The organism is Citrobacter sp. CtB7.12 (assembly GCF_001297795.1).
Taxonomy (GTDB): domain Bacteria; phylum Pseudomonadota; class Gammaproteobacteria; order Enterobacterales; family Enterobacteriaceae; genus Citrobacter_A; species Citrobacter_A amalonaticus.
In genome coordinates, this window is sequence record NZ_LIFT01000003.1 from 1 (window position 1) to 56,951 (window position 56,951).

Annotated in this window: 55 protein-coding genes and 1 pseudogene (1 of these 56 running past the window's edge); 26 read left to right on the top strand and 30 right to left on the bottom strand. The window is 54.9% G+C overall.

What is annotated here, in order from left to right; genetic code table 11:
* Positions 1-1,089: autotransporter outer membrane beta-barrel domain-containing protein (locus tag AOY24_RS04010; protein WP_152967192.1), on the top strand; the 1,089-nt coding region annotated here is incomplete at its 5' end.
* Between the two features lie 125 nt (positions 1,090-1,214).
* Positions 1,215-2,108, top strand: coding sequence for a PhzF family isomerase (locus tag AOY24_RS04015; protein ID WP_054176185.1), 894 nt, complete (start codon positions 1,215-1,217; stop codon positions 2,106-2,108).
* Positions 2,109-2,147: 39 nt separating this feature from the next.
* Here the strand turns inward: AOY24_RS04015 and nhoA are convergent, their stop codons facing one another.
* Complete coding sequence (nhoA, locus tag AOY24_RS04020; RefSeq protein WP_054176186.1) at positions 2,148-2,993, bottom strand: N-hydroxyarylamine O-acetyltransferase; 846 nt, start codon at positions 2,991-2,993, stop codon at positions 2,148-2,150.
* A 136-nt stretch (positions 2,994-3,129) separates the two neighbouring features.
* Between nhoA and AOY24_RS04025 the strand changes: the two genes are divergently transcribed.
* Positions 3,130-3,699 carry a flavin reductase family protein gene (locus AOY24_RS04025; RefSeq protein WP_054176187.1) on the top strand — a complete coding sequence of 190 codons (570 nt, stop codon included), beginning with the start codon at positions 3,130-3,132 and terminating at the stop codon, positions 3,697-3,699.
* Here AOY24_RS04025 and AOY24_RS04030 read toward each other — a convergent pair whose 3' ends face one another.
* Positions 3,700-4,455, bottom strand: coding sequence for a DeoR/GlpR family DNA-binding transcription regulator (locus tag AOY24_RS04030; protein WP_054176188.1), 756 nt, complete (start codon positions 4,453-4,455; stop codon positions 3,700-3,702).
* Positions 4,456-4,603: 148 nt separating this feature from the next.
* On the opposite strand from AOY24_RS04030, the gene AOY24_RS04035 reads away from it, so the two are divergent.
* On the top strand, positions 4,604-4,969 hold the full coding sequence (locus tag AOY24_RS04035; protein WP_043000668.1) for a DUF4406 domain-containing protein: 366 nt from the start codon (positions 4,604-4,606) through the stop codon (positions 4,967-4,969).
* A 124-nt stretch (positions 4,970-5,093) separates the two neighbouring features.
* Here AOY24_RS04035 and pptA read toward each other — a convergent pair whose 3' ends face one another.
* The 3 genes and pseudogenes from pptA to AOY24_RS04050 form a co-directional block, all read right to left on the bottom strand.
* Positions 5,094-5,321: a tautomerase PptA gene (gene pptA / locus AOY24_RS04040; RefSeq protein ID WP_054176189.1), complete on the bottom strand. Its 228-nt coding sequence runs from the start codon at positions 5,319-5,321 to the stop codon at positions 5,094-5,096.
* A gap of 64 nt (positions 5,322-5,385) precedes the next feature.
* Positions 5,386-5,688 (bottom strand): annotated as a pseudogene (locus tag AOY24_RS23470) (substrate-binding domain-containing protein); the annotation flags it as partial.
* A 28-nt stretch (positions 5,689-5,716) separates the two neighbouring features.
* Positions 5,717-6,334, bottom strand: a complete 618-nt coding sequence (locus AOY24_RS04050) for a glutathione S-transferase family protein (RefSeq protein WP_044328487.1) — start codon at positions 6,332-6,334, stop codon at positions 5,717-5,719.
* A 402-nt stretch (positions 6,335-6,736) separates the two neighbouring features.
* Here AOY24_RS04050 and AOY24_RS04055 point away from each other — a divergent pair, with 402 nt between their 5' ends.
* Positions 6,737-8,278 carry a PAS domain-containing methyl-accepting chemotaxis protein gene (locus AOY24_RS04055; protein WP_044267068.1) on the top strand — a complete coding sequence of 514 codons (1,542 nt, stop codon included), beginning with the start codon at positions 6,737-6,739 and terminating at the stop codon, positions 8,276-8,278.
* Positions 8,279-8,506: 228 nt separating this feature from the next.
* Positions 8,507-9,949, top strand: a complete 1,443-nt coding sequence (ansP, locus tag AOY24_RS04060; protein WP_044267069.1) for an L-asparagine permease — start codon at positions 8,507-8,509, stop codon at positions 9,947-9,949.
* Positions 9,950-9,984: 35 nt separating this feature from the next.
* On the opposite strand, the gene AOY24_RS04065 is transcribed toward ansP, so the two are convergent.
* Positions 9,985-11,046, bottom strand: a complete 1,062-nt coding sequence (locus AOY24_RS04065; RefSeq protein ID WP_043000662.1) for a YncE family protein — start codon at positions 11,044-11,046, stop codon at positions 9,985-9,987.
* Positions 11,047-11,309: 263 nt separating this feature from the next.
* Here AOY24_RS04065 and pqqU point away from each other — a divergent pair, with 263 nt between their 5' ends.
* Entirely contained in the window at positions 11,310-13,430 is a 2,121-nt protein-coding gene (pqqU, locus tag AOY24_RS04070) for a TonB-dependent receptor PqqU (protein WP_054176190.1), read from the top strand.
* A 56-nt stretch (positions 13,431-13,486) separates the two neighbouring features.
* Here the strand turns inward: pqqU and AOY24_RS04075 are convergent, their stop codons facing one another.
* From AOY24_RS04075 to AOY24_RS04085, 3 genes are all read right to left on the bottom strand, one after another.
* A complete protein-coding gene (locus AOY24_RS04075; RefSeq protein ID WP_054176191.1) occupies positions 13,487-14,152 on the bottom strand; it encodes a GntR family transcriptional regulator in 666 nt (221 codons plus the stop codon).
* Positions 14,153-14,388: 236 nt separating this feature from the next.
* Positions 14,389-15,426, bottom strand: coding sequence for an NADP-dependent oxidoreductase (locus tag AOY24_RS04080; protein ID WP_044327435.1), 1,038 nt, complete (start codon positions 15,424-15,426; stop codon positions 14,389-14,391).
* A gap of 57 nt (positions 15,427-15,483) precedes the next feature.
* Positions 15,484-16,059, bottom strand: coding sequence for an XRE family transcriptional regulator (locus tag AOY24_RS04085; protein WP_044327434.1), 576 nt, complete (start codon positions 16,057-16,059; stop codon positions 15,484-15,486).
* 37 nt (positions 16,060-16,096) lie between these two features.
* Here AOY24_RS04085 and mddA point away from each other — a divergent pair, with 37 nt between their 5' ends.
* On the top strand, positions 16,097-16,615 hold the full coding sequence (mddA, locus tag AOY24_RS04090) for an L-methionine sulfoximine/L-methionine sulfone acetyltransferase (RefSeq protein WP_043000657.1): 519 nt from the start codon (positions 16,097-16,099) through the stop codon (positions 16,613-16,615).
* Complete coding sequence (locus tag AOY24_RS04095; RefSeq protein ID WP_054176192.1) at positions 16,612-17,061, top strand: DMT family transporter; 450 nt, start codon at positions 16,612-16,614, stop codon at positions 17,059-17,061. The genes mddA and AOY24_RS04095 overlap by 4 nt, the downstream gene beginning before the upstream one ends.
* Before the next feature lie 90 nt (positions 17,062-17,151).
* Here AOY24_RS04095 and AOY24_RS04100 read toward each other — a convergent pair whose 3' ends face one another.
* Positions 17,152-17,385: a YdcY family protein gene (locus tag AOY24_RS04100; protein WP_054176193.1), complete on the bottom strand. Its 234-nt coding sequence runs from the start codon at positions 17,383-17,385 to the stop codon at positions 17,152-17,154.
* Positions 17,386-17,394: 9 nt separating this feature from the next.
* Positions 17,395-18,993, bottom strand: a complete 1,599-nt coding sequence (locus AOY24_RS04105) for an ABC transporter substrate-binding protein (RefSeq protein ID WP_044267075.1) — start codon at positions 18,991-18,993, stop codon at positions 17,395-17,397.
* 259 nt (positions 18,994-19,252) lie between these two features.
* Here AOY24_RS04105 and AOY24_RS04110 point away from each other — a divergent pair, with 259 nt between their 5' ends.
* The 3 genes from AOY24_RS04110 to AOY24_RS04120 are packed head-to-tail and all read left to right on the top strand — an operon-like array spanning position 19,253 to position 25,687.
* On the top strand, positions 19,253-20,554 hold the full coding sequence (locus AOY24_RS04110; RefSeq protein WP_054176194.1) for an SrfA family protein: 1,302 nt from the start codon (positions 19,253-19,255) through the stop codon (positions 20,552-20,554).
* Positions 20,555-20,558: 4 nt separating this feature from the next.
* Positions 20,559-23,540, top strand: a complete 2,982-nt coding sequence (locus AOY24_RS04115) for a virulence factor SrfB (protein WP_054176195.1) — start codon at positions 20,559-20,561, stop codon at positions 23,538-23,540.
* Positions 23,537-25,687: a virulence factor SrfC family protein gene (locus AOY24_RS04120; protein WP_054176196.1), complete on the top strand. Its 2,151-nt coding sequence runs from the start codon at positions 23,537-23,539 to the stop codon at positions 25,685-25,687. Before AOY24_RS04115 ends, AOY24_RS04120 begins: the two co-directional genes overlap by 4 nt.
* 34 nt (positions 25,688-25,721) lie before the next feature.
* Here AOY24_RS04120 and ortT read toward each other — a convergent pair whose 3' ends face one another.
* Positions 25,722-25,895: an orphan toxin OrtT gene (gene ortT, locus AOY24_RS23475; RefSeq protein WP_042318948.1), complete on the bottom strand. Its 174-nt coding sequence runs from the start codon at positions 25,893-25,895 to the stop codon at positions 25,722-25,724.
* 193 nt (positions 25,896-26,088) lie between these two features.
* Here ortT and yncL point away from each other — a divergent pair, with 193 nt between their 5' ends.
* The gene (yncL, locus tag AOY24_RS23480) at positions 26,089-26,184 is read left to right on the top strand and encodes a stress response membrane protein YncL (RefSeq protein ID WP_071887673.1); all 96 of its coding nucleotides are present in this window, start codon (positions 26,089-26,091) and stop codon (positions 26,182-26,184) included.
* A gap of 96 nt (positions 26,185-26,280) precedes the next feature.
* Here the strand turns inward: yncL and patD are convergent, their stop codons facing one another.
* From patD to AOY24_RS04155, 7 genes are all read right to left on the bottom strand, one after another.
* Complete coding sequence (patD, locus tag AOY24_RS04125; protein ID WP_054176197.1) at positions 26,281-27,705, bottom strand: aminobutyraldehyde dehydrogenase; 1,425 nt, start codon at positions 27,703-27,705, stop codon at positions 26,281-26,283.
* Positions 27,706-27,726: 21 nt separating this feature from the next.
* On the bottom strand, positions 27,727-28,533 hold the full coding sequence (locus AOY24_RS04130; protein ID WP_043000649.1) for an ABC transporter permease: 807 nt from the start codon (positions 28,531-28,533) through the stop codon (positions 27,727-27,729).
* Entirely contained in the window at positions 28,523-29,467 is a 945-nt protein-coding gene (locus tag AOY24_RS04135) for an ABC transporter permease (RefSeq protein WP_043000648.1), read from the bottom strand. Before AOY24_RS04135 ends, AOY24_RS04130 begins: the two co-directional genes overlap by 11 nt.
* On the bottom strand, positions 29,468-30,481 hold the full coding sequence (locus tag AOY24_RS04140; protein WP_054176198.1) for an ABC transporter ATP-binding protein: 1,014 nt from the start codon (positions 30,479-30,481) through the stop codon (positions 29,468-29,470). It abuts the gene before it with no gap.
* A 17-nt stretch (positions 30,482-30,498) separates the two neighbouring features.
* The gene (ydcS, locus tag AOY24_RS04145; RefSeq protein WP_054176199.1) at positions 30,499-31,644 is read right to left on the bottom strand and encodes a putative ABC transporter substrate-binding protein YdcS; all 1,146 of its coding nucleotides are present in this window, start codon (positions 31,642-31,644) and stop codon (positions 30,499-30,501) included.
* 324 nt (positions 31,645-31,968) lie between these two features.
* Positions 31,969-33,378, bottom strand: a complete 1,410-nt coding sequence (locus AOY24_RS04150) for a PLP-dependent aminotransferase family protein (RefSeq protein ID WP_054176200.1) — start codon at positions 33,376-33,378, stop codon at positions 31,969-31,971.
* Between the two features lie 87 nt (positions 33,379-33,465).
* On the bottom strand, positions 33,466-33,888 hold the full coding sequence (locus tag AOY24_RS04155) for a type II toxin-antitoxin system HicB family antitoxin (protein ID WP_054176201.1): 423 nt from the start codon (positions 33,886-33,888) through the stop codon (positions 33,466-33,468).
* 221 nt (positions 33,889-34,109) lie between these two features.
* On the opposite strand from AOY24_RS04155, the gene AOY24_RS04160 reads away from it, so the two are divergent.
* The 3 genes from AOY24_RS04160 to AOY24_RS23485 are packed head-to-tail and all read left to right on the top strand — an operon-like array spanning position 34,110 to position 36,651.
* Positions 34,110-35,513, top strand: coding sequence for a cytochrome ubiquinol oxidase subunit I (locus tag AOY24_RS04160; RefSeq protein WP_043000644.1), 1,404 nt, complete (start codon positions 34,110-34,112; stop codon positions 35,511-35,513).
* Positions 35,513-36,523 carry a cytochrome d ubiquinol oxidase subunit II gene (gene cydB, locus AOY24_RS04165; protein WP_054176202.1) on the top strand — a complete coding sequence of 337 codons (1,011 nt, stop codon included), beginning with the start codon at positions 35,513-35,515 and terminating at the stop codon, positions 36,521-36,523. Before AOY24_RS04160 ends, cydB begins: the two co-directional genes overlap by 1 nt.
* Complete coding sequence (locus tag AOY24_RS23485; RefSeq protein ID WP_071888398.1) at positions 36,523-36,651, top strand: DUF2474 domain-containing protein; 129 nt, start codon at positions 36,523-36,525, stop codon at positions 36,649-36,651. The genes cydB and AOY24_RS23485 overlap by 1 nt, the downstream gene beginning before the upstream one ends.
* A 39-nt stretch (positions 36,652-36,690) precedes the next feature.
* On the opposite strand, the gene AOY24_RS04170 is transcribed toward AOY24_RS23485, so the two are convergent.
* Together AOY24_RS04170 and AOY24_RS04175 are read right to left on the bottom strand one after the other, a co-directional pair.
* Complete coding sequence (locus AOY24_RS04170) at positions 36,691-38,652, bottom strand: U32 family peptidase (protein WP_054176203.1); 1,962 nt, start codon at positions 38,650-38,652, stop codon at positions 36,691-36,693.
* Between the two features lie 78 nt (positions 38,653-38,730).
* Positions 38,731-39,267: a helix-turn-helix domain-containing protein gene (locus AOY24_RS04175; protein WP_054176204.1), complete on the bottom strand. Its 537-nt coding sequence runs from the start codon at positions 39,265-39,267 to the stop codon at positions 38,731-38,733.
* A 91-nt stretch (positions 39,268-39,358) separates the two neighbouring features.
* On the opposite strand from AOY24_RS04175, the gene AOY24_RS04180 reads away from it, so the two are divergent.
* Entirely contained in the window at positions 39,359-40,525 is a 1,167-nt protein-coding gene (locus AOY24_RS04180; protein ID WP_054176205.1) for a benzoate/H(+) symporter BenE family transporter, read from the top strand.
* Here AOY24_RS04180 and AOY24_RS04185 read toward each other — a convergent pair.
* A complete protein-coding gene (locus tag AOY24_RS04185) occupies positions 40,502-41,377 on the bottom strand; it encodes a helix-turn-helix domain-containing protein (protein WP_043000639.1) in 876 nt (291 codons plus the stop codon). The genes AOY24_RS04180 and AOY24_RS04185 overlap by 24 nt on opposite strands.
* Positions 41,378-41,548: 171 nt before the next feature.
* On the opposite strand from AOY24_RS04185, the gene AOY24_RS04190 reads away from it, so the two are divergent.
* A complete protein-coding gene (locus AOY24_RS04190; RefSeq protein WP_044257872.1) occupies positions 41,549-42,442 on the top strand; it encodes a DMT family transporter in 894 nt (297 codons plus the stop codon).
* Positions 42,443-42,475: 33 nt separating this feature from the next.
* Here the strand turns inward: AOY24_RS04190 and AOY24_RS04195 are convergent, their stop codons facing one another.
* The 3 genes from AOY24_RS04195 to tehA form a co-directional block, all read right to left on the bottom strand.
* Entirely contained in the window at positions 42,476-43,144 is a 669-nt protein-coding gene (locus tag AOY24_RS04195; RefSeq protein ID WP_043000637.1) for a DUF3313 domain-containing protein, read from the bottom strand.
* 156 nt (positions 43,145-43,300) lie between these two features.
* Positions 43,301-43,897 carry a tellurite resistance methyltransferase TehB gene (gene tehB / locus AOY24_RS04200; RefSeq protein WP_054176206.1) on the bottom strand — a complete coding sequence of 199 codons (597 nt, stop codon included), beginning with the start codon at positions 43,895-43,897 and terminating at the stop codon, positions 43,301-43,303.
* Positions 43,894-44,898 (bottom strand): dicarboxylate transporter/tellurite-resistance protein TehA, encoded by a 1,005-nt coding sequence (tehA, locus tag AOY24_RS04205; protein ID WP_044257870.1) that lies wholly within the window; start codon positions 44,896-44,898, stop codon positions 43,894-43,896. The genes tehB and tehA overlap by 4 nt, the downstream gene beginning before the upstream one ends.
* 112 nt (positions 44,899-45,010) lie before the next feature.
* On the opposite strand from tehA, the gene ydcK reads away from it, so the two are divergent.
* Positions 45,011-45,991: a YdcK family protein gene (ydcK, locus tag AOY24_RS04210; protein ID WP_054176207.1), complete on the top strand. Its 981-nt coding sequence runs from the start codon at positions 45,011-45,013 to the stop codon at positions 45,989-45,991.
* Here the strand turns inward: ydcK and rimL are convergent.
* Positions 45,983-46,528 (bottom strand): 50S ribosomal protein L7/L12-serine acetyltransferase, encoded by a 546-nt coding sequence (gene rimL, locus AOY24_RS04215; RefSeq protein WP_044327416.1) that lies wholly within the window; start codon positions 46,526-46,528, stop codon positions 45,983-45,985. The two genes, ydcK and rimL, sit on opposite strands and share 9 nt — an antisense overlap.
* A 183-nt stretch (positions 46,529-46,711) precedes the next feature.
* Between rimL and AOY24_RS04220 the strand changes: the two genes are divergently transcribed.
* The 7 genes from AOY24_RS04220 to AOY24_RS04250 all read left to right on the top strand — a co-directional run bounded on the left by AOY24_RS04220 (position 46,712) and on the right by AOY24_RS04250 (position 52,237).
* Positions 46,712-47,833: a M42 family metallopeptidase gene (locus AOY24_RS04220; protein ID WP_054176208.1), complete on the top strand. Its 1,122-nt coding sequence runs from the start codon at positions 46,712-46,714 to the stop codon at positions 47,831-47,833.
* Positions 47,830-48,108, top strand: coding sequence for a PTS sugar transporter subunit IIB SgcB (gene sgcB / locus AOY24_RS04225; RefSeq protein WP_086512595.1), 279 nt, complete (start codon positions 47,830-47,832; stop codon positions 48,106-48,108). The genes AOY24_RS04220 and sgcB overlap by 4 nt, the downstream gene beginning before the upstream one ends.
* A gap of 12 nt (positions 48,109-48,120) precedes the next feature.
* Positions 48,121-49,434, top strand: coding sequence for a PTS sugar transporter subunit IIC SgcC (gene sgcC / locus AOY24_RS04230; protein WP_054176209.1), 1,314 nt, complete (start codon positions 48,121-48,123; stop codon positions 49,432-49,434).
* Between the two features lie 11 nt (positions 49,435-49,445).
* Positions 49,446-50,252, top strand: coding sequence for a BtpA family protein SgcQ (sgcQ, locus tag AOY24_RS04235; protein WP_044267104.1), 807 nt, complete (start codon positions 49,446-49,448; stop codon positions 50,250-50,252).
* Positions 50,253-50,370: 118 nt separating this feature from the next.
* Positions 50,371-50,802 (top strand): SgcA family PTS sugar transporter subunit IIA, encoded by a 432-nt coding sequence (sgcA, locus tag AOY24_RS04240; RefSeq protein WP_044257860.1) that lies wholly within the window; start codon positions 50,371-50,373, stop codon positions 50,800-50,802.
* Positions 50,803-50,812: 10 nt separating this feature from the next.
* Positions 50,813-51,445 (top strand): ribulose-phosphate 3 epimerase family protein, encoded by a 633-nt coding sequence (locus AOY24_RS04245; protein ID WP_054176210.1) that lies wholly within the window; start codon positions 50,813-50,815, stop codon positions 51,443-51,445.
* 15 nt (positions 51,446-51,460) lie between these two features.
* Positions 51,461-52,237 carry a DeoR/GlpR family DNA-binding transcription regulator gene (locus tag AOY24_RS04250; RefSeq protein ID WP_044257858.1) on the top strand — a complete coding sequence of 259 codons (777 nt, stop codon included), beginning with the start codon at positions 51,461-51,463 and terminating at the stop codon, positions 52,235-52,237.
* Between the two features lie 210 nt (positions 52,238-52,447).
* On the opposite strand, the gene AOY24_RS04255 is transcribed toward AOY24_RS04250, so the two are convergent.
* From AOY24_RS04255 to AOY24_RS04270, 4 genes are all read right to left on the bottom strand, one after another.
* Positions 52,448-52,672 carry a YdcH family protein gene (locus tag AOY24_RS04255; protein ID WP_042318909.1) on the bottom strand — a complete coding sequence of 75 codons (225 nt, stop codon included), beginning with the start codon at positions 52,670-52,672 and terminating at the stop codon, positions 52,448-52,450.
* Positions 52,673-52,838: 166 nt separating this feature from the next.
* Positions 52,839-54,494, bottom strand: a complete 1,656-nt coding sequence (locus AOY24_RS04260; RefSeq protein ID WP_044327040.1) for a glucan biosynthesis protein D — start codon at positions 54,492-54,494, stop codon at positions 52,839-52,841.
* Positions 54,495-54,714: 220 nt separating this feature from the next.
* Positions 54,715-56,223, bottom strand: a complete 1,509-nt coding sequence (locus AOY24_RS04265) for a carboxylesterase/lipase family protein (RefSeq protein WP_054176345.1) — start codon at positions 56,221-56,223, stop codon at positions 54,715-54,717.
* A gap of 45 nt (positions 56,224-56,268) precedes the next feature.
* Positions 56,269-56,951, bottom strand: partial view of a VOC family protein gene (locus AOY24_RS04270; RefSeq protein WP_044257856.1) — the 3' portion only. It continues 661 nt past the right edge of the window; 683 of the gene's 1,344 nt are visible here — the last part of the coding sequence; the start codon falls outside the window, past its right edge; it ends in the stop codon at positions 56,269-56,271.

Consider the following 56,951-nt stretch of genomic DNA (forward strand, 5'->3'; position numbering starts at 1 on the left):
GGTGAAGGCGAGAATAATAAAAACTGGTATCTGAGCAGCGCCCTGTCTCCGGTTACTCCGCTGGATCCTCTGAATCCTACCGATCCGCAGCCGCCAGCTCCGACGCCGCGCGAACACGCGGTGCGTCCGGAAGCCGGTCTGTACGGCATGAACCTGCAGGCGGCGAACACGCTGTTCAATACCCGTTTGCAGGATCGTCTGGGCGAAACGCATTACGTGGACGCGCTGACCGGCGAAGAAGCCGTCACCAGTATGTGGCTGCGTAACGTGGGCGGTCATACCCGTCAGAAAGACAGCAGTGGTCAACTGGATATGCAGGCCAACCGTTATGTCATGCAACTGGGCGGCGACATTGCGCAGTGGTCTTCGGACAACACTGACCGCTACCATCTGGGCCTGATGGCCGGTTATGCCAACCAGAAAGCGCGCGCCGAAAACCAGCGTAACGGTAACCGGGCCGACAGCCGCATCAGTGGTTACAGCGTTGGTTTGTACGGCACCTGGCTGCAGGACAACGCGACGCATGAAGGCGCGTATGTCGATAGCTGGGCGCAGTACAGCTGGTTTGATAACACCGTTTCTGGTCGTGATGTCGAATCTGAAGAGTATGATTCTAAGGGCTTCACCGCCTCTGTCGAATCCGGCTACACCTGGAAACTGGCCGAACTCAGCGAGCGTAACGCGCTGTATATTCAGCCAAAAGCCCAGATCACCTGGATGGGCGTGAAGGCAGATGAGCACAAAGAAGTTAACGGTACCCGCGTTGAAGGTAACGGCGATGGCAACCTCCAGACCCGCGTCGGCGTCCGTCTGTTCGGCAAGGGCCACAACACACTGGACGACGGCAAAGACCACACCTTCCAGCCGTTTGTCGAAGCCAACTGGATCCACAACAGCAAAGACTTTGGCGTCGCAATGAACGGTGAAAATGTGAATCTGAAAGGCGCCCGCAATATCGGCGAACTGAAAGCCGGGGTTGAAGGTCAGTTGACGAAGAACGTCGCCCTGTGGGGCAACGTCGCTCAGCAGGTTGGTAACAACGGCTACAGCGATACCTCTGCAATGGTGGGGATTAAAGCCTCCTTCTGATAATAAAACACCCGGCTCATGTAAATGCCTGCCGGGTTTTATTCTTTCACACGCCGGATTGACAGATGCATCGCTATCCGGCCTTTTCCACGTTATGATGCTTCCCTCACTCAGGGAGAACGCTAATGAAACCACAGGTTTACCACGTTGATGCTTTCACCAGAACCCCCTTTCGCGGCAATTCCGCAGGTGTCGTCCTGAATGCTGATGGCCTCAGCGAAACACAGATGCAACTGATTGCCCGCGAACTACGCCACTCCGAAACCGCATTCCTGCTGCGAAGCGATGACAGCGATGTCCGCATTCGCTACTTTACGCCAACCGTAGAAGTGCCGATTTGCGGGCACGCCACCGTTGCGGCGCATTATGTCCGCGCCACGGTGCTGGGACTGGGCAACACCACAGTCTGGCAAACCTCGCTGGCGGGTCGACACCGGGTGGCAATCCGTCATGATGACGGTGATTACCGTATTTCGCTGGAACAAGGCACGCCAACCTTTGAAGCGCCGATTGAAGGTGACATCCGCGCGGCTATTCTTCGTGCGCTGCACCTGAATGAAAGCGATATGCTGCCGGGCTTGCCGATTCAGGTGGCGTCGACAGGCCATTCTAAAGTGATGATTCCGCTTAAGCCTGAAGTCGATATCGATGCCCTCGCTCCCGATCTTTCTGCGCTTTGTACCATCAGTCAGCAAATTGGCTGCAATGGCTTTTTCCCATTCCAGATCCGTCCGGACAAAAATGAGACTGACGGGCGCATGTTCTCACCGGCAATTGGTATTGTTGAAGATCCGGTGACCGGCAATGCCAATGGCCCGATGGGTGCCTGGCTGGTGCATCACGGTTTACTGGAACACGACGGGAAATCGCTGCAGGTAAAAGGACATCAGGGACGGGCATTGGGTCGCGATGGCACCGTTGAAATTAACGTGACGATTCAGAATAACCAGCCGGAAAAAGTCACCATCACGGGTAACGCGGTGATTCTGTTTCACGCTGAATGGGCGATAGATTTTTAAAATTATGCCCGGTAAGCGCCTGCGCCTACCGGGTTTTCATTATTTTCCCGCTTCGGGATGCGTATCAAACGCCGCCATCACCCTGGCAAGCTCAGTTTCCGTAAAACCATGCTTCGCATCTGTCACTCCCAGACCAAAACGTTCCTGTAGCAGCGAGTACAATGAAGCGACATCCGGTAAATTGCGCTGTTCTGCCACTCTGTCACCTTCGTAATGCGTGAAATGGAAGTTAGTGAGGGTCAATTTTCCCCTGTCCGGCAAATGACGACACATCAGCAGATGATGACGAAAATGCGATTGCGGCCAGTGCGCAGACCAAAAGTTGCCCATCACATAATCACTTTGCTGCTGCACCACCCGATCAAAACGGTACATCGATTGCCAGCGATCGTGATGACAAAACTGCAGGATCCAGTCGTCCCCCTCCTGCTGCAAACGGTATTCTCCATGTGGCGTCTTCTGGATAATGTCCGCTTGCAGACGAATGGGGGCAGTAAGCGTCTGACCACCAAATCCCACATCGGCGATCCACGATTCGCCATCCAGTTCAACCAGCAGCAGACGGTGAGTTCGCGGTGGCAGGCTCGGAGGATTAGCCAGCACCACACGTCCCAACAGGCTACGCACGGTAAATCCCAGTTCGCGCAGAACGCGCTCAAATACGCCATTTTGCTCAAAGCAATAGCCGCCGCGACGTGCGGTAATCAGTTTCTCTTCCAGCGACCTGTCATCAAGGTGCATTTCTCGCGGTAACAGCACGTCGAGATTTTCAAACGGGATAGTACAGTTATGCTGCAAATGTAGCGCCCGAAGCGTCTCAATATTGACTTCGGCACGCCCTGACCAGTTCAGACGAGCAAAATAAGCATTCAGGATCGGTGTCATCAGATTTCCTGTCGTGGGCCTTAAATCGTTATCCGAGTATAAACGATGAGCCAAAGAGTGAGGCAGGTGTTATTCGGCGCTTGGCGCAACGTCAGTTTTCAATAATACTGAGAAAAACCCTTTGCGAGACAATTCTATGAGTCGATTTCGTCCTGTCGAATTACGCCACGCCAGTCGTCTGCTCAATCATGGTCCCACGATACTTATCACCAGCCGCGATGAGGTCAGCAACCGGCGCAATATCATGGCCGCCGCATGGTCGATGCCCGTTGAGTTTGATCCGCCTCGTCTCGCCATTGTGGTCGATAAAACGGCCTGGTCGCGGGAATTAATTGAGCGCAGCGGCCTGTTCGGTATTGTCATTCCCGGTGTTGCCGCCACTAACTGGACATACGCCGTTGGCAGCGTTTCCGGGCGCGATGAAGACAAATTCAACTGTTACGGCATTCCGGTGGTCAAAGGCCCCGTACTGGGACTGCCGGTCGTCGAAGAAAAATGTCTGGCATGGATGGAATGCCGCCTCCTCCCCGCCACCGCTGCGCAGGAGAAATACGATACCTTATTCGGTGAAGTGGTTTCTGCCGCCGCCGATGAACGGGTGTTTGTCGAAGGCCGCTGGCAGTTCGATGACGACAAACTCAACACCCTGCATCATCTTGGCGCTGGTACATTTGTCACCAGCGGCAAACGCGTGACGGCGGGCTAACTACGCCCTCACCACCGTGATCCCCTTCGCGTTCATCGCGCGGATCCAGCTTTCGTCGGTATTCTCTTCCACGACGACCGTATTAATCAGCGATACGTCGCCAATGGCAAAGGGAGACGCGGTGCTGATCTTCTCCGGTGACGCCAGGACGATAGTTTCTGCGGCTCTGGCGGAAAATGCACGTTTGATGCACGCTTCTTCGTAATCTCCCGTGGTTAACCCCGCTTCCGGGTGAATCCCCGTCACGCCCATGAAAAAGAGATCGGCCTGAATGTTACGCATTCCTTCAACCGTCGCCGCGCCTACCGTGACAATGGAGTGCTTATACACGCGGCCACCGATGAGGATGATCTCGATAAGCGGATGATTGACCAGCCCTAATGCGATGCCCGGACTGTGGGTCACCACGGTAATGTTTAAATCTTCCGGCAGACAGGCGATCAGTTCTGTTGTTGTCGTCCCACCATCAATGATTACCACCTGACCGGGGGAAATCAGCGTAGCCCCTTTTTGCGCCACGCGCTTTTTGGCGTCGGTTTTCAATGACTTTCGTTCAAGAAAAGGCGCCGTCGCACCAGACGATGGCAGCGCCCCGCCGTGTACACGCTGCAGAAATCCTTCCGCGGCAAGTTCACGTAAATCGCGGCGGATCGTGTCTTCGGAAACCGCGAACCGGTTACTGAGCGCCTTCGATAACACCTGACCTTCGGCGGCCAGCAGTTCAAGGATCAATTTCTTTCGCTGATCGGTAAGCATAGGGTTATTCCTGAATGTGCACGATTGATCTTGATCGTACACGAATTTGCTGTTTATGATACGTACTCTACAAATACAACGGCCTTCAGGCAACTAAAACGTGCAGAAATGTGCATTTCTGCCTACGACAACAAAGAGTGAGGATATCATGACAGCACAACTCATTTTAATCGCCGGCCCTTATCGCAGCGGTACCGACGGAAACCAGGCACTGATCGACGCCAACCTTCATCGTCTCGAAGCCGCTGCACTGGAGGTATACCAACGCGGACACATTCCGCTGATTGGCGAATGGCTCGCGTTGCCGCTGGCAAAGGCGGCAGGTTCCATGTCGTTAGATGATGAGATCAGCGAAGCGATGCTCTACCCGGTCGCCCACCGACTCATTACCCGCTGTGACGCGATTTACCGGATTGCAGGGGCATCTAAAGGTGCCGACATGGATATCGAGGTCGCCCGCCAGCATGGACTGACAATTTATACCTCAGTCAATGACATTCCACAGAACGGATGAAAGGTAGACAACAGGTAAAAAGGAGCGAGCCGCCTGGAGAAAGGGATAAATTTGAGTTCTGGTTCAATGTCGTCACGCGATAACCCGATGCGGCCCGGTCACCCTTCGTGACCGGGCATTTGTATTACATGCTGTAGCCTGGCTTTTTAATCAGTACGTCCATTTGCGGTCCAATCTCGCGCTCCCAGACGCCCTGCCACTGATCCTCCGAAACTTCAGTCAGCGCCACGCTCACTGAGCGCTCCTTGCTTTTCAGATGACGGATGATCACCTCAGTTATATCATTGGCCAGCGCCGCTTTTTGTTCATCATTCAGGTCGCGCGGAAAACATTTAATATCAACGTGTGGCATAGCAGGTTCCTTATTGTCAGTGTGACGTTAACGCTAGCACACTCGACAACATGCATGTGTCGGTTTATGCGGATTCACGCTCGATCAGGTGAAAACCGATATCGATAATGGCCTCTTCCACTGCCGCTTGTTCAATGCGATTCGCCAGCAGCGTGGCGGCGCGCTGACCAATGGCGCGGCGGTCGACGCTGTCGGTGGTGATCGACGGGCGATTGCTGGCGGCAAAATCGAGGTCGCCAAAACCGATGACGGCCAAATCCTGCGGAATACGTCATCCACGGCTTTCCGCTTCCATCATTGCCCCCTGCGCCAGGGTATCGGAACTGCAGACAATCACGTCAAATTCCCCTTCGCTGAAGAGTTTAGTGTGCGGTTACCCGCCACTCCCGTTGCTTTCAGAGGATCCCATTGTTTTTCAACACCTGACGTAATTCTGCCCGCTGACACACGGCGTCCGCTATTGCGCTGATATTCGGCGTATTATCCTGAAACCAGTCATGCCCCGGCCCCCAGGTGCGCATCACGCACAGATAACAGTCGAGCAGCGTTAACTGTTCGCCGAAGGCATACGGTTCCGCGCTGAGCCGATCGTTGAGCCAGAGATAGAGTGATTTACGGTATTCAATACAGTTCTTTTTCAACTGTGCGGGCGCATCAGGCGCCCAGCGTTCCGGGTAGTCGGCATACGTAAATGTCGGATAGATATTGGCCACCAGCCAGACCAACAGACGCTGAAACTGCTGACGCTCGCTGCGTCCGATGGGCGGTGCCAGATCGGGGCGACGATCGAGGACCATCAGCGCGATGGCGGCTGTTTCACTCATTACCTCACCATTTTCAAGCGTTAGCGTCGGTACCTGACACAGCGGATTGATTTTTTGCAACAGATCTCGCTGTGGCCCTTCGCTGTCAAAGCCACTGACATCGACAAAACGATACGGAATATCCGCCAGGGTAAGCATTAATTCGCTGATCGCTGACCCCCACCCAGGCGCGCCATAAACCTTTATCATACTGCCTCCTGCAGGTTAAAACTCTAAGTGTAGAGTAACCTGCATTTCTGGCATGGCTTTCTCACCGTTCTTCCCGTCTGCCCCCTACGAAAATTAATAGGTCTGTAAAACTTATGATGTTAACCGTAATTGCACAATCATATTGTCTTTTTGTCATTTTTTTATCGGTCAGGTTTTACTTAAGGGAGCACGCCTACCTTCACAGGTTACGCAGATGTATTTATTTTTCATTTTAATGACATCACAGTTTAATTAAAGCCTGTAAATTTCATTTTAAATACTTTCGCCATTCTTATGTTTAGTAGAGAATGCAGCATTCTAAATACATCAATCTTTATTATCCGTCAGCCCAGGCTGACGGACTTTTGTGTTTATTCCGCACAGCATCACCAGGAGTCTTTCATGAGAAGTAACATCCCTGTTACACAGAAAGAGTATTTACTTAACGAGAAAACGACGCTGTTATCGACAACGAATACGCAAAGCCATATTACCTATGCGAATTCAGCGTTTATCGACGCCAGCGGATTTGGCGAAAATCAACTGATGGGCGAGCCGCACAATATCATCCGTCACCCGGATATGCCGCCTGCTGCATTTGCCGATATGTGGTTTACCCTGCAACAGGGCGACAGCTGGACCGGCATGGTCAAGAACCGCCGTCATAACGGCGATCATTACTGGGTTCGCGCCAACGTCACCCCCGTCTGGCATAACGAACAATTAACCGGATACATCTCGGTACGCACCGTTCCCGCGCGACAGGAAATTGAGCAAAGCGAGCAGCTTTATCACAAGATAAATAATAACAATTTCAAGGGGCATCGTTTATTTAAGGGAATTATTATCCGTCGTGGCGTACTGGCTTGTTTGTCGGCATTTAAATGGTTGTCCATCCGTCAACGTGTCAATTATGCTATCGGTATCAGTCTGTTTCTCGCCTTGGGTATTATTTTCTTAGCCATTAATCCGCTTATTCAGGCAGGCGCATTTACCCTCTTATTTTTGCTGCTGGCTATTTACCTTAAGTATCAAATTTGTCATCCGGTTAAACAGATCCTGGCCCAGATGCAGAAAGTGGTCGCCGGGCGAAAGCCCGACAGCATTCATTTAAATCGTGTCGATGAACTGGGGATGATGATGCGTCTGGTTAATCAGGCCGGATTAAATCTGAATTCACTGGTGGATGATGTGAGTACGCAAATTGCCGGGATTCAGGAAATCAGCAAGCGCGTCAGTCAGGAAGGCACGGCGTTGCATAAGCGTTCCGAAGAGACCTCGGCCAATCTACAACAAACCGCGGCAGCCATTGAAGAGATTGGCAGCGCAGTACAGCAAACGGCGGATACCGCCGCACAAACCATGACGATGGCGGACAGAACCAGCGCTAACGCCAGCGAAGGGGGCGATTTTATGAAGCAGACGATCGGCATGATGCAGTCGATTTCCCGTGATAACGGGCAGATCGTCGACATCATTGGCGTGATCGACAGTATTGCTTTCCAGACCAATATCCTCGCGCTTAACGCAGCGGTCGAAGCCGCGCGCGCCGGTGAGTCCGGACGTGGGTTTGCGGTCGTTGCCGCCGAGGTGCGGAATCTGGCGCAACACTCCGCGTCAGCAGCCAAAGAGATTACCTCGCTGATTGAGAAGAACGTCGCCAACGTCAATGCCGGCGTGAGCATGGTTGAGCAGACGGAAACCCATCTGACCGGGATGATCGAGGACGTGTTCCAGATGTCGACCATGATCAGAGAAATTGGCCTTGCGACGCGTGAACAAACCCAGGCGCTGGAACTGATCAACGATTCGATCTCCCGCATCGGCACCATGACCGATAACAACGCCGCGATGGTGGAAAGCGTCAGGGATGCCGCCGGCAGTCTTTCCAGGCGCTCCTCACGCCTGCAACAGGCGGTGAGCGTCTTCGGCACCTCCGCCTAATCCCCCTCCCGTTCTGCCTGTTCAGAGCGGGATTCCACTTCAGTTTTGGTTGATTATTACGCAATCTGATCATTTTAAATGGACTATTTTGCACCGTTTATTATTTGCAGGTAGGATGCTCCGCCGGTGGTGTTATCCCTACCCAGAATGACGGGAAGCATCACCGGCGTCGCGCCGGGGAGTTGCGGCAAAAGGTTCGATTTATCAGACAGGTAAACAGGTAACGTAATGAATACACAAGAAACAACGGTGTCGGAGCAGCACGCGGCGAAACGACGCTGGTTGAATGCCCATGAAGAGGGGTATCACAAAGCAATGGGCAACCGTCAGGTCCAGATGATCGCCATCGGCGGCGCCATTGGGACCGGGTTATTTTTGGGCGCCGGTGCGCGCCTGCAAATGGCAGGCCCCGCGCTGGCGCTGGTCTATCTGGTCTGCGGGATCTTTTCATTCTTTATTTTGCGCGCATTGGGCGAACTGGTTTTACACCGCCCTTCCAGCGGCAGTTTCGTGTCGTATGCCCGTGAATTTCTCGGTGAGAAAGCCGCCTACGTCGCGGGATGGATGTACTTCATCAACTGGGCAATGACGGGTATCGTCGATATCACCGCCGTCGCGCTGTATATGCATTACTGGGGGGCGTTTGGTGATGTTCCGCAGTGGGTTTTCGCCCTTGGCGCGCTGGCGATCGTCGGCACCATGAACATGATTGGCGTGAAGTGGTTTGCGGAGATGGAGTTCTGGTTTGCACTGGTCAAAGTGCTGGCCATTGTGCTCTTTCTGGTGGTCGGGACGATTTTCCTCGGCTCGGGTAAACCGCTGGACGGTAACGCCACCGGTTTTCATCTGATTACCGATAACGGCGGATTCTTCCCCCACGGCCTGCTGCCGGCGCTGGTGCTGGTACAAGGGGTGGTCTTTGCCTTTGCGTCTATCGAACTGGTGGGAACCGCCGCCGGTGAATGTAAAGATCCGCAGACGATGGTGCCTAAAGCCATCAACAGCGTGATCTGGCGTATCGGCCTGTTCTACGTCGGTTCTGTGGTACTGCTGGTGCTGCTGTTGCCATGGAACGCCTATCAGGCGGGACAAAGCCCGTTTGTGACTTTCTTCTCGAAGCTCGGCGTGCCTTACATTGGCAGCATTATGAACATCGTCGTGCTGACTGCCGCCCTCTCCAGCCTGAACTCCGGCCTCTATTGCACCGGGCGCATTTTGCGTTCGATGGCGATGGGCGGATCTGCGCCAAAATTCATGAGTAAGATGAGTCGTCAGCATGTGCCCTACGCGGGAATTCTGGCGACGCTGGCGGTGTACGTTGTTGGAGTTTTTCTCAACTATCTGGTGCCATCGCAGGTCTTCGAAATCGTGCTGAACTTTGCGTCACTGGGGATCATCGCTTCATGGGGCTTTATTGTGGTCTGCCAGCTGCGTCTGCGTCAGGCAATCAAAGAAGGAAAAGCCGCCGATGTCAGCTTCAAACTACCTGGTGCGCCGTTTACCTCGTGGTTAACGCTGCTGTTCCTGTTGAGCGTGCTGGTCCTGATGGCCTTCGATTATCCGAACGGGACATGGACCATTGCTTCCCTGCCGCTGATTGCCATCCTGCTGGTCGCCGGTTGGTACGGCGTGCGTAAGCGAGTGGCGGAAATACACCGCAGCGCGCCATAAACAACAAGGCCTGCACACGGTGCAGGCCTTTAACTTTACAGGGCGATGCGAATCACATCATCCGGTTCAGTGGCTTCTTTCTCACGCGTAGATTTCTGCTTCACGCTTACGTACAGCGTTTTGCCATCGGCGGACAGCGCCAGGCTGTTCGGGAAGGTTGGCGTATCAAACGTTTTCACCACGTTGTAACTCTTCGCGTCAATCACGCTCACTTTACCCGCCTGACGGTGCGTGACGTACACTTCGTTACGCGTTGGGTTGAACAGAACGGCCAGCGACTCCGGCGCCGCGACTTTCGCCAGCACGTTGCCGTTGCGGGTATCGACAACCACCACTTCAGCCGCTTTTGAGTCGGTCACAAATGCGCGATGACCTGCTGTATCAAGGCTCAGGTTGATGAAGAAGTGCTCTTTGCCATCCTCCAACAGTTTTTTACGGCTGAGGATCTTGTTGGTGGCAGTATCGATAGTAATGAATTCGCCATCGGCATTGGTGGTGTACAGACGTTTCGCCTGGCTGTCGATCGCCAGGCCCGCGCCCATTTTACCGGTATTCTGGATCGTCTCTTTCAGCGCAATTTTTTCGCCATCCACCACCCAAATCACGCTCTCTTTACCGAGACCGCTGATATAGACCGTATTGGTCGCTTCATCGACAACCAGCTCACGCGGCTGCAGCGGACGTACCTCTTCTGAGCGCTTACGGGCGTCGAGAACCAGTCGCCCTTTCACTTCACTCGTTTTCGCATCAATGGCCGTCACCGCACTGTTGACCGTGTTGCCAAACCACAGCGTCTGGGTCGCATTATTGATGGTGGCTCCAAACGGTTTGAGATCGTTGTGGATAACCTGCGTGACGTCCAGCGTCACCGGATCAAGACGATAGACGATACCGCCCTTGTCCAGTTTGCGGCTTTGCGAGGTCGCCAGCCACAGGGCGTTTTCCTGCTGGCTGAAGGCCATTTCGTAGGCGCCTTTGCCCACACCTTTACGCAGCAGGTCTTCTGCAGCCTGAGCGCTGAATGAAGAAGCAACCAGCAGTGAACCTAACAGCAATGAACCCCGCAGACGCGGTGAGAACAGATGACGAAAATGCATGACGACTCCCTTTGATAAATAGCTATTTTGCTGCTTCACATCGCTTCAACGAGCAACATCCTGGTATTGCTCTTGTTTATAGATGGGAATGGTAATCATTATTCATGTGAATGTGGAGCATTTATTCGCATTCTGGCTACAATCTTCTTAATTTCCTCATTAATTTTTAACGCATCGTGCCGTTAAAATTTTCAAATATTTACAAATCCATTAACATAGAGCTTACATACCTCTGGGTACGTTCAATTTAACTGGCCTTTTTCATGAATATTATTTCCACACGACATATCGCAGTACCCGCACTTTTTCTCCCGCTTGTGTTCTCATCGTCGGTTATGGCAGATGAGGCTGGCGATGACCAGACAATGATCGTCAGCGCTTCACCCCAGGCGATATCAGAACTGGATACCCCTGCTGCCGTCAGCGTCGTTGACGGTGAAGATATGCGTCTGGCCGCGCCGCGCATCAACCTGTCGGAATCACTGACCCGCGTGCCGGGACTTCAGGTGCAAAACCGGCAAAACTATGCGCAGGATTTGCAGATCTCGATGCGTGGGTTCGGCTCCCGATCCACCTATGGGATCCGCGGCATTCGTCTGTATGTGGACGGCATTCCGGCGACGATGCCGGACGGTCAGGGGCAGACATCGAACATTGATCTCAGCAGCGTACAGAACGTTGAAGTGCTGCGCGGTCCCTTCTCTGCGCTATACGGTAATGCTTCCGGCGGCGTGATGAATGTCACGACCCAAACCGGTCAACAGCCGCCGACGATAGAAGCGAGCAGCTATTACGGTAGTTTCGGGAGCTGGCGTTATGGGTTGAAAGCCACGGGCGCGATGGGTGATGGTACTCAGGCGGGCGACGTGGATTACACGGTCTCCACTACCCGTTTCACCACCCACGGCTATCGCGATCGCAGCGGCGCGCAAAAAAATCTGGTCAACGCAAAACTGGGCGTACGTATCGATGACGCCAGCAAGCTGAGTCTGATTTTCAATAGCGTCGATATTAAAGCCGACGATCCGGGTGGTCTGACTGAAGCGGAATGGCGGGCGGATCCCCAACAATCCCCCCGCGCTGAACAATACAACACGCGCAAAACCATCAAGCAGACCCAGGCCGGATTGCGTTATGAACGCCAGCTCAGCGCGCAGGATGACATGAGCATCATGATGTACGCCGGAGAGCGCGAAACCACGCAGTATCAGTCGATACCTATGGCGCCACAGCGTCGCCCCTCTCATGCGGGCGGCGTGATCGCTTTGCAGCGCCATTACCAGGGTATCGACAGTCGCTGGACGCATCGCGGTGAACTGGGCGTCCCCGTAACCTTCACCACCGGTTTGAACTACGAAAACATGAGCGAAAACCGCAAAGGCTATAACAACTATCGACTGAACAATGGCGTACCGGAGTACGGTCAGAAAGGCGATCTGCGCCGCGATGAACGTAACCTGATGTGGAACGTGGATCCCTATCTGCAAACCCAGTGGCAACTGACCGACAAACTCTCGCTGGATGCTGGCGTGCGCTACAGTTCGGTGTGGTTCGATTCCAACGATCATTACGTTACGCCAGGCAATGGCGATGACAGCGGTGACGCCAGTTACCATCAGTGGTTACCTGCCGGTTCGCTGAAATACGCCTTAACCGACGCCTGGAACGTCTATCTCGCTGCGGGCCGGGGCTTCGAAACGCCGACCATCAACGAGCTTTCTTACCGTGCAGACGGGCAAAGCGGGATGAATTTTGGTCTCAAACCCTCAACCAACGATACGGTGGAAATCGGCAGCAAAACCCGGATCGGCGATGGATTGCTGACGGCGGCGCTTTTCCAGACCGATACCGACGATGAACTGGTGGTTGATTCCAGTAGCGGCGGACGCACGACCTATAAGAATGCCGGGAAGACGCGCCGCCAGGGTGCGGAGCTCGCCTGGGATCAACGCTTTGCCGGAAACTGGCGGTTCAACGCTTCCTGGACCTGGCTGGATGCCACTTATCGCAGTAACGTGTGTCGCGACCAGAACTGCAATGGCAACCGAATGCCCGGCATCGCGCGGAACATGGGGTTTGCTTCGCTGGGCTACGTGCCTGATGAAGGTTGGTACGCAGGAGCCGAAGCGCGCTATATGGGCGATATCATGGCTGACGATGAGAACACCGCCAAAGCCCCGTCTTATACTGTTGTCGGCCTGAATACCGGCTATAAATTCACCGTCAGCAGCCTGACGGTGGACGTGTTCGGTCGTGTCGATAATCTGTTCGACAAAGAGTATGTCGGCTCAGTTATCGTGAATGAATCGAATGGCCGTTACTACGAACCGGCGCCAGGACGAAACTACGGTGTAGGTGTCAATCTGGCCTGGCGTTTTGAGTAAAATCGATTATTCATAACGTACTAGCGGGGATATTCCCCGCTATATTTAAGCCAGGCTTAATGATGGTGCTGTTGTTTAATTATCGCTACATTTTTATTGATAAGGTCAATTAAACAATGACGGCTGGCGTCTTTATTTCCCGCCGCCATCGCATTCAGTAATTCCTGATAATGCCCGACGTTGTGTTGATAAGCGTCATGCTTCGCCCTGTCATAGAGAAAATGCAGACTCGGCCCCATGCGTACCCAAAGCTGTTCGATCATTTCGACCAGGGTGGGCATATTCGCAAACTGATAGATTTTGAAGCGCAGCGCCCGGTTTGCCAGCAGGCGATCCTCGACCGTACCGCTCTCGTGTGCCAGCTGATAGTCCGCCAGAAGCGCTTGCAGAATCTCCATCCGCTCCGCCGTCACCTGGCTCGTCGCCGTCATTACCGCCATGCCTTCAAGCTCGCAGCGGATGTGTATGATTTCGCTAAACCGCGTCATTGTAATATCCGGAACCATAAAGGCTTGTGCAGGCGCGATAGCCAATGCGTTTGCGGAGACCAGGCGTAATAGCGCTTCCCGAACCGGGGTGATACTGATCCCCAGCTCCTGCGCGATATTTTTAGTGATTAGCCTGGTGCCAGGACGTAATGCGCCAATGCTTAATTTGTCTTTTAGCCCTCTTTCAACTTGCGTGGTCAAACTTATATGTTGCGTTTTTTCCATACCAGGCATTCTTTTTCTTCACCTCATAACATAGCCAATCGCAATTAAGCTAAATCGCCTAATTGATATAAATATCGCCTGGTTTAAAAAATGTGAAACGTAATGAATAGCAATTTACCCGCGTTTTATTAACAACGCCGACAGATTATTCGTCGGTTACGCGGTGATATATACCCTAAATAATTAAAGCTGGAATTTAAAAATTTGCCCATTTTTTTATGGCGGCTCTCGCCGCCAGGTATGGTTTACGCGTCGTCGGCGAGGCGTATCACTACTTTACCAAAGTTTTTACCGGTCAACAGGCCGATAAAGGTTTGCGGCGCGTTCTCCAGTCCGTCGGTAACCTGCTCACGATAATGGATTTTCCCCTCTTTCACCCAGCGTCCCATCTCCTGCTGGAATTCGTGAAGACGATGTCCGTAATCCTGACCGATGATAAAGCCCTGCATACGGATCCGTTTTTTCAGCAGGGTCGCCATCAGCAGCGGCAGTCTGTCAGGCCCAGCCGGTAAGTTTGTCGCGTTATAACCGCTGACCAGACCACAAAGAGGAATTCGCGCCGAGGTGTTCAGTAACGGCAGCACGGCATCAAACACTTTCCCGCCCACGTTTTCGTAGTAGACATCAATGCCTTGCGGGCAGGCTTTCGCCAGTTGTTCAGCAAAATCGCTGGCATGATGGTCCAGACAGAGATCGAAGCCCAGCACCTCGGTAGCATGACGGCATTTTTCCGCTCCGCCAGCCACGCCCACCACGCGACAGCCCTTCAGTTTCCCAATTTGTCCAACCGTGGCGCCGACAGGCCCCGTGGCGGCCGCTACGACCAGTGTCTCGCCCGCTTTTGGCTGGCCGATGTCCAGTAATCCCATATAGGCGGTGAATCCAGGCATCCCCAGCACGCCGAGCGCCCACGACGGATTTTCAGGATTGTCTCCAAGCTTCACCAGTCCCGTGCCGTCGGAAATATCGTAATCCTGCCAGCCGCTGTAACTCAGCACCCATTCACCCGGTTTATAATCGGGGTGATTTGACGCCACCACACGACTGACGGTGCCGCCCACCATCACTCCGCCAATCTCCACCGGCGGCGAGTATGACGGCTCATCGCTCATGCGCCCACGCATATACGGATCGAGCGACAGATAAACAGTGCGCAGTAAAACCTGGCCTTCGCCAGGGGTGGCGACATCGTCCTCTTCCAGACGGAAATTCTCTGCCACCGGTGCGCCATGGGGTCGGGATGCTAATACCCAGCGACGGTTACGGTGTGTTTGTTGAGCCATGATGTTCTCCTCTGCTTTTAGCATGAATCCATCAATAGTAGCAGGCCGCGGCGGTCATTAACTCCCGGCCTGGTTTAAGCGCACAACGAGGTAAACACAGGGTTGCGTTGTCTCATTGATAAAACGACAGTCATTCGGCGGCCCCAGTTCCAGGCAGTCACCCGCCTTCATCTCGTGGCGCGTGTCACCTTCCATAAACACCAGTTCGCCCTGCTGCAGCCAGATCAGTTGCCGGGCCTGAACATACGATGAGGCAGGCATCGGGATATCGCTGCCCGCCGGCAATTCAATTTGCACCAGATCGATCGGCAAATCGCTGCGCGGCGACACATGGCGGCGCAGATAGTGGCTTTGCGGGTCGCGCCAGACGGGCTGATCGGCGAAACGGGACAGTTTGCCCTCCTGCATTTCAGCACGGGCAATCAGCGTGGACATACTGATGCCAAACGCCCCGGAGAGCCTGCCAAGCAGCGTCGCCGTTGGACTGCTTTCACCGCGTTCAATTTTGTGGATCATCGCGCGCGACACACCCGCCCGTTCAGCCAGATCGGTTAGCGACCAGCTGCGGGATTCACGTTCAAGGCGAATTCTTGCGCTGATCCGTTGATTTATGCTGTCTTCAATAGTATTCATATCGTAATACTATAGTGTACAACCCCTGAGGTTCAACATGTCTATTCGATTCGCCAGCAAAGAGGACTGCGCCGCCATCGCAGAGATCTATAACCATGCGGTGCTGCACACGGCGGCCATCTGGAACGACCAGACGGTCGATACCGATAACCGCATCGCATGGTATGAGGCACGACAGGCGCTGGGTTATCCGGTACTGGTGAGCGTGGAAGGTGACGTTGTCACGGGATATGCCTCCTTTGGGGACTGGCGTAACTTTGATGGCTTCCGCCATACCGTCGAACATTCGGTTTATGTCCATCCGGATCATCAGGGAAAAGGGCTGGGACGCCAGTTACTGAGCCGGTTAATCGAGGAAGCTCGCCGCTGTGGTAAACATGTGATGGTTGCCGGTATCGAATCGCAAAACCACGCCTCATTGCATTTACATGAAACGCTCGGGTTTAACACCACAGCGCAGATGCCGCAGGTAGGCACCAAATTTGGTCGCTGGCTGGATCTGACCTTTATGCAGTTGCAGCTTGACGATCGCCACGAACCGGACGCGCACGGATGAACCAGTCGCTCACCCTCACCTTTCTGATCGCCGCTGGTATCGGCCTGGTGGTGCAAAACACTCTGATGGTGCGGATTACGCAGACCTCATCAACCATCCTGATCGCCATGTTGCTGAACTCGCTGGTCGGAATTGTGCTGTTTGTCAGCATTCTGTGGTTCAAACAGGGAATGGCGGGATTTGGTGAACTGGCCGCCAGCGTGTGCTGGTGGACGCTGATTCCGGGTCTGCTGGGCTCTTTTTTCGTTTTCGCCAGCATTAGCGGCTATCAGCATGTGGGGGCTGCGACCACGATTGCGGTGCTGGTCGCCAGCCAGCTCATTGGCGGTCTCGTACTGGATATTTTGCGCAGCCATGGCGTCCCGCTCAGAGCCTTGATCGGCCCGGTCTGCGGCGCTGTGATGCTGGTGGTCGGCGCCTGGCTGGTGGCGAGACGCCAGTTTTAATGCCTGAGGACGCTACGCTTATCAGACCTACACATTTCCATCGCCATAGGCCAAGTCAGCGCAGCGTCATCCGGCACTACAGAGACTCAATCAAAGGATCATGCCGCCTTTCGTGAGTTGTTCGCGACGCGCTTCCATATCCTCCTTATGCTGACGACCGTGATGCGCAATTGCGGTTCTTAGCCGCTGCTGCTGCGTGTAGCGATCGTCACGGCTTAACTGCGCATCATCGCTCAGGGCTATCAGCAGTTCATTCATATAGGTAATGACGCCCTCATCAATAGCGGCATCGACACGGGCGCTGACCTCATCCAGGTGCGACATAAAAACTCCTTAATTCAGTTTTGCTTTCGAAAAATCACTGCCCATCAGGCTGACGCTATAACCGGTCACATTGCTGCGCGTGGCGTAGAACGTTTTGCCATTTGCCAGCGCAATCCACGGCGCCTGCTGATAATAGATCTCTTGCGCCTGCTGGTAGAGTTTCACACGCTCTTCCGGCTTGCTGACCCGCTTCGCTTTCAGGACCAGTGAATCATACTCCTTATCACACCAGCGCGCGGCATTCGATCCGGTTTTGATGCTGTTGCAACCCAGCAACACATCGGCAAAGTTGTCCGGGTCACCGTTATCCGACATCCAGCCAAACAGCGCGCTGTCATGTTCGCCTTTACGCATCCCGGAAAGGTATTCGCCCCACTCGTAAGAGACAATCTTCGCCTTGACGCCCACTTTTGCCCAGTCGCTTTGAATCATCTCGGCAATGCGTCGCGAGTTGGGGTTATACGGTCGCTGCACCGGCATCGACCAGAGCGTCACCTCAAACCCTTTTTCCTGCCCGGCCTGCTTCAGCAGCTCTTTCGCTTTTTCCGGATCGTATGCGTAATCCTTCAGTTCCGGGTTAAAACCCATCATATTCGGCGGGATCGGGGATTTTGCCACTTTCGCCGAATCGAGGAAAACGGCCTTCACAATCGCCTGTTTATCGGTGGCGTAGTTCAGCGCCTGACGCACCAGCACGTTATCAAACGGCTTTTTCTCGGTGTTGAAGGCCAGATAACCGACGTTGAGCGCCTCAACGGCATGCAGCGTCAGGTCTTTATTCTTTTTGATTTCGTCGAACTGTACCGGCGATGGCGCCGGGATAATCTGACATTCGTTGGTTTGCAGTTTCGCCATTCGCGTCTGCACGTTTGGCGTGATGGAGAAGATCAGATGCTTTGTCGGCACCTCGCCGTCCCAGTAATTCGGATTTGCCAGATAGCGAATTTGCGAATCCTGCTTGTACTGCTGGAGCACGTACGGCCCGGTACCAATCGGCCAGTTATCGACGTTTTCCGGTGTCCCTTTTTTCAGCATCGCGTCGGCGTATTCCGCCGAGAGGATCGAGGCAAAATCCATGCCCCAGTCGGCAAGAAACGCCGCATTTGGCTCGCTCAGCACAAACTGTACATGGTAATCATCGACCTTTTTCACCTCTTTAATCAGCTTATCGAAACCGACGTCGTTGAAATACTCATAGCTGCCCTGCGACACATTGTGGTACGGATGCGTGGCCTCTTTCTGGCGTAATACTGAGAAAATGACGTCATCGGCGTTGAAGTCGCGGGTCGGCTTGAAGAACTTGTTGCTGTTGAACTTCACGCCCTGACGCAGCGTAAAGGTGTAGGTTTTGCCATCCTCAGAAATGGTCCAGTCCGTGGCCAGCGACGGTACCGGCGTGTTTTTTACCGGGTCAAAATTGATCAGCCGGTTGTAGAGCACCTGCGAACTGGCGACAAACGACGGGCCAGAGCTGGCAATTTGCGGATTAAAGGATTCTGGCGAGGCTTCCGAGCAATAAACAATCGTGTCGTTATTTGCCGCAAACGCGGCTCCGGTCGGTAGCACCGCACTGAGCGCCAGTGCGAGCAGCGTTTTCCCTGTGGACATGATATGAACCTTCATCGTTATTATTGAGGGGGTTATAGGAGCATAGATTAAGAAAACTGAAAAATAACAAATCCGTCTCAGGTTATGCGAATCCGCGCATTTTTGTTGGATCTTTCGCCACAGAATTTCCGTTAAGGCTTTTCGAAAACGTCAACGCCTCTATGCCCAGAAAATTCACCCCTTTTTGCCTCTCTTCCACCGTTTGCCTGAGCCACGAATCCGTAAAGTAGATGCGTGAAAAAGTCTTAGGGACCTTATCGTGGCAAAAACACTCTTGCGCAGCGGCAATCTGGATGATTATCAGGCCGTCGGCGGTGGCGGCCAGGCCGTCTTTGATTCAGCACTACAAATTCGTGAAACGCTCCGTCTGCGTAAACAGCAGGCGATGGTAGATTGTCTCGCCATTCCACAAGTCAACGACAGCGGCGATCGGGTTGACTGGTATTCCCCCCTTGAAGGCGTAGCCGTCGCGTGGAAAGCCGCCGATGAAGAGGCTCGCCTTCGCGCCCTGCGCTACCTTTCCGCGACACTGGAAAGCGCTGCATCGCTGAGCCGCAAAAGCCTGCAGTCCGGGAAGACGTCACTGCAACTGTTTGGTTCGCTGCTGGAAAAGGCCGTCCAGTTTCCTGGTGAGAATCACGTTTTTCTGGTAGATGGCAAGCCGGTCATCACCTTTTGGGGATTTATCAATCTCAATGAGAACATCCGTGAGGAGGTACTGGAATGCCTGCGTACCCAGGAAGAACCCGAACCGGAAATTCACATTGAACCAGAACCTGTCGAAGAGCCCGCGCCGGAAGTGACATTTGCCCAGGCGGATGAACCGCTGCTCTCTACGCCGATCGTGCCGGTCAGCGAGCCTGACCTCGTGATTGCACCGCAGCCGGTTCCCGCGCTCGCGGAAGAAAAGGTGATGCCTGTTGCGGTTAAACCGTCACGTCGCCTACCGCTCTGGAGTCTGCCCGTCGCCGCAGTGATCGTTGCCGCCATTGCCGCCCCGCTGCTGTGGAAAGCGCAGGCCCCCGCCATTGCGACGGAAATGGTCAATGCGCCGCAACCGGAAATAGCGCCGCTGCCAACGCTCACCGTCGCGCTACCGCTGCACCAGGCAGAGGTCATTGCACCAGTGAAAAAAGAGAAACCTGCCGATGAGCCGGTGGTGATTGCCGCGATCCCGAAAGACGCGCTGGTGATGGATGCGAATCAGATGAAGGCTGGTACTACGCGCTTTCTCAACGGTAACTGGCGCGTCATGGTGGACGTGAAAGATCCCGTCACCGGTAAAGCGCCGTCTCTGCGTTACCAGATCCAGAACAATAAAGGCACGGCGCGCGTGGTTCACGGCGATAACATCGTCTGCCGCGCGGACCTCTTCTCAGGGCTGCATCAGAGCGGGGAATTAATGATTAAGAGTCGCGGCAATGCGCGCTGCACCGACGGTTCACGCTATCCAATGCCGGAAATCACCTGCAAAGCCGGGACTCATGATGTCGCCGTTTGTACCGCCCGCTTCGATGCGAAAGCCGCGATCCCGTTGACGTTCAAGAAGACAGGGGCCTGATTTTATGCTGGTGAATTTGTGTGATTACAAACAGAGCGTCACGCTCATCGCAAACAGCGGCGTGCAGTTTCTCGATTTCGGGCTGACGCCGCAGGAATCCGCGCATCATGGTCGCTTCGTGCGTAAAACGGCCAACGGTCCCCTGCTGCGTCTGGATTACGACCTGGCGAATGGTCGCTATACCCTGCCTGCGCGACCGGGCTCGCAGCCGGAAGTGGTAAAACCGGAAAGTACGCAAACGCTGCATTATTCCCTGGAGGTTCTCGACGGCATCTGGCTGCCGCTGCCGTTCCTGCGTTTTAATCCGCCGCGCACCTTCGTTGAAGGGCCAGACAACTGGGCGCGCGTTCAGGTACGTAAGCTTGCCGAACCCGACAGCGCGGGCAACACCCATCGTGTGACGCTCGCGCTCGATAGCCAGTTGAGCGAGAATGCCCCCGCCTCGCTTGCGCCCGGCGAAAACGATCTGCTGAACGGCACCCGTTTTGCCCTCGCCTGGCGCGATGATGAGATCGCCGATTTTCTCGATCAGACCTGGATTGACGGCTGGCTACGCGAGGCGTTCCTCAACCACGTCAGCCAGCAGGAAAACCGGACTGAGCAGGCCATCAGCCTGGCGCTGCGTAACTTTGAGTATCAGGCGCACTGGCTGAACCTGCTGACGCTGCTGGGTGAACAGCTCGCCGTACCGGAAGTCAAACTGGTGACCCACACCCTCAGTACCCCGGCGATCCCGGTTGATTTGATTCTGGATGTCGGTAACACCCATACCTGCGGCGTCTTGATTGAAGATCACGGCGACGCCAATGACGGGCTGCGCCAGACGGCGGAACTGCAGGTCCGTTCGCTCAGCGAACCGCAGTATCTCAACGATCCGCTGTTCACCAGTCGTCTTGAATTTTCAGAAGCCCGCTTTGGTAAACAGCATTTCTCGGTCGAAAGCGGCCGTGAGGATGCGTTCATCTGGCCGTCGATTGTGCGGGTCGGTGACGAAGCGCGCAAGCTGGCGATGCAGCGTACGGGGACGGACGGTAACAGCGGCATTTCCAGTCCGCGCCGCTATCTGTGGGATGAAACGCCGGTACTGCATGACTGGCGCTTCAGCCAGATGAACAGCAAAACCCAGCGCGAACCGCTTGCCACCGCCTTTCCGCTGATGAACCTGATGAACGACGATGGACAGCCGCTCTACTCGCTGCCGCAGGATGACCGTCTGCCGGTGTTTTCGCCTCAGTACAGCCGCAGTACGCTGATGACCCACATGCTGTGTGAGATCCTCGCCCAGGCGCTGGGACAAATTAACAGTGTCGCAACCCGACTGCGTCTGGGTTTCCCGGCGTCCCCACGTCAGTTACGCTCATTGATCCTCACACTCCCTTCGGCGATGCCGAAACAGGAGCGTGAGATCTTCCGTCTGCGCATGTTTGAAGCGATAGCGATTGTCTGGAAAGCGATGGGCTGGCACCCGCAGGATGAAGATTTCAGCACCCGCAAGCAGCAGGAAAAAAGCGTGGTTCCGGTGCCAGAAATTCAGATGGAGTGGGACGAGGCCAGCTGTGGTCAACTGGTCTGGCTGTATAACGAAGCCATTTCCCATTACGCCGGACGCAGCGAAGCATTCTTCAACACCCTTGCCCGCCCGGATCGCCTGCCTGAACCTGGCGAAACGAAAGGCCGGGCGCTGCGCGTGGCCTCGATTGATATCGGCGGCGGCACCACCGATATGGCGATTGTTCACTATCAACTGGACGACGGCGTCGGCGCCAATGTGAAAATCACGCCGCATCTGCTGTTTCGCGAAGGTTTTAAGGTCGCGGGCGACGACATGCTGCTGGATGTGATCCAGAAATGCATTTTACCGGCCTTGCAAACCCGGCTGCAGCAAGCGGGAGTGACGGATGCCGCTGCCCTGCTCGCCACGCTGTTTGGCGATTCCGGACGCATCGACACCCAGGCCGTTTTGCGACAACAAACGGCGCTTCAGCTCTTTATGCCGCTCGGTCACGCGGTCCTTTCTGCGTGGGAGAAGAGCGACATTAACGATCCGCTGGCCGGACTGCACGCTACCTTTGGCGATCTGCTGAACCATCGTCCGACCCGCAACGTGCTCAATTACATTCAGCAGGCGATTGATCACGCGCTGCCGTCGGGCTCGCCAACGTTTGATCTCTTCAGCGTCCCGTTACAGGTGCAGTTCAGCCAGTTACAGGAGGCGATGCTGGCAGGTCAGTTTACCCTGACGTCCCCACTGCATGCGGTCTGCGAAGCCATTTCACATTACTGTTGTGATGTTCTGCTGGTCACCGGCAGACCGACCTGTATCCCGGCGGTTCAGGCGCTGATCCGCCATCTGCAGCCGGTTCCGGTCAACCGCATGGTGTGGATGGATAACTACCGCGTCCATGAATGGTATCCGTTCAGCCAACAGGGACGCATCGGCAATCCGAAATCCACCGCCGCAGTCGGCGCGATGCTGTGCAGCCTGGCGCTGGATCTGCGCCTGCCGCGCTTTAACTTTAAAGCCGCTGATATTGGCGCCTACTCGACCGTGCGTTACCTCGGCGTCCTCGACAATACGTTGAATACGTTGCGTGAGGAAAACGTCTGGTATCAGGATATCGATCTTGATAAACCCGGCGCGAAGCTCGACACCCGCGTGCACTTCCCGCTCCGCGGTAACGTTACGCTCGGTTTTCGTCAACTGGCGAACAGTCGTTGGCCCGCGACGCCGCTGTATACGCTGAGCATTAACGCCGCCGATCTGGCAAAGAATATTGCCGGTGACGGCGTGTTAAACGTGCGTTTGCAACTGCGCGGCGGCAACAAAGATACCTGCCCCGAGTCGTTTGTGCTGAGCGATGCGTGGTTACAGGACGGCACGCCGGTGGCGGCGAATGCCCTGACTTTAAAACTGAATACCCTGGCTGACCGCCGACACAGCGGCAGCCATTACTGGATTGACAGCGGGAGCGTGTACCTGAAATGAGCAAGATGTTGAATACCACTCAGGCCGCGATCGCGTGGGTTAACCGTACCCGACAGCATGCCGTCACGCTGGATGACGAAGCGGATGCGCTACTGGCCCAACTCAACCGCGCAGCCGCCACCGAATCCGCGCTCAATGCCGCCCGACACGATCGCGCCAGCATTGGACTTTACGGCTACTCGCAGGCGGCAAAAGCACATCTCCTTGCCGCGCTGTGCAGCAGCGGCAACGGTAAGGTCAATGTCATGACCCCGGACCGCAGCTTTGACTATTTCAGTCATCTCAACCCCGGACACGCGCCAACTAATATGGCGCTGCGCTTTACACGGCAAAAAAATCTGCCGGATGACGAGTGGCCGTTACGCTTGCGGCTGGTTACGGAAGCAGAACTGGTGCAGATCTTCATCACCCAGGCCTGCGCGCAGCCAGCGTACCGGCAGGTGGAAAAAGCGATTATCGAATCGCGTATTGAAAAGTGGCAGTCGCTGCGTCAGTTGCACCCGGTTCAGGGCGTGACGGCGCAGGAAGTCGCGACCATTGCCCGCTTCTGGCAGCGCTGTATCCCCGCCTCACAACAGCAGATTGATGACGCGCTGTGGCACCAGTTTGCCCTGCTGCTGCCGACGGTCGATCTCTCAACCCGTGCCAGCGCCTGGTCGTTGCTGTGGGGTGAACAGCCAGAACTGACGCAGCAGTGGCTGCAACTGGCGCAGGTCCTCCAGCAGACGGGTCATGCCGGCGAAGTCGCCGCGCCGCTGAGCCTGTTGGTCGATCAGTTTGGCTTACCGTCTGAAAATTTTATCACCCAGGAATTTCTGGCCTCGCAGGAGGCGCAAAGCGATGTAGTTGTCCATCCGATCGTGGATGAGAAATTACTTAATGCCGTCAGCCTGGCTCAGGCATCGCTGGCTCTGCTGACCCGCGAGATGGTACTGAGCGTCGAAGAGTGCGTACTCGATAACGTCGATCTGCTGGATATTCCGCTTGCGCCGCTCAGTCACCCGCAGCCGCTCTGGCAGGCCAAACTCGGCTGGTTGTTGGAGCATTACCGCCAGCAGTTACAGCCCGATGTGCTGGTCGTCTGTAACGCCACCGCCACCCGCACACAAACGCCGTCTACGGCCAGAACACTGCTCAACTGGGTGCACGATACACAGTCGACGCGCGAGACCGCGTTACCCGGCGTGGTATGGGCCATTACGCCGCAAGATGCGCGCTTTACAACACAACAGAATCTGGACGAAGCGGTGCAGCATCTGATGGGAAAACCAGGCCAACACTGGGGCACCCTGCAGGCGCTGGACAAACACAGTCTGCTACGCCTGATCGAGTGGCTGTCGCAAGCCACTTCAGCCCCGCAGCGTCAGGCACGCCTGGAGGCGCTGAGCGAACAGCATCAGCAGCGCGTTCGTGAACTGATGTTTGCGCAACCTGCTGAAGCGTTCAGTGCGGAAGCGGTGGTTCGCCAGCTACAGCAACAGGCGGCACATCACGGCGATCTGCTTGATGGTTTGTTACCAGCGGTTCAACAGTTTGAAACCCTGCTCCGCATTCAGCAACCGCGTGAAGAACAGGTCAGCGGTTTATTCAATGAGACCATTGACCTTTTCGCCGAAGTCCGTGATACGCCGCAGCCGTCAGAGAACAAGGAGACGGGCTATCAGGCGCACCGCCTGTGGCTCAACCATATTCGCCAGTGGAGTCGCGATGACAGTCAGGCGCAGCGTTTAGGGTTGACGCCCGCTGCGCTGCGTCAGGTCGTCGACATCCTGGCGATCGCCAGCTATCGCCTGCAACTGCCGCAGCAACTGCAACAAATATTGCAGCGTGAAGAGGTTTGCGGCGCTCAGTTGCACGCCTGCATCGCCAACTTTATTGCCTGGCTCGGCTATGCCGAAGTGGCAGAAACAGAGCGACCCGCCAGCCGAATCGCTAAAGGAACGGCAATTTTCAGCGCGGTCAAACGCCAGCCGATGGCGCGTCTGACGCATCTGGAAGAACAGCCGGTGCACGCCGCCAGCCGCTATGTTTATGACTGGCTGGTTGCGCTGTATACCCGGGCAACGGAAAACAAGGGATATCAACATCCGCAGGAAGTGACTGAAGCCGACCGAAAGGCGCTAAACGCGCTGCTGGCAACGCTTTGAGCGTTCCGCCGGAATGGATGCCGGCGATGTCTGCTCAAAACAATGAAAACAACAGTGCCACCGGGAAACTCATGGGCCAGGTGGCCCCGACCAGAAAGGCGCTCAGAAAGCGGATGCGTTTTTTATCGTGCGAGAGAAACCAGGTGATCAGAAAGGCAATCGCGGCCATCACCGCATAGAACATCAACATTTTTTGGTACAAAGACATTTACGGGCATCCGGCCAAAAGAATAAATCGCGCGCAATATGCTCCATTTTTTGACATACATCAAGTTTTATCCCCTTCGGTCAAACCATTTGCCATTTTTTATGACCGCTTACGTTAAGTCCCTGGTTCGTACTATTGCGGATCACAGGATGCCGGACTATACACAAAGGGGCACTAACGCAAGGTGGCAAATATGAATGTTTCCAGTAGAACCGTAGTGTTAATAAATCTCTTTGCTGCTGTGGGTCTTTTTGCTCTTATCTCATTGAGATTTGGCTGGTTTATGTAATTTTTGAGAGCTTGCGGCGCAGACAGGCAGAGAGAATATTTCTCTCTGCCTTCGAGTGATCATCTTCCCACGCCACCTTTCGGGCGTAAATTACCCTTAATGTTTAACCATTACGTGGCGGATCACGGTGTAATCCTCCAGCCCATAAAGTGACATATCTTTGCCATAACCGGACAGTTTCTGCCCGCCGTGCGGCATTTCGCTCACCAGCATGAAATGGGTGTTAACCCACGTACAACCGTACTGCAGACGCGCGCTGACCCGGTGAGCGCGTCCGACGTCGCGCGTCCAGACCGACGACGCGAGGCCATATTGCGAATCATTGGCCCACTCCAGCACCTGCTCTTCATCCTCGAAGACGGTCACACTGACCACCGGACCAAACACTTCTCGCTGGACAATTGCATCTTCCTGTTTAGCCCCTGCCAGAAGCGTCGGGGCAAAGTAATAGCCCGGCCCCTCTACTTTTTTTCCACCGGTGACCACGTTGATATGTCCCAGCGCTTTGGCCTCTTCAACGGCTTTAGTGACGCGCTCCAGATGCGCCAGTGAACTCAGCGGCCCCAGTTCGGTCGATTCCTCCTCCGGTGCGCCGGTTTTCAGGCTGGCTACGGCGGCCCCCAGTTTCTCCACCAGCGCGTCGTAAATACCCTTCTGCGCGTAGAGGCGACAGGCGGCGGTACAGTCCTGACCGGCATTGTAAAAGCCGAAGGTGCGCACACCTTCCACCACCGCATCCACATCGGCATCATCAAACACAATCACCGGCGCTTTACCGCCCAGTTCCATATGCGTGCGCTTAATCGACGGCGCAGTATGGCTGATGATGTGTTCACCGGTCGCGATGGAGCCGGTTAACGAGACCATACGCACCTTCTTGTGCCCGGTCAGCGGATCGCCAACCGTTTTGCCTCTGCCAAACAGCACATTGAGCACACCCGGCGGGAAGATATCTTTGGCATATTCCGCCAGCTTCAGCGCGGTCAGCGGTGTGATTTCCGAAGGTTTGATCACCACGCAATTACCGGCAGCCAGCGCGGGGGCCAGTTTCCATGCCGCCATCATCAGCGGATAGTTCCACGGCGCAATGGAGGCCACCACGCCAACCGGGTCGCGGCGAATCATCGAGGTATGGCCCTCCAGATATTCCCCCGCCGCCAGACCGTTCAGACAGCGGGCGGCACCGGCGAAAAAGCGAAACACATCGACAATCGCCGGGATCTCATCATTGAGCGCACAATGCAGCGGTTTACCACAGTTGCGCGATTCCAGTTCAGCAAACTCATGCGCATTTTGCTCAATAACATCCGCCAGCTTCAGCAGCAATTCACTGCGCACTTTCGGGGTTGTCTGTCCCCATTCGCTAAACGCACGATCGGCGGCGAGGATGGCCGCATCTACCTGAGCGGGAGACGCTTCTGCAATTTCCAGCAGCACCTCGCCGGTGGCAGGGTTATAGACGGGCTGCTTTTCACCTTCACCCTTGACCAGCTCGCCGTTAATCAGTAATTGATGTTGCATAGCATTTTCCCATATCGTTGTTTATTGACCATTTCCGGCGACGCTGTCGCCTTCGCGCGTAAGCCACCACGCCCCCAGAATCGGAATGGTTGTGACCAGCATAACCAGCAGTGCCACGACGTTTGTCACCGGTACGTCACGCGGTCGCCCTAACTGATTGAGCAACCACAGCGGCAGCGTCCGTTCATGACCGGCAGTAAAGGTCGTGACGATGATTTCATCGAATGACAGCGCGAACGCCAGCATTCCCCCCGCCAGCAGCGCCGAACCCAGATTCGGCAGCACGACATAGCGGAAGGTTTGCCAGCCATTCGCGCCAAGATCCATAGAAGCCTCCACCAGACTCCATGAAGTACGGCGAAAGCGGGCTATCACGTTGTTAAACACCACCACCACGCAGAATGTCGCGTGACCGACCACAATGGTGAAAAAACCCGGATCGAGATTGACCGTCTTAAACGCGGTCAATAGCGCCAGACCGGTGACAATCCCCGGTAAGGCGATCGGTAACAGCAGCAACAGCGAGATGGCGTTTTTGCCGAAGAAATCACGCCGCCAGAGCGCCGCCGCTGCCAGTGTGCCAAGCACCAACGCAATCGCCGTCGATAACGCGGCGATTTTTAGTGACAACGTCACGGCATCCAGAATATCGCTCCGCTGTGCCGCAACGCTAAACCAGCGCAGCGTCAGTCCCTGCGGGGGAAAGCTAAAGGCCGCGTCCTCGCTATTAAACGCATAGGCGGCGATGATCAGAATGGGAAAGTGCAGGAAAACAACCCCGCCCCAGGCCGCCAGTTTGAGGAAAAACGGTGCGCGCTCAGAGTGCATCAAACGCTCCCAGACGTTTCACGAACGCCAGATAAAGGGCTATCAGCACGATCGGTACCAGCGTAAACGCCGCCGCCATTGGCATGTTGCCAATCGCCCCCTGCTGCGAATAGACCATGTTGCCGATGAAATACCCCGGCGGTCCCACCAACTGCGGCACGATGAAATCGCCCAGCGTCAAGGAAAAGGTGAAGATCGAACCGGCGGCAATTCCGGGGATCGCCAGCGGCAGAACCACATAACGGAAGGTCTGTCGTGGACGCGCGCCCAAATCGGCAGACGCCTGTAACAGCGACGGCGGCAACCGCTCCAGCGCGGCCTGAACCGGCAGGATCATGAACGGCAGCCAGATGTAGACGAACACCATAAAGCGCCCTAATCCCGACGTTGAGAGCGTGTTTCCTCCCACGGCTGGCAGCGTCAGCAGACTGGTCAGTAAAGGTTCTAAACCAAGATGGTTCAGAAACCATTGCGCCACGCCATCTTTTGCCAGCAGCAGGGTCCATGCATAGGCTTTGACGATATAACTCGCCCACATTGGCAGCATGACCGCAATATAGAAAAACGCTTTCATCTTGCCGCGGGTGTAGCGCGCCATGTACCACGCCATCGGAAACGCCAGAATCGCACTGGCTATCGTCACCGCGATCGCCATCGTCAGCGTGCGTAAAATGATGTCGTAATTGGCGGGATTAAACAGCGCACGAAGATTGGCAAGCGTCAGGTCCGGCGTTACCGACATGGTGAAGTCGTCAAAGGTGTAAAACCCCTGCCACAGCAGCGTCAGTAGCGAGCCGAAGTAGACAATACCAAACCACATCAGCGGACCAAGCAACAGCAAAAACAGTCCCAACCCGGGATAACGCCAGAAAAAACCGGTGAGTTTACTCAAGCCGCCGGGCCGTGAAGGCGTGGAGAGCACGTTCATTGCCATTCACCTCTCCTCGACCAGCGGTACCATGACCTCGCGCGGCCAGGAGACCATCACCGGCTGACCGGGCGCAAGCGTGGTCGCAAAGGGTTCTCCCGACTGATTAGCCTGACTGACCAGCAGCTTTTCACCGCCGGTAAGCTTTAGCTCAAAACGGGTGGCGGCGCCCTGATACTGCACCGCCTGAATCACCCCCTGCGCCTGGATCTCGCCAGGAACATTGAGCCGGATATGCTCCGGGCGCAGCGAGAAGCTGCCCGTCATCCCGCATACCTTCGAGGCCATCGCCGGATCAAAGACGTTCGCTGTCCCGACGAAGCCCGCAACAAACGGCGTGCGTGGTCGCATGTATAACTCACGCGGTGAATCCACCTGTTCAATGCGTCCGTTGTTAAATACCGCCACACGATCGGACATCGACAGCGCTTCGCCCTGATCGTGCGTGACGAAGATAAACGTGATCCCCAGCGACTGCTGGAGTTTTTTCAGCTCCAGTTGCATCTGCTCGCGCAGTTTCAGATCCAGCGCACCGAGCGGTTCATCCAGCAACAGCACACGCGGCTCGTTGACCAACGCCCGGGCGATCGCCACCCGTTGACGCTGACCGCCGGAAAGCTGTGACGGCTTGCGCTCAAAGACAAACCCCAGCGCCACCTTCTCCAGCGCCTCGCGAGCCTGGGCATGACGCTGTTTTTTATCAATGCCTTTGACCATCAGCCCATAGGCGACATTGTCGAGAATCGACATGTGCGGAAACAACGCATAGTCCTGGAACACGGTGTTCACATCCCGCTCCCAGGGCGGCAAATCGCTGGCAGGCTTGCCAAAGATAGTAATCGATCCGCCCGAAAGCTGCTCAAAACCGGCAATCAGGCGCAGGCAGGTGGTTTTGCCGGAGCCAGATGGCCCCAGCATTGAGAAAAATTCCCCGTCTTTAATCGCAATACTGACGCCATCGACCGCCCGCACGTCACCATACAGGCGCGTGACGTTGTCAAACTCCACTGCGTACGTCATAAATCACCCCAGTGACGTTAACGACCGCCCATGATGGCGATGTAATCCTGCGTCCAGCGACTGTACGGCACGAATTTACCGCCTTCAGCAACAGGCGTTTTCCAGAAGGCGATTTTGTCAAAATAGCGGTAACCATTGGTTTCGCAGCCTTTATCGCCCAGCAGCGTACTGGCTATACAGCCTTCGGTGACCACCGGCAGCGATCCAAACCAGGCGGCTACATCACCCTGAACTTTTGGCGTCAGCGACCAGTTCATCCACTTATAGGCGCAAACCGGGTGTTTGGCTTCACTGTGCAACATGGTGGTATCAGCCCAACCGGTGACGCCCTCTTTCGGGAACACTGTGCCAATGTGTTGTCCTTCACCTTTCAACGCGTTCGCCTGATACGGCCAGGCGCTCGAGGCCACGACGCCCTCATTTTTGAAATCGCTCATTTGCACCGTGGTGTCGTGCCAGTAGCGGTGAATCAACGGTTGCTGTGCGCGCAGCACTTTCAGCACCGCCTGGTACTGTTCTTCGGTGAGTTGATACGGGTCCGAGATCCCCAGTTGTGGCTGGGTGGCTTTCACGAACAGCGCCGCATCGGCAATGTAAATCGGTCCGTCATAGGCCTGAACGCGGCCTTTGTTGGTTTTTCCGTCCGGAAGGTTTTGTTCGACGAATACCACACTCCAGCTATCTGGTGGCGTCGGGAAGGTTTGCGTGTTGTACATCAGCAGGTTCGGCCCCCACTGATACGGCGTACCGTAGACTTTGCCCGCCACGTTAAACCAGTCGCCTTTGACCACGCGAGGATCGACGTTTTTCCAGTTCGGGATGAGCGCCGTATTGATCGGCTGCACGCGTTTCCCCATGATCAGACGCAGCGAAGCATCACCTGAGGCCGTGACCAGATCGTAGCCCCCTTTCGCCATCAGGCTGACCATCTCATCCGATGTCGCCGCCGTTTTGACGTTAACCGCACAGCCGGTCTCTTTTTCGAATTGTGTTACCCAGTCGTACTGTTTATCGGTCTGACCGCGTTCGATATAACCCGGCCAGGCGATAATATCCAGGCGACCTTCAGTCTGACCTAACGTGGTGGGGGGTTCGGCGGCGTGCGCGGTCATCAGCGTCATACTGAGCGCGCACAGGCTGCTGCGGGCAAATTTCTTGCTCATAAGATCTTACTCCTGTCGCAAAATATTGAGCGGCAGCCTTGCCGTAAATATATGTCCTTTCCTAAAAATAGTCGGCGCGCCGTCAGCGCACCTCCCGGCATGAGGAAATTTAATCAGGTTGTGACATAACGCGCATTACGCCCCGGACTGCGGCGTTGTGTGGCTATCTTCTGGAGTATAGACAAGGGGTTAGCTGACGAGGAGGAAAAACAAAAGCTATTGATATTTCCTATGATGGTCTACGGGAAATAACGTCGTACGGTTTTTGCTGATATTTTCTAAATAAGAACGCGCCATTCTTTTATATTGAATCGCGCGCACGTTTTATTTCATCTGCGCGCGAATGAGTTGCCCCAGTTGTTTTACCGCGGCTTCTTCACGTTCCCCCCAACCCCATGCGGTATTGAAGCGGAAAAAGCGTTTCCAGGTGTCTGAGGTCGAGAACATTTTTCCCGGCGCGATGCTGATGTGGTGGGCCAACGCCTGTGCGGTCAGTTCGCCCGCATCCTGTGATTCCGGCAGTTCCAGCCAGAGAAAATAGCCGCTGTTGTTGTGATGTATTTTCACTTCGGCAGGGAGATGGCGCAGCAGCGTTTGCCAGGCCTGCTGTTTACGTTCTGCCAGTTGACGACGCAGGCGGCGCAAATGGGCGTCATAACGGCGTGTTGAGAGATAATCGACCAGCGCCAGTTGCATCGGCGAACTGGTGGAAAGTGTGCTCATCAGTTGTAAACGCTGGATTTGGCGGGCGTGTTTGCCTGCGGCGACCCAACCGATGCGAAAACCCGGTACCAGACACTTGGAGAATGACGAACAATGCAGCACCTTGTCGGCCCGATCCCACGCTTTGGCCGGTAGCGGTTTCTCCCGGCCAAAATAGAGTTCGCTGTAAACGTCATCTTCAATCAACATCACATTATGACGATCGAGTATTTCAACCAGACGCGCTTTTTTCTCCGGACTGAGAGTAAAGCCAAGCGGGTTCTGGCTGTTGGTCATCAGCCAGCATGCTTTAACCGGATACGCCTGCAACGCCTGCTCCAGCGCCGCGAGATCGATCCCCTCCTTCACGTCAGTGGCAACCGACAGCGCTTTAAGCCGCAGTCGCTCCAGCGCCTGTAACGCGCCATAAAAACAGGGGTTTTCGACAATCACCCAGTCACCGGGTTTAGTCACCGCTTGCAGGCTCAGGTTGAGCGCCTCCAGCGCCCCGGCGGTGATGACGATTTCATCCGGCGAGACGGTAATGCCCTGTAAGGCGTAGCGACGGGCAATGGCGTGGCGTAGTTCCGCGTTACCCGGCGGCAGATTCTCAATTACGCTCATCGCGGTTGCGGTTCTGCTCACCTGTGCCAGAGAACGGTTCAGTTGCTGGAGGGGAAATAAACGCGGATCGGGAAATGCAGAAGCAAACGGCATCACCGACGCATCCCGGCTGGCCTGTAGCATCTCGAAAATATAAGTGTTGATATCCACCGCTTCGTCGCGCATCACCTGGGCCGGTTGCACCGTTGGCTGGTGAACCGGGCGCGGCGCGACATAATAGCCAGACTGCGGGCGCGCAATGATCCGCCCCTGACTTTCCAGCAGTTGATAGGCATGCCCGACGGTCATAAAGCTCATCCCGCTGCTGACCACCTGTTCACGCAGCGACGGCAGGCGATCGCCAGGTTGCCAGACGCCAGTGGCAATCTGTTCGCAGAGTTGTTCAGCCAGACGCTGGTACTTTTTCATTGTTATTCACTCGTGGATCCGTGGCAGGTGATCCTTGCAGTGTATATCAGTGAATTAAATACTCAACATCCTAAGAACTGTTATGGTTTACGACAGCGTAAGCGACAGTTCTTTGCCGAGCGCGCGCGCCGCCGTCTGCACCGCATCAATTTTTGTTGCGTGTCGTAAGTCGAACAGGCGGGTAATTTCCTGTTTCGGTCTGCCAATGCGTTTCGCCAGCTCATGCTGGCTGATTTTTGACGCCAGGAAAGCGTTGAGCAAAAGGACTTTTGACGCGACGCTGAGCGGGACCTCAACAAAGTCGTCACCTTCCTTCACCGGCGAAGGTAACGGGACAGACTGGCTATCTTCGAAATAGAATTCAAAAGCGGTGACTAACGCTTCCAGAGCGGTATCAAGGGATTGCTGGCGGGTCTCACCCTGGGTGAGCGCTTCCGGAATATCCGGAAACGAAACCACATAGCCACCTTCTGGCGCAGGAACGAGACGAACGGGAAAGTAAACATTTATGCTTACTTTTCTCGCCTGATAAAAGGAAAATACAGAAAAATGCCCGTCGTGTAGAGCCGCTCATATCAATTCGGGAAGGCAGATTCCAGAATTTATATCAACAGATGCAATTTGTAACATTCACGCAACTGTTATGGTTAAATAGAACCGTTCTGTTTCTGCCACTGAAACCCTTACCGGCCTAGAATTGCGCTGAATCAATTTTTAGTGCGGAGCAATGCATGTCTGGTCTTGATGCGTTTCATCTGGCAAGGATCCAGTTCGCCTTTACGGTTTCCTTCCACATTATCTTTCCGGCGATCACCATTGGTCTTGCCAGCTATCTTGCGGTGCTGGAAGGTCTTTGGCTGAAAAGCAAAAATCCTGTCTGGCGCTCGCTATATCAGTTCTGGTCAAAAATTTTCGCCGTTAACTTTGGCATGGGCGTGGTGTCTGGCCTGGTGATGGCCTATCAGTTTGGCACCAACTGGAGCGGGTTTTCCGAGTTCGCTGGCAGTATCACTGGGCCATTACTGACCTATGAGGTGCTCACCGCCTTCTTCCTCGAAGCCGGGTTCCTCGGTGTGATGCTGTTTGGCTGGAACAAGGTTGGCCCCGGATTACACTTTTTCTCCACCTGTATGGTCGCTCTGGGCACGATTATTTCCACCTTCTGGATCCTCGCCTCCAACAGCTGGATGCAGACGCCGCAGGGCTATGAGATCGTCAACGGCCAGGTCGTGCCGGTGGATTGGTTCGCCGTCATTTTCAACCCGTCGTTCCCTTATCGCTTATTGCATATGTCGGTGGCGGCGTTTCTCAGTAGCGCGTTATTTATTGGGGCCTCTGCGGCCTGGCATTTACTGCGTGGCAACGCGACGCCCGCTATTCGCGCCATGTTTTCGATGGCGCTGTGGATGACGCTGATTGTCGCACCGTTACAGGCGCTCATTGGCGACATGCACGGTCTGAATACCCTCAAACACCAGCCAGCCAAAATTGCCGCCATTGAAGGCCACTGGGAAAATCCGCCAGGAGAACCGACGCCGCTGCTACTGTTCGGCTGGCCGGATATGGAACAGGAACGAACCCGCTATGGTCTGGCGATCCCGGCGCTGGGTAGCCTGATCCTGACTCACAGCCTGGATAAACAGGTCCCGGCGCTTAAAGAGTTTGCGAAGGAGGATCGCCCCAATTCGACGATGGTCTTCTGGTCGTTTCGTATTATGGCGGGGCTGGGTATGCTCATGATCCTGCTAGGTGTTTGCGCTCTGTGGTTACGCTACCGGCAGCGTCTTTATACCTCGCGACCGTTTCTGCGCTTCGCCTTATGGATGGGACCGTCAGGATTGATAGCCATTCTGGCCGGCTGGGTCACGACGGAAGTGGGCCGCCAGCCGTGGGTCGTCTACGGGTTGCAACGCACGGCGGATGCGGTCTCCGCTCACGGCGACCTGCACATGAGTATTTCTCTGCTGGCGTTCTTTGTGGTCTATAGCGCCGTCTTCGGCGTGGGCTACAGTTACATGATCCGCCTCATCCGCAAAGGACCGCTGGACACGATTTCCCCGACGCCGCCTACCGGCACGCCTGCCAGACCACTGTCTGCTGCCGTCCTCGATTCTCAACATGAGGCACACCGCTAATGGGTATTGATTTATCGGTAATCTGGTTCGTTATCATCGTTTTCGCTACGCTGATGTACATCGTGATGGATGGATTCGATTTGGGTATTGGCATTTTGTTTCCTGCCATTCGCGACGCTGACGATCGCGATGTGATGGTTAACAGCGTCGCTCCGGTCTGGGACGGTAATGAAACCTGGCTGGTCCTCGGCGGAGCGGGATTATTTGGCGCGTTTCCGCTGGCCTATGCGGTGATTATTGACGCCCTGACGATCCCGCTGACGCTGATGCTTATCGGGCTGATTTTTCGCGGTGTCGCCTTTGAATTTCGCTTCAAAGCCACGCCAGCGCATCGCCCGTTCTGGGATAAAGCTTTTCTCTGCGGTTCGATTCTCGCGACGTTCACTCAGGGCGTGGTGGTGGGTGCGGTGATCAATGGTTTTGCCGTCACCGGGCGTCGTTTCAGCGGCGGGCCGTTTGACTGGCTCACCCCTTTCACCCTGTTCTGCGGCGCGGGACTGGTGGTCACTTACGCCCTGTTGGGCGCCACCTGGCTGGTAATGAAAAGTGAAAATCCGTTGCAGGATAAAATGCGAGCCGTGGCGAAAAAGTTACTGCTGTTGATGCTGCTGGTGATTGCGATGATCAGCCTGTGGACGCCGCTGGCACACCCGGTGATAGCGGAACGCTGGTTTAGCCTGCCGAATCTGTGGTTCCTGCTGCCGGTTCCGCTACTGGTTGCGGTGATTAGCATCTGGCTATGGCGAACGCTTCATCAACCGCACCGCCACGCGCTGCCCTTTGTGTTGACTCTCGGGCTGATTTTCCTCGGCTTTAGCGGACTCGGGATCAGCATCTGGCCGCGTATCATTCCGCCATCCATTACGCTCTGGCAGGCAGCCGCACCCGCGCAGAGTCAGGGTTTCATGCTGGTCGGTGCGTTACTGATCATCCCTGTTATTCTGGTTTACACCTTCTGGAGTTATTACGTGTTTCGCGGCAAAGTTCAACATGGCGAGGGGTATCACTGATGCAACACTCTGTCTGGAAACGCCTGATGTGGCTGGTCATTTTGTGGGGCGGCAGCGTGCTGGCACTGGCCGCCGTAGGGATGTTCTTTCGCCTGATCATGACGGCGGCAGGATTTAAATCACATTAATGGGGCGCCGGATAGCGCTATGCGTATCCGGCAGCTTTGTTAGCCTTTACGCTTCGGCAGCGTTTTCATCAGCTCTTCCGGGCTGACGGAAGCCACCACGCTGCCAGGCAGCGGCATCTTCAGAATGTGATTTTTGATTTTACCAATCACATGCATTTCGCACGGACGGCAGTCAAATTTAAGCGTTAGCACCTCATCGCCGTTCACCAGTTGCATCGGCGTCGCCTTCCAGCTTTTGATATTGCCTTTCGCCTGCTTCGGACACAGATTAAAGGCAAAGCGCAGGCAGTGTTTGGTGATCATCACCGGCACCTCGCCCTTTTCTTCATGCGCTTCATAGGCCGCATCAATCAACTGCACGCCATAACGATGGTAAAACGCCCGCGCCTTATGGTTGTAAACATTGGCCAGAAAACTCAGGTGTGATTGCGGATAAACCGGCGCAGGCTCGGACACCGGCTTGCGAACGCCGCGCTGGTAGCTTGCAAGGCGCGCGGCATCCAGCATCTCTATCGCTTCCCGGCGGAACGCATTAAGCAGGCTGTTCGGCACAAACAGCGCGCCGGGCAAATTCACTGCGATATCGCGGGCGTAATAGATTGTCTGCCCCAGTTTTGCCAGTCCGTCCTTCAGCCCGTTCAGCGCTTTTTCCGCGTTGTTGGCCTCATCAAACTGTCCATCCAGCGTATGGGTGATACTGACGCCCTCTTCGCTGGTCAGCGTCAGGATCAGTTGTTCCTGCCAGCCGCCCAACTCAATATCCACCGCCACCCGACGCTCGCTCGAGGTTTTGGTTAACGCCTGCTGCCAGTTATGGTCAAGATTGCGGTTCAGCGGATGGTGTGGACGCAATTTATGCAGTTCGGCAGGCATTTCGTTCGGCCAGACGCGATAGCGATTTTGTCCGGTTTTTTCCACCGTATTGGCACGAAAGCCGACAACATCACGTTTGATCAGGACATTAAGGCCATCGCCGTTCGCCAGCGGCTCGCTGACCTCAACGTCCAGATGATCTTTCGCCACGTTCAGCACTTCACCCACCGGCAGGCCGATAAACTTCGGCGAATCAAAAGCGCCGATATCCCCTTTGCGCGCATTCACAAAGTAGTCGGTGCTGCCGCGATGAAAGGTTTTGTCCGTTGACGGGGTAAAGAAATGTTCCGTGCGTCCGGCGGAAGCCCGCGCCAGGTCACCGCGATCCTCAATGATGGCATCCAGCATCTGCCGATAGTGCGCGGTAATGTTCTTCACGTAACTCATGTCTTTGTAACGCCCTTCAATCTTGAAGGAACGCACACCGGCGTCGATCAGCGCGCCAAGGTTAGCGGTCTGATCGTTATCTTTCATCGACAGCAGGTGTTTTTCATACGACACCACCCGTCCCTGATCGTCCTTCAGGGTATATGGCAGACGGCACGCCTGCGAGCAGTCGCCACGGTTGGCGCTGCGCCCCGTTTGCGCATGAGAGATATAACATTGCCCGGAATACGCCACGCACAGCGCCCCGTGGACAAAAAATTCGATGGTGGCATCGGTCGCCTGATGAATGGCCTGAATCTGCTCAAGACTCAGTTCACGCGCCAGCACAATCTGCGAGAACCCCACGTCAGCGAGAAATTTGGCTTTCTCCACGCTGCGAATATCGCATTGGGTACTGGCATGCAGTTCGATCGGCGGAATGTCGAGTTCCAGAATCCCCATGTCCTGCACAATCAACGCATCCACGCCGGTCTGGTAGAGATCGGTAATCAGTCGCTGTGCAGGTTCCAGTTCATCGTCGTGAAGGATCGTGTTCAGCGTGACAAAGATTTTTGCGCCATAGCGATGGGCGAACGGCACCAGCTCCGCGATATCTTGCAGGCTATTGCTGGCATTATGACGCGCCCCAAAACCGGGACCACCGATATAGACGGCATCCGCACCATGTAAAATGGCTTCGCGGGCGATGGCGGTATCACGTGCCGGGCTTAACAATTCAAGGCGATGTGGAGACGGGCGCATAGCGTTGTTTTTATCCAGTAGCAGCAAAATGGCGGCTATTGTAGTCAGAAGCGCCGCTTTGCGAAATAGTTTTCCCGCTTAACTGCGCGGGTAATGGATGAGCGAATGAAAGTGCACGGTCTGTTCGCTACTGTTGCGATAAGCATGTGCGCTATCGCCGGCAAAACGAATGCCTTCTCCAGCCCTGATGACGCGCCATTGCTGGTCAATGCACATCTCCAGATCGCCTGCGATTACCACCACATGTTCAATCACGTCCGCTTCGTGCGGCGTGGATTCGCTGAGCGCGCCGGGTGCCAGCAAAATTGAAAAGTGATCAAAACACAGCACCGGATCCCACGGGAACAACGGCGTCACGACCATCGCCTGCTCTTGCGGATCAAACGTCGGCAGTGGCTCAGATTCCGGCGGCGAAATAAAGGTAGAGAACGGGACATTCAGCCCGGTGGCAATCTTCCATAACGTCGCCACCGTGGGACTGGACTCGTTGCGCTCAATTTGCCCGAGCATCGCTTTTGACACACCGGTGGCCTCGGCCAGGCGCGATAAACTCCACTCACGCTGTTTGCGCAATGTTTTCAAGGTGTTCGCCAGATAGTGTGTCAGGTTGTCCATTGATATCCTCCCAAAACATCAGCTTACCACTTGTACGTTATAACGCCCAGATGCTAGATTAAATGACCGTTATAACGCACAAGGAATGCCTATGCGTTCATTTTCCCTCCCCTTACCTACGCTGCTTTCTGGCTTTGTCGCCGTACTGGTCGGCTATGCCAGTTCAGCGGCCATCATCTGGCAGGCCGCCGTGGCGGCGGGTGCCAGTACCGCGCAAATTGCCGGCTGGATGAGCGCTCTGGGCCTCGCGATGGGGGTCAGTACGTTGATCCTGACGTTCTGGTATCGTGCGCCTGTATTGACAGCATGGTCAACACCCGGTGCGGCGCTGTTGGTGACTGGACTCCAGGGACTGACGCTGCCGGAGGCGATTGGCGTGTTCATCATCGCCAACGCGCTGATCGTGTTGTGCGGCGTGACCGGATTATTCGCCCGCCTGATGCAGGTCATCCCCCATTCGCTGGCGGCAGCCATGCTGGCCGGGATTTTGCTCCGCTTTGGCCTGCAGGCATTTGCCAGTCTCAATGATCAGTTTCTGCTTTGTGGCGGCATGTTGTTGGCGTGGTTGATTCTGAAGCGTATTGCACCGCGCTATGCGGTGATTGCGGCGCTGATTGCGGGTGCGGTCATTGCGTTATTTGAAGGTGACATTGCCACCTCTTCGTTAGCGATGACCCCGGTGTTGCCCACATTTATTGCCCCTCAGTTTTCGCTGGCCCACAGTCTGGGGATTGCCGTACCGCTCTTTCTGGTGACGATGGCGTCGCAGAATGCGCCCGGTGTGGCGACCATGAAAGCTGCGGGTTACGATGTCCCCGTCTCGCCCCTGATCATTGTCACCGGATTACTGGCGCTGCTGTTATCTCCTTTCGGCGTTTATTCCATCTGCATTGCCGCTATCACCGCGGCGATTTGCCAGAGTCCGGAGGCCCATCCAGATGCAGCAAAACGCTGGCTGGCCGCCGCTGCCGCCGGCGTGTTCTATCTGTTGGCCGGTATTTTCGGCAGTTCGATTACCGGGGTGATGGCGGCGCTGCCGACGAGCGGTATTCAGATGCTGGCAGGACTGGCACTGCTGGGGACGATTTCGGGTAGCCTGTATCAGGCGTTGAGTCATGAAAACGAACGTGATGCCGCCGTGGTGACGTTTCTGGTCACCGCCAGCGGGCTGACGCTGTACGGAATTGGTTCGGCGTTCTGGGGGCTGATCGCGGGCGGGATCTGTTACACCGTCTTAAGGCTGGCGCGACGCGCGTAGCTGCGATGGCGTCTTCCCGGTCACCTGCTTGAAACGGTTACTGAAGTGACTTGGCGAACTGAATCCGCAGGCCAGCGCAATCTCCGTTAACGGACGCTGTGAGTGACAGACCAGTTGCTTTGCCACTGCCATCCGGCGCTGCATCACGTACTGATGCGGTGCCATTTTCATCGACTGGCGGAACATTCTGGCGAAATGAAATTCGCTCAGCGCAGCTTCATGCGCCAGATCGGCTAGCGTCAGTGGTTCTGCCAGATGGGCGTCGATATAAGCCAGCACATTACGCAGCGTCACCGGCGCGAGTCCACCCGTTACCGTCGGCAATCGCCACTGCACGTTGCTGTAGTGCTGAATAAGATGGGTCATCAGCAATGACGACGCGGCGCTGAGCGTCAGGTGATTCGCAGGCTGGTGCCAGTCGTTGCCCAGTAAAAACTGGCGGTAAACCGCTGTAATCCCTGGATCGTTGCCAAACGTCCGTTCATCCAGCGTAAAACGGTAAGGGCTTTTATCCCAGACTTTTTCCCCGACTTCACGCAAATGCGCGTCAGTGCAGTAAAGATGCACGAACGAGAGGTCGTCGCGGATATCCCAGGTAGATTCACTCTCTTTTGGCAACAGGCAAAACCGGTCCGGGCCGCCCCCATTTTTCCAGCCTGAGGCCGTTTTTTGATAGCTCTCGTAGCCATCTGCCACATACAGACTGAGCGTGTGATGATCGCAATACTGCGTGATGGTATCGCGCTTATTCGACCATGCAGCTAACTGAACGCCCGAGCGCAGCTCGACCGACTCGTGTAACACAGCATTGTGCTGACTCAACTTTTCAAAGGCATCGTAGGACCGGGTCATACCACCACATAAACACTGTTATTCAGGCATTCAGTCTATCGCAGGTCATTGCGGTTACCACCCGTCCGACGGAAAAAAGCGCAAGATTTTGCAAGTATCCCGCAAGCCGATGAAAGCGCGTCGCCCGTGCAATCTGCGACAGTGAATTATTAGGTATGAAGGGAGAAAATAATGAACGCACTATTATATTGTCTGGTCGTGGTGATCTGGGGTACCACGTGGATCGCTATTTATTTACAGCAAGGTCCGGTTGCCGCACCCGTCTCGATTTTCTGGCGTTTTGCGGTGGCGACGGCGTTGATGATGTTGATTATGCAGATTCGTGGAAAGTTACGAACGCTGTCGTTACGTGACCATCTGTTTTGTCTGCTGCAAGGCAGTTGCGTTTTTTGCTTTAACTTCTGGTGTTTTTACACGGCGGCCGCCTGGATCAATACCGGACTGGAATCAGTTATCTTTTCCATGGCGGTGCTGTTTAACGCGGTGAATAGCTTCTTCTTCTTTGGGCAAAAACCTCCGCTGCGGTTTTACTGCGCCGCCGCGCTGGGACTGACGGGTATCGTCACCCTCTTCTGGCAGGATCTGATGAACAGCGGATTTAGCGGATCGCTGCTGCTGGGGATTGGTCTGAGCGCGCTGGGGACATTTGGTTTCTCTCTGGGAAATATGATCAGCCTGCGCCATCAGAAAAAAGGTCTGGAAGTGATGACTACTAACAGTTGGGCCATGCTGTACGGCACGCTGCTGATTGCAACGATTGCCCTTCTGCGCGGGGATAACTTCACTCCGCAATGGACCTTCAGCTACATCGGCGCCCTGCTGTATCTGGCAGTATTCGGATCGGTCATCGCCTTCGGTGCCTACTTTACGCTGGTAGGAAGAATTGGCGCGAGTAATGCCGCGTACAGCACATTGCTCTTTCCGCTGGTTGCGCTGTCATTTTCTACGGTTTATGAAGGTTATAGCTGGCAGGTGAATGCGGTAGCGGGACTGATTCTGATTCTGGTGGGAAACCTGGTGATGTTTGCCCGTCCACCGGCGCTGTTGCGCCGCCGGACAGCATAAAGAAACGCGCCATCAAACGATGGCGCGTCACGATTATTTCTGGTTTACATCAAACATGGTGGCATCCGTCGCCATGTCATCAACCACTTGTTTCAGCGTCTCAAATGCCATCGGCGTATTCTGGTTATTCAGATCTTTGCCTTCACCCTGACGCACGACTTTAATCACCGGCTTATTGGTCGCCGCATCAATTAACTCGCCTTCAAAGTAGAGATGGGTGTCCATCGTGCGGTGACCGGTTGCCATTTGGGTACCGGCAACCACCAACGCCACAGGCACCACTTCATAGAACTGCAGCCCTTCTTTGCTGGTATCCACCCCGGTGATCGCCCCGCGGAAGATCAGGCTACGCGGCCCCGGCGTGGTCACCAGCGGTTTACGTTGACCAATAGAGGTCTTCATCTTTGTGTTGGTGTAGTTTAACAACTGATCCAGCACATTCTGTCCAACCTGTGTGGAAGGTTTCGGGACCGGATAATAGGTTATTGGGTTCCAGACAATGTTGTCATATTTGGTATCACTAAAGTTGGGATCAACCCAACGCAATACCGGATGCCCCGTAGCAGATTTTGTTTCCTTAAGACCTGAGTAGTCTTTTAAAAAACCCGAGTATTTATCAGGCTGCGTCACTTTTGAGGCACAGCCAGATAACGCCAGTAAACCAGTAAGCACTGCAACTTTAAATAAAGTATGAGTACGCATGAAACGATCCCTTAGAATATGCAAATATGCAGTTGAAATAGTAGCAAAGGGAAATCATCTGCGTTGGATTAAAAATGGTAACCAAAGCACAATTTTTTCAGAGCGCCCATTTTTAAGAAAAATGCTGGGCGCAGAGGGGGTTAGCGGAACATCGACTTAGGCTGTTTTACCTGCCAGCAGCGTGGCAAAGCGCAGTTTAATTCGGTTACCGTTGGCGTCAGTACGATGTAATTCACCAACATCTTCATTATATTTCAGTAAATCCCAGCCTTCGTAATAACGACGAAGTTCTCCTTCTTTAAACGCAAAGGGGAAACCCACGGTGCACGGAAAATCAGCGGTATCCATGGCGGCAACAATCAGGTTATAACCGCCTGGTTTGGTACAGCGCTGCATATTCTCGATTAAGCCCGGAATCGTTTTGGCTTCGAGGAACATCATCACCACGGTGGAGAGAATAAAATCATATTCGCCCTCAAACGTTAGCGCGTTGAGATCCACCACGTTGGCCTGGAGATTGTCCAGCCCTTCTGCCGCCTTAATTCGCTCGACGTTGGCAATGCTCATCGGATTTTTATCCCACGCGGTCACGTCAAAGCCCTTCGCCGCCAGATAGAGACTGTTACGCCCATTGCCACAGCCCAAATCCAGCGTTTTTCCCGGTTTAACGACCTTCATCGCCTCCAGCACTTCCGAGTGGGTGCGGGTTAAGTCGTATTTTTCAGTGAAGTAATTTTCGTCACGAAGGGTCATTTTTTATCCTCAGATTTCAGTAATGCCGCGCGCTCTGTGCGAATGAGCAGTTTTCCCTGCATCAGCAGCGCGAACGTGCGTACCAGCAATAATGCAATGATAACATTGGTAAAGATGAATAGCGGCAGCGCCAGCGTGTGAAAAAAGCCCGATGGGCTGGCGTGACCAAGATGTAATCCGGTGGTCGCCAGCGCCGACACGCCGAACGAGAAACTCCAGAATGAGGCGTTAAACGGCTGCGACAAATACCAGGGCATCAGGCGGAGCATAAACAGCAGTTGCAGCAGGCCGTAGCCAAACAGCATTTTCGCCAGCGTGTCGCTCTCGCCGCCGTTGACGCTCAGCCAGGCGCTACAGGCCACCAGCGCAGGCGCAAGCTGGATCCCCAGCGAAGTCCGCATGGCAGTGGGTAATTCCCCGGCACTGCGCAGACGTTGCAGAATAACCGGCTCCAGGCTCAGCCAGGAAAAGACGCCGGCGCCTAAAAAGACCAGTCCGGCATCGGTATAGCCTAACGCGCCGCAGGCCATCGCACTGATAAAGTTGTTGGCGACCGTCGGTAAATACAGTCCGGGCGTCGTCGCCTCTTGCGGATGCGAGCCGCGCCACAGCCCGGCGGTCTGCCACGCGGCGTAAACCAGTTGAATAACCACCCCGACGCTGAACAACCCCATCGCCAGCGGACGACACCACGGTACAAAACCCATCGCCACCAGCATTGTGGTGGCCGGAAACAGGCTGACAAAACTGCTCATCACCGGATGGCGAATCTCAGCAATCACGCTGTGCGGGAAACGAATCAGACGCGTGATAAACGCCAGCGTCAGCAGCCCCCATATCATCATCGCCAGAATCACCAGACCATCACCAAACCAGTGGCTGACAGGCCAGATTTGGCTGGCATAACGCCAGGCAAACCCCATTCCAATCGTTCCCAGCACCATGCCAAAGTAGCCGGCGGGAAGGTTCAGAACACGATCGCTATGCTTGCTGTTACTCATTTTGTTTATTTTATAAAGTATATTTGAAATGCATTTTATGGAATTTCATCCGTTTTAGCCAGTGCCGCAGAATTTGCTACGGTTAGAGTAAGCCACTAAACGGAATGCCTTCATGCGTAAATACCGACTCAGCGACGAACCGCGCGCGTTCAGCTACCAGGATAATGGCAATAAAATGAGCGTTTTACTACGCCAGATTATTGCACTCATTGACTTTAATGATGTGAAAGCCGGTGACGCCGGCGGCTGGATTGATGATGAAAGCGTGCTGGACCACGCCGGACACTGCTGGATTTACGACGAAAATACGCTGGCCTTTTCCGGCTGTACGATTTCGGGCAATTCGCGTATCACACAACCCTGTCTTCTGCGCGACAACGTTCACATTAGCGATAATGTCTGGATTGACCGCGCTGAACTCAGTCACGGTGCCAGAATAAGTGACAACGTCACTATTCAGTCATCCACGGTCCGTGGCCATTGCCACCTCTTTGGCGATGCGCGAATTTTGCAGCAATCGGAAATCATCGCGGCGCGCGGCCTGACCATCGAGCGCGATCAGATCCTGCAAATCTATGACCGCGCCACGGTCAGCCATTCACGCATTGTCCATCAGGCACAAATCTATGGCGATGCCATCGTCAGTTACGCCTTTATTGAGCATCGGGCAGAGGTCTTTGAAGAGGCGCTGATTGAAGGAAATGACGAAAACGACGTCTGGATTTGCGATTGCGCGAAAGTGTACGGACGGGCGCAGGTGATCGCCGGAACGGGAGACGATGCGATCCCCACGCTACGCTACAGTTCACAGGTGGCGGAACAAGCGCGGATTGAAGGTAACTGTGTCCTTAAACATCACGTTCTGGTGGGCGGAAACGCCGTGTTGTGCGGCGGTCCCATTTTACTCGACGATCATATCCTGATTGAAGGCGATGCGCGCATTCTTGGTGAGGTGCTGATTGAAAATCACGTTGATATCCGGGGACATACCACCGTGGAAGCCGCCACAGACGACGCCATTCACCTGCGCGGGCCGAAAGTGTTCAACGGCGATCAGCATATCACCCGCACGCCGCTGATTGGCTCACTGTAGCGTCGAATCAATGATGCGAGCATACAGGTTAACATCGTCATAGTGCCCGTTCAGAAACTCCGCCTGTTTCAGGCAGCCTTCCAGTTCAAAGCCATTACGCTGCGCAACCTGATTGCTTGCCTGGTTCTTTACCCGGCATTTGATCACAAAGCGACGGATCTCGCCGCGCCCGGCATAGTGGTGAATAAATGCCTGCAACGCCCGCGACAGGATCCCTTTCCCCTGCTGCGTTTCGTCTATCCAGTAACCGATATAGGCCGCTTTGTTCAACGGCTCAATCTGATTGAACGACAGCACGCCCAGCATCTCCTCGCCGGCAAAAATGAGGAACATTTTGGCGTAGTCCCGCTGATGCAGCATCATATTACCCTGCACCGTTTTGCGCGTATCCTCTTCCGTATTGACGTACTGCGGCCAGTCAAAGAACTGCATTAGCCAGGCCTTGTTTTTACATACCAGTTGATACAGGCCGGCAACGTGACATTCTTCAACCGCCCGTAGCTGCAGCGTGTCATCGATCTCAATAATTTCACTCACCCGTTCCTTCCTCCCACGTTCAGACTTTCATCAGCATTGAGCGTTTTTATTCCACTCACCTCACATTATTTTTTATTTCCTCAGCTTTCGCTATTTCCACGTGAAGCAGCTCACAATTATTCGCCCAGCCAGCGCCTATAAAACGCTCAACGAGTGATTGTTTTATCGTCTACGGAGATACTTATGTCATTTTCTGTGCAGGAAACACTGTTCTCGCTTTTGCATCTCAATGCGGTTTCTGGGCATGAAAACAGCGTCGCTGAGGTCATGCTACGCGAATTTACACGTCAGGCAAAAGAGGTCTGGCGCGATCGCTTAGGAAATGTTGTCGCCCGCTACGGCAGTGATAACCCAAACGCCTTGCGCCTGATGATGTTTGCCCATATGGATGAAGTCGGCTTTATGGTGCGCAAAATTGAGCCGTCGGGTTTTTTGCGCTTCGAACGCGTGGGCGGCCCGGCGCAGGTCACCATGTCCGGCTCGATGGTCACGCTTGCCGGGGATAACGGCCCGGTGATGGGATGCATCGGCATTAAGGCGTACCACTTCGCAAAGGGGGATGAACGCACGCAGTCGCCTTCCGTCGATAAACTGTGGATTGATATTGGCGCGAAAGATAAAGCCGACGCCCAGCGGATGGGCATTCAGGTTGGCACACCGGTTACACTGTATAACCCGCCGCAACTGCTGGCGAACGACCTGGTGTGTAGCAAAGCGCTGGACGATCGTCTGGGATGTACCGCGCTACTGGGCGTCGCGGATGCCATCGGTGCGACGTCGCTGGATATCGCGGTGTATCTGGTGGCCTCGGTGCAGGAAGAGTTCAACATCCGCGGCATTGTCCCGGTTTTACGTCGCGTTAAACCAGATCTTGCAATCGGTATTGATATCACGCCGTCCTGCGATACGCCGGATCTGCAGGACTACTCAGAGGTTCGCGTCAATCAGGGCGTTGGCATCACCTGTCTGAACTACCACGGTCGTGGCACGCTGGCGGGATTAATTACACCACCACGGCTGATCCAGATGCTCGAGCAAACGGCTCTTGCGCACCATATTCCCGTGCAGCGCGAAGTGGCGCCTGGCGTTATCACTGAAACCGGTTATATCCAGGTTGAGCAGGACGGCATTCCCTGCGCCAGCCTTTCCATCCCTTGTCGTTATACCCATTCTCCGGCGGAAGTCGCCAGTCTGCGTGATTTGACTGACTGCATTCGCTTATTGACCGCCCTGGCTGGCCTGCCAGCCGAGCACTTTCCCGTTGAGCCTGATTCAGGCACTACACAAGAGGCAAATCCATTATGAAAAAGATCCTTGTGGCATGCGGTACCGGCATGTCGACGTCAACCATGATTGCACACAAGTTGCAGGAGTTCCTTGCCGAGCAAGGCATTGCGGCAAGCACCGCCCAGTGCTGTCTTAATGAGATCCCGCTGAACTGTAACGGCATGGACCTGATTGTGACCTCCATGCGCACCAACAACGATTACGGTGTTCCCACGTTAAACGGCGCGGCCCTGCTAACGGGAATTAACGACGACGCCTTAAAACAAGAAATCAAGGCACTGTTAACGCAATAACAAGGAGGCACTATGTTTGACTACATCCTGTCTCTCGGCGGTACTGTTTTTGTCCCCATCATCATGATTGTGATTGGGTTGATCTTCCGTATTCCCTGGCTGCAGGCGATCAAGGCCGGGGTGACGGTAGGGATTGGTTTTGTCGGGATGGGACTGGTGATCGTGATGGCGATCGACAGCCTCAGCCCGCCCATCAAAGTGATGATTGAACGCTTCGGCCTGACCCTGCATGTGTTTGACGTCGGCGCAGGGCCGGCTTCCGGCGTCGGGTACGCCACCGCCATTGGCGCAATGATTATCCCGATCATTTTTCTGCTCAACGTCACGATGCTGGTCACTCGTCTGACCAAAACCATGAACGTCGATATCTATAACTACTGGCACTACGCCATTACCGGCACCGTGGTCCAGTTAATGACCGGTAGCCTGATTTATGGCGTGCTGGGGGCCATTTGCCACGCGGCGCTGTCGCTAAAAATGGCCGACTGGACGGCAAAACGCGTGCAAAGCATTGTCGGTCTGGAGGGGATCTCGATCCCGCAAGGTTATGGTTCGAGTTCCGTACCGCTGTTCGTTCTGCTGGATGCTATCTACGAAAAAATCCCGTTCATGAAGGGACGCAACATCGATGCCCAGGAGATCCAGAAACGCTACGGGATGGTGGGCGATCCGGTCATTATCGGCGTCGTGCTCGGCCTGATCTTTGGCCTCGCTGCAGGTGAAGGTTTTAAAGGATGCGCCAGCCTGATGATTACCGTCGCGGCGATTATGGTGCTGTTCCCGCGCATGATCCGCCTGATTGTTGAAGGGTTGCTCCCCATCTCCGACGGCGCACGGAAATTTTTCCAGAAATATTTCAAGGGGCGCGAGGTGTATATCGGTCTGGATACCGCCGTCACGCTGGGCCATCCCACCACGATTGCCGTTGGTCTGCTGCTGATCCCCATCATGCTGATTCTGGCCAGCATCTTACCCGGCAACAAAGTGCTGCCGCTTGCCGATCTGCCCGTCGCACCGTTCTTTATCTGTATGGCGACGGTGATCCATCGCGGCGACCTGATTCGTACCTTGATCAGCGGCGTGATTGTCATGGTCACCGTCCTGTTGATTGCCACGCAGTTTGCCCCGTATTTCACCGACATGGCGCTTAAGGGCGGCTTTAGTTTTGCCGGTGAAAACGCGCAAATCTCCGCGCTGTCCGTGGGCAACATGTTTGGCTGGTCAATCTCGGAGCTGATGTCGCTTGGCATTATTGGCGTCGTCGTGGCGGTGGGTATCGTCGCCAGCGTCGTGCTGTTCTTACGTAAACGTGAACTATCGGAATAAGGAGTACCTTCATGAGTTGGCTGAAAGAGGTTATTGGAACGGAAAAAGCCGTCATTGCCATGTGCCATTTGCGTGCATTGCCCGGCGACCCGAGCTTTGATGCACAGAAAGGGATGAACTGGGTTATCGACCGCGCCCGGGACGATCTGCTGGCGCTACAGAATGGCGGCGTGGATGCCGTCATGTTTTCCAACGAGTTTAGTCTTCCCTATCTCACGAAGGTTCGCCCGGAAACCACGGCAGCAATGGCGAGGGTGATTGGGCAGTTGATGAGCGAAATCCGCATTCCGTTTGGCGTCAATGTGTTGTGGGATCCGGTCGCATCATTCGATCTGGCAATGGCGACGGGCGCAAAATTCATTCGCGAGATTTTTACCGGTGCCTACGCCAGCGACTTTGGGGTCTGGGACACGAACGTCGGCGAGACCATTCGTCATCAGCACCGCATCGGCGCGGGTGAGGTCAAAACGCTGTTCAACATTGTGCCTGAAGCGGCGGTGTATCTGGGTAATCGCGATATTTGTTCCATTGCCAAATCCACGGTCTTTAACAACCATCCTGACGCCCTTTGCGTCTCTGGTCTGACGGCGGGCGCACGCACCGACAGCGCCCTGCTGAAGCGGGTCAAAGAAACGGTACCGGATACCGTGGTGCTGGCGAATACCGGGGTATGTCTGGAAAACGTCGAGGAACAACTGAGCATCGCCGACGGTTGCGTAACCGCCACCACCTTTAAAAAGGACGGCGTATTCGCCAACTTTGTCGATCAGGCGCGGGTCAGTCGTTTTATGGAAAAAGTGCATCACATACGGCAATAAAAAAGGGGATAAGCAGCGCGCTTACCCCCGGTAGAACAGCGATCCCTGCCGCCTTCGTCAAAAGTCTCGACGGGGATCGCTATCAGAGTAACCCTAACCGGCAAGGAGTCAACGACTGATGATTAACGATGTTAAGTGGGTACAGGCACAGCGAGAGGCCAGGGACTGGCGTCAGGCCGTCGAAATCGCTGCTCGCCCACTGATAACCTTTGGCGCGGCGCAACCAGACTATGTGGACGGTATTATCGACAACACCCTGAACTGGGGGCCGTACTATGTCATTGCCCCCGGCATCGCCTTGCCTCATGCGCGGCCCGAACAAGGCGCTAACCATAATCAGGTCAGCATCACGACGTTAAAAACGCCCGTTGCTTTTGGGCATGAAGAGTGTGATCCGGTCTGGCTGCTGCTGTGCGTCAGCGCGACGGATGCCAATGCGCATATCCTCACCATCCAGCGCATCAGCCAGTTTATCGATTCGCCTGAACGACTCGCGGCAGTCCGACACGCGCAAACTGACGCCGCGCTGTTCGCGCAGATTACCGGTTAACGGAGGCGATATGATTCTGCACCCTTCTCTCGCATCGGCAGATCCACTGCACTACGGGGCGACGTTGAGCGCGCTGGCCGATGCCGATATCGGCTCACTGCATCTGGATATCGAAGACAGCAGCTTTATTAACAACATCACCTTTGGCCTCAAAACCGTACAGGCTGTCGCCCAACAGACGACGCATCCCCTTTCGTTTCATTTCATGATTGCCCGCCCGCAGAGTTGGTTTCCCATCCTGGCGGAGATCAAACCGACATGGATTTTTGTTCATGCCGAAGCGCTGGCATACCCTTCTGAGACGCTGGCAGAAATTCGCGAAATCGGCGCAAAAGCCGGGCTGGCGGTGAATCCCGCCACGCCAATTGACGGGTATCGCTATCTGGCCCCGCAACTGGATGCGCTAATGGTGATGACCAGCGAACCAGACGGGGTCGGACAACAGTTTATTCCCACCCTGTGCGCCAAAGTCCGCCAGGTGCGTGAGTATTTTCCACAAGCCGCGTGCTGGGCCGATGGCGGCATTACGCTTTCTGCGGCACAACACCTGGCGACGGCGGGCGCACAACATCTTGTCATGGGGCGTGCACTGTTCTCATCAGACAATTATCACACCACGTTATCCCGGTTTGCAGGACTGTAAGAGGAGATTGCTTCGATGAGCCAACAGCGCCCTGACCGTATCAAACAGATGCTGCACTATCTGTGGCAACATCGTCATCTCTCCACCCAACAGGCCATGGAACTGTTTGGTTATGCGGAGGCGACCGTCCGTCGCGATTTCCAGTATATCGCCAGCCAGTATCCCGGTATGACTCGCGGTCATGGCTGTCTGGATTTCGACGACAGTATGGACGACAAAGAGTATGTCTTTGAGGTTAAGCGGACACTGCAATCCGAGGCAAAAAAAGAGATTGCCGCCCTTGCCCGCACGATGATCAAAGACGGTGACTGTTTCTTTCTCGATTCCGGCTCGACCTGCCTCGAACTGGCGAAATGTCTGGCCGATGCACGTGTGAAGGTCATCTGCAACGACATCAAAATCGCCAATGAACTGGGCTGTTTTCCGCACGTCGAAAGTTACATTATCGGCGGGCTTATTCGTCCGGGTTACTTTTCGGTAGGTGAAAGCCTGGCGCTGGAGATGCTCAATGCGTTTTCAGTGGAACGGGCCTTTATCTCCTGCGATGCGCTGTCGCTGGCCACGGGGATCACTAACGCCACCCTGTTTGAAGTCGGCGTGAAAACGCGGATTATTCAGCGTTCACGAGAAGTGATACTGATGGCCGATCATTCAAAGTTTGATGCGGTGGAACCCCATGCCGTCGCCACGCTCTCTTGCATTAAAACGATTATCAGTGACAGCGCGTTAGCGGATGATATTGTTCAGCGTTATACCCACGCGGGATGCCAGTTGGTTTTACCACATCGCTGAGTTTCAGGCACAAAAAAGCCGCCAGGGCTGGCGGCTTAGATTGCTGACAGAGAAGGAAAAAGCGTGGTTTTTCCTTCTCTGTAATTATCAGCCGAAAATCAATAAATTGATTTTCCTGATTTTTAATGAGGTGATCTCTTCTTATCCGGTATCAGGATAAGGTTTGTCATCTCTCTCAAGCCGCCAGGGCTGGCGGCTCATAAATGCGGATTATCCCGCGTCAACACTTTCTTTCTGCAGTATTTTGAGCATATCGTCCTTCAGTTGAAGCTTCTGTTTTTTCAGCCGAACGACTTCGAGATTGTATCCCCGACCATCGGAACCTTCCAGCCTGGCAATTTCATGATCAAGGTTGTTATGCTTTTCAAAAAGCGACAAAAAGCGAGGATTCTCGGATTTCAGTCGGGAAATCAGATCTCTGTATTCTGGAAACATACGCTCTCCCTGTTAGTGATAAACCATGTGTATAAGAAATACACTCCATCAGCTTACCCATTTGACTTAGGGAAAAATGCGAACAGGATCGTGTTTAATTCCTGAACAGATATTTCGCATGCCTGGCTGTTGACGCCCTTCGCATTTCGAAGGGCGTTGGCGCAGATTAACGCATCACGCGATCGTCGACGTAGGTCCGTTTATCCGGCGCCGGCGGGAAATACTGGTACAGCCAGGTTTCACTGATCGCGTCGCCCTGGCAGCGCAGGAACATACGCATGTCCACCGGTTCGGTCGAGTCTGACGTGGGATACCAGTCAAACTGGATGCGGTAACCGTCAAACGGCTCAACGTAGAGAATTTCAATCTGCTTCGCTTCGCCGCTGGACAGCGTAATCACCGGCTCAATGCCTTTCGGTGCGGCCGCTTTCAGATCGCCACCGACGAAATCGACTGCAAAACGTCGCGCCCATTTCTCTGGATAGTGCTCGCCCGGCGCCCAGCCCTCCGGGAATCCGCCCATACCGGTGCGGGTGGCCATCACGCGCGCCAGTGGCGAACGGACCGGCGGCTGTGCGCTCCAGTACAGACGGTATTTATATTCCAGCTCATCACCCGCTTCGATGGCTTTTTCCGGCTGCCAGAAGCAGACCACGTTATCCAGCGTTTCGCCGGTTGTCGGGATCTCCATCAGCCCGATGGTGCCTTTGCCCCACTTGTTACGAGGTTCCACCCACAGGCTTGGGCGCTTGTTGTACCAGCCCATGATGTCCTGATAGTGGGAGAAATCACGATCCAGTTGCAGCAGGCCGAACCCTTTCGGGTTGTTATCGGTATAGGCGTTGAATTGCAGCTTTTGCGGGTTATTCAGTGGGCGGCAAATCCACTCGCCGTTGCCCCGCCACATTGCCAGACGATCGGAGTCATGGATTTGCGGATGAATGGTATCGCACATGCGGCGTTCGTTATTGCCGCAGCTGAACATGCTGGTCATCGGCGCGATGCCCAACTGTTTGATGTCTTTGCGAGCATACAAACGGTTTTCAACGTCCATGATCACCTGGCTCTTCTCACAGTGAATCACAAACTTATAGGCACCGGTGATGCTCGGACTGTCCAGCAGCGCGTACACGGTAAAGGTGGTGGCGCCGGGTTTCACCGTATCGAACCAGAAGGCGGTGAAGTCCGGGAACTCTTCTTTGGTGTCGGTGTAGGTGTCTATCGCCAGACCACGCGCGGAAAGCCCGTACTGATAGGTATCATCGACGGCGCGGAAATAACTTGCACCGAGGAAAGAAACCACGTCGCGTCGTGCCAGCTCAGGCGCTTTGAAGACGCGAAAACCGGCAAAGCCGAGATCGGTTTGCCCTTCCAGTTGTCTGGTATCAACGCCGGCATCATTGTATTTAAACAGTTCCGGGCGGAAGTGAATCTCACGCGCCAGATGGGTGCTGGAATCGACGGAGAACATGCGCACGCGACGACGGAAGCCCATCCCAACGTGAAAGAACTGCGCATCCAGTTGGCGGCCTTCGACGTTGTTCCACAGCGATTGCGCGGCATCATACTGAATGCTGTTGTAGGCCTGCGGCGTCAGATTCGCCAGCGTATTGGGCAATGCGCGCGGCGCACCGCCCCACGGTTTCTGCGCAAGATCGTGCGCCATGGACTGCAGCACGGAAAAATCAAAGCGGACGGTTTGTCCGTCCGCAATGTCGGATTCCGCCGCATACGCGGCACGGGTGAAAAGTGATGCAATACCACTGGTACCGCACACGGCGGCCATTGCCATTGAACCTTTAATAAATCGTCTGCGATTCATACCTGAAAGTAAATCCTTCTGGTCATGTGAAGGGTCCCGCGCTGGCGCTCGACAGCGGCAAGAAGATGCATAATTCTGACCGCTCACTCTAGACAAAATTGATTAATAATCCAATTGTTGGCCGCAGATTATCTGAACAAAATGGAAAATATTTTGTGTCGATGGGAACAGCCTGATTCCCACGTAAAGTTCCCCGCGCAAACTTTCAACTTTTGCAAAGCTAGTCGAGACTGACGTGCTGGGTCATCACCCGTTTAAAGAGCGCAAGTCGCGCCCGCATAAACCGGTTCTCCACCTTAAAACCAGCAAACTTATTCAGCCCAATACGTAACAACCGATCGCGGCCCTGAATACAGGCCGGCCAACGGACCGGTCCGTGCAGCACATCGCAACTCCGACTGGCATGACGGGCAAAATTGACCCAGTAATCCGCAACGTGGACAGCAAAGGCGAGATCGTTTTCGTTTACATAATTTCGTGAAGGTTCAGCGAGCGTTAGAGTATTAAACACGTAAGGCACTTCGTTGCCATGCCAGGCGCCGTTGGCATAGGTGTGATGCTCCGATTCCGCAACGTAATCAAACCAGTACCGCCAGCAAGGCTCGCCGACCCGCTGTTGCGCCTGCATCACCACGTAGCCTAATGCCGTAAACGCCATATCCCGACACACCTGCCGTCCCAGTTCTTCATCGCCCTTCACGCCCGGATACAGTAGCTTAATCAGGCCGAGTCCCAGCCTGCGTTCACGACGCAGTTTCTGAATTTGTTCGGCAAGATCGACGCCGAAAACCGCCATCACGCTGGCTTCATCGCTGTTAGAACCAATCATCACCGGCATCGGGTGCTGTCTGGCGGCGAAAAAGACGTCCAGCATCGGCTCCGGAAGTACCGCATCGCCAGAGACAGGTGTTGGCGCAATTTTGTACGGTGCGCCCAACGGCCAGAAGGCCTCGGCCGGAATCGCGCGTAGCTGTTCCGCCGTTGCATTCTGCAAACCAAAGTGTTCAGCCAGCGCAACGCCGTTTTCCAGCGCGATTTCACGAGGCGTGTCCGGCAACGTGTAGCCGCTCTGCACAATCGCTTTATGAAACAACCCTTTTCCGCGCGGCGAAGCCAGCAGCGAGAGTACGCTGCGCGCCCCGGCCGACTCACCAAACAGCGTCACGTTTTGCGGATCGCCGCCGAACGCAGCGATGTTTTCCTGTACCCAGCGCAGCGCCGCTATCTGGTCGAGCAAAGCAAAGTTATTGAGAGCCTCGCCCTCTTCGCCTTCCAGTGCCGGATGAGCAAAAAAGCCGAGGTGACCGAGACGATAGTTGACGGTCACGACAACCACGTTGCGCTTTGCCAGCGCAACGCCGTCATAAGGCGGCAGACTACCCGCGCCAATGGTGTAGCCGCCGCCGTGCAGCCAGACCATCACCGGAAGCGGCTGATGACGTTCCGCCGGAGACCAGACGTTGAGATAGAGACAGTCTTCAGAAAATGCGCCGGGATCGCCGCCGCCCAACTCTTTGCAGTACTCAATGTCCTGCCAGCTGGCGCTGGAGAAGGTATTGGCGTCACGAATCCCGGACCAGGGAGTAACCGGCTGCGGCGCACGCCAACGCCATTTCCCCGTTGGTGGCGCGGCGTAAGGAATACCGCGCCAAAGGTGGATGTCGTCCTGGACGACACCCATTAGCTGTCCCTGTTCGGTTTGAATCAGTGGAATACCAGGTTTGATCATGTCCATATTTACCCGTTAATCGCAGATCCCTACAGGATACCTGGATTAAAGCAGGCCGCAACGCCGTTTACTGCGTTCTTCCGCCTCCTGATACAACACAAACTCGTCAAACACCGGACACCCCAGCGCCTGTTCAAAGGCCTCGCGGCTGGCATTGCCATGACTGCGCGCCTGCGTTTCGTTACCGAGATTCGACTGAAAAATCCCCGCCGCGCTGACAGGCAGGAAATCTTCATAGGTGATGGGCTGCGCCTGCACCCAGCCACGTTCAATGTGCGGTTGCGGATCGTCGCCAGGATGAATCGCATTGCGGTGCGCTTCGCCTGACGGCGTCAGACGATAGCGGAACCAGGCCAGTCCCTGTTGGCGCAGCAGGAATTCGCTGTCCGGAAACGCGTTAAACACCTCCTGCAAATGCAGTTGATGCGTCAGGTTGTCTTTCCCGGTACCGGCATGGCGCAGTAATTCATCGTACAGCTGACGCCCTTTTATCGTCAGCGCCACGCCGCGTTGTTCAATCTCGCCGAAGCGGGCCGTGTGTGTCCCCTGCATTTCGCCCGCAAACAGCACAGGTTCTTCCAGCGCTTTGAAGCTGGTCTGGCGCAGCAGAATCGGCACCTCACGGCGCGGCGGGCCTTCGATAAGGACTTTCGGTTCAATGCCGCATTCCGGCATCATCGACTGCACCCGGTCGATATCCAGCGTTCTGGGTGTCAGATGATTAATGT

Bases quoted from the DNA above. Each gene is read 5' to 3' on its own strand.
- yncL (WP_071887673.1), top strand. From the start codon at position 26,089: ATGAATGTTTCCAGTAGAACCGTAGTGTTAATAAATCTCTTTGCTGCT.
- AOY24_RS04245 (WP_054176210.1), top strand. From the start codon at position 50,813: ATGATTCTGCACCCTTCTCTCGCATCGGCAGATCCACTGCACTACGGG.
- AOY24_RS04260 (WP_044327040.1), bottom strand. From the start codon at position 54,494: ATGAATCGCAGACGATTTATTAAAGGTTCAATGGCAATGGCCGCCGTG.
- AOY24_RS04175 (WP_054176204.1), bottom strand. From the start codon at position 39,267: ATGGACAACCTGACACACTATCTGGCGAACACCTTGAAAACATTGCGC.
- AOY24_RS04080 (WP_044327435.1), bottom strand. From the start codon at position 15,426: ATGGCTCAACAAACACACCGTAACCGTCGCTGGGTATTAGCATCCCGA.
- AOY24_RS04180 (WP_054176205.1), top strand. From the start codon at position 39,359: ATGCGTTCATTTTCCCTCCCCTTACCTACGCTGCTTTCTGGCTTTGTC.
- AOY24_RS04130 (WP_043000649.1), bottom strand. From the start codon at position 28,533: ATGCACTCTGAGCGCGCACCGTTTTTCCTCAAACTGGCGGCCTGGGGC.
- sgcC (WP_054176209.1), top strand. From the start codon at position 48,121: ATGTTTGACTACATCCTGTCTCTCGGCGGTACTGTTTTTGTCCCCATC.
- AOY24_RS04075 (WP_054176191.1), bottom strand. From the start codon at position 14,152: ATGCCTGGTATGGAAAAAACGCAACATATAAGTTTGACCACGCAAGTT.
- ansP (WP_044267069.1), top strand. From the start codon at position 8,507: ATGAATACACAAGAAACAACGGTGTCGGAGCAGCACGCGGCGAAACGA.
- mddA (WP_043000657.1), top strand. From the start codon at position 16,097: ATGTCTATTCGATTCGCCAGCAAAGAGGACTGCGCCGCCATCGCAGAG.
- sgcB (WP_086512595.1), top strand. From the start codon at position 47,830: ATGAAAAAGATCCTTGTGGCATGCGGTACCGGCATGTCGACGTCAACC.
- AOY24_RS04170 (WP_054176203.1), bottom strand. From the start codon at position 38,652: ATGCGCCCGTCTCCACATCGCCTTGAATTGTTAAGCCCGGCACGTGAT.
- AOY24_RS04105 (WP_044267075.1), bottom strand. From the start codon at position 18,993: ATGTCCACAGGGAAAACGCTGCTCGCACTGGCGCTCAGTGCGGTGCTA.
- AOY24_RS04055 (WP_044267068.1), top strand. From the start codon at position 6,737: ATGAGAAGTAACATCCCTGTTACACAGAAAGAGTATTTACTTAACGAG.
- AOY24_RS04085 (WP_044327434.1), bottom strand. From the start codon at position 16,059: ATGAATACTATTGAAGACAGCATAAATCAACGGATCAGCGCAAGAATT.
- AOY24_RS04185 (WP_043000639.1), bottom strand. From the start codon at position 41,377: ATGACCCGGTCCTACGATGCCTTTGAAAAGTTGAGTCAGCACAATGCT.
- AOY24_RS04190 (WP_044257872.1), top strand. From the start codon at position 41,549: ATGAACGCACTATTATATTGTCTGGTCGTGGTGATCTGGGGTACCACG.
- AOY24_RS04050 (WP_044328487.1), bottom strand. From the start codon at position 6,334: ATGATAAAGGTTTATGGCGCGCCTGGGTGGGGGTCAGCGATCAGCGAA.
- tehA (WP_044257870.1), bottom strand. From the start codon at position 44,898: ATGAGTAACAGCAAGCATAGCGATCGTGTTCTGAACCTTCCCGCCGGC.
- tehB (WP_054176206.1), bottom strand. From the start codon at position 43,897: ATGACCCTTCGTGACGAAAATTACTTCACTGAAAAATACGACTTAACC.
- AOY24_RS04095 (WP_054176192.1), top strand. From the start codon at position 16,612: ATGAACCAGTCGCTCACCCTCACCTTTCTGATCGCCGCTGGTATCGGC.
- AOY24_RS04220 (WP_054176208.1), top strand. From the start codon at position 46,712: ATGTCATTTTCTGTGCAGGAAACACTGTTCTCGCTTTTGCATCTCAAT.
- AOY24_RS04030 (WP_054176188.1), bottom strand. From the start codon at position 4,455: ATGCTTACCGATCAGCGAAAGAAATTGATCCTTGAACTGCTGGCCGCC.
- AOY24_RS04250 (WP_044257858.1), top strand. From the start codon at position 51,461: ATGAGCCAACAGCGCCCTGACCGTATCAAACAGATGCTGCACTATCTG.
- AOY24_RS04195 (WP_043000637.1), bottom strand. From the start codon at position 43,144: ATGCGTACTCATACTTTATTTAAAGTTGCAGTGCTTACTGGTTTACTG.
- AOY24_RS04135 (WP_043000648.1), bottom strand. From the start codon at position 29,467: ATGGCAATGAACGTGCTCTCCACGCCTTCACGGCCCGGCGGCTTGAGT.
- pqqU (WP_054176190.1), top strand. From the start codon at position 11,310: ATGAATATTATTTCCACACGACATATCGCAGTACCCGCACTTTTTCTC.
- AOY24_RS23485 (WP_071888398.1), top strand. From the start codon at position 36,523: ATGCAACACTCTGTCTGGAAACGCCTGATGTGGCTGGTCATTTTGTGG.
- AOY24_RS04265 (WP_054176345.1), bottom strand. From the start codon at position 56,223: ATGATCAAACCTGGTATTCCACTGATTCAAACCGAACAGGGACAGCTA.
- AOY24_RS04255 (WP_042318909.1), bottom strand. From the start codon at position 52,672: ATGTTTCCAGAATACAGAGATCTGATTTCCCGACTGAAATCCGAGAAT.
- cydB (WP_054176202.1), top strand. From the start codon at position 35,513: ATGGGTATTGATTTATCGGTAATCTGGTTCGTTATCATCGTTTTCGCT.
- AOY24_RS04150 (WP_054176200.1), bottom strand. From the start codon at position 33,378: ATGAAAAAGTACCAGCGTCTGGCTGAACAACTCTGCGAACAGATTGCC.
- AOY24_RS04015 (WP_054176185.1), top strand. From the start codon at position 1,215: ATGAAACCACAGGTTTACCACGTTGATGCTTTCACCAGAACCCCCTTT.
- sgcA (WP_044257860.1), top strand. From the start codon at position 50,371: ATGATTAACGATGTTAAGTGGGTACAGGCACAGCGAGAGGCCAGGGAC.
- ydcS (WP_054176199.1), bottom strand. From the start codon at position 31,644: ATGAGCAAGAAATTTGCCCGCAGCAGCCTGTGCGCGCTCAGTATGACG.
- ydcK (WP_054176207.1), top strand. From the start codon at position 45,011: ATGCGTAAATACCGACTCAGCGACGAACCGCGCGCGTTCAGCTACCAG.
- AOY24_RS04065 (WP_043000662.1), bottom strand. From the start codon at position 11,046: ATGCATTTTCGTCATCTGTTCTCACCGCGTCTGCGGGGTTCATTGCTG.
- AOY24_RS04100 (WP_054176193.1), bottom strand. From the start codon at position 17,385: ATGTCGCACCTGGATGAGGTCAGCGCCCGTGTCGATGCCGCTATTGAT.
- AOY24_RS04140 (WP_054176198.1), bottom strand. From the start codon at position 30,481: ATGACGTACGCAGTGGAGTTTGACAACGTCACGCGCCTGTATGGTGAC.
- AOY24_RS04025 (WP_054176187.1), top strand. From the start codon at position 3,130: ATGAGTCGATTTCGTCCTGTCGAATTACGCCACGCCAGTCGTCTGCTC.
- sgcQ (WP_044267104.1), top strand. From the start codon at position 49,446: ATGAGTTGGCTGAAAGAGGTTATTGGAACGGAAAAAGCCGTCATTGCC.
- AOY24_RS04160 (WP_043000644.1), top strand. From the start codon at position 34,110: ATGTCTGGTCTTGATGCGTTTCATCTGGCAAGGATCCAGTTCGCCTTT.
- nhoA (WP_054176186.1), bottom strand. From the start codon at position 2,993: ATGACACCGATCCTGAATGCTTATTTTGCTCGTCTGAACTGGTCAGGG.
- pptA (WP_054176189.1), bottom strand. From the start codon at position 5,321: ATGCCACACGTTGATATTAAATGTTTTCCGCGCGACCTGAATGATGAA.
- AOY24_RS04115 (WP_054176195.1), top strand. From the start codon at position 20,559: ATGCTGGTGAATTTGTGTGATTACAAACAGAGCGTCACGCTCATCGCA.
- ortT (WP_042318948.1), bottom strand. From the start codon at position 25,895: ATGTCTTTGTACCAAAAAATGTTGATGTTCTATGCGGTGATGGCCGCG.
- AOY24_RS04120 (WP_054176196.1), top strand. From the start codon at position 23,537: ATGAGCAAGATGTTGAATACCACTCAGGCCGCGATCGCGTGGGTTAAC.
- AOY24_RS04035 (WP_043000668.1), top strand. From the start codon at position 4,604: ATGACAGCACAACTCATTTTAATCGCCGGCCCTTATCGCAGCGGTACC.
- patD (WP_054176197.1), bottom strand. From the start codon at position 27,705: ATGCAACATCAATTACTGATTAACGGCGAGCTGGTCAAGGGTGAAGGT.